Here is a 56,668-nt window from a genome sequence, read left to right on the forward strand (position 1 = left end):
TCGGCGTCTGATTCCCAGTCAGCGGGAGTTGTCTTCCCGGCCGTTGGGCCGTTCCGACGAGTGAGACTTTAGCGGATTCCCGGCTCCCGAGCTAATCGGGGGCCTGCGCCCTTTCGAACGCGGAGTCCTCATTTCGCAAATACGCACGCATAAGCATGCCAAGCGAACGACGACGAATCATCGATTCTTGGTTGGTACCTGCGGAATGGTTGTCCGGGGACCGACCGGAGTCGGCGCTCACGTCGGACAACCCGGAGAACAGTACGGACCGGGCCGGGGTGTGTCAACTCGCCTGCTCGGAGCCCGTTCGGGGCGTACCGTGGAGGCCATGACGACGCGTACGTACCGACAGCTCTGGTGGGCCGCCTGACGGCGGCCGTGCTGACGTACGCACACCAACGGCCGCCGCTTCGGCGGCCGTTCGCGTTTCTCCCTCCACGGGCCCCAGGGCTCCGGGGGTCGGCCGCCGGGACGGCGGCTTCGAACCGAGAGGGAGAAGAGACGAGATGACGCGGGTCTTCAGTGGGATCAAGCCGACCGGTCACCTGACCCTGGGGAACTACCTGGGGGCCATGCGGCAGTGGGCGGCGGAGGACCAGCACCGGTCCGACGCGCTGTTCTGCGTGGTCGATCTGCACGCGCTCACCGTGGACCACGATCCGGCGCGGGTGCGCCGGCTGAGCCGGCAGGCGGCGACGCTGCTGCTGGCGGCCGGGCTGGACCCCGAGCTGTGCACCTTGTTCGTCCAGAGCCACGTCGACGAGCACGCGCGGCTGTCGTACGTGCTGGAGTGCGTGGCGACCGACGGGGAGATGCGGCGGATGATCCAGTACCGGGAGAAGGCCGCGCGGGAGCGGGAGCGCGGGGGCAGCGTGCGGCTGTCGCTGCTGACGTACCCGGTGCTGATGGCGGCGGACATCCTGGCGTACGGGGCGGACGAGGTGCCGGTCGGGGACGACCAGGCGCAGCACGTGGAGCTGACGCGGGACCTGGCGCTGCGGTTCAACCAGCGGTACGGCGGGACGTTCGTGGTGCCGCGGGCGACGGTGCCGAAGGTGGCGGCGCGGGTGATGAACCTCCAGGACCCGGCGTCGAAGATGGGCAAGAGCGACGACTCGGGGCCGGGGATCGTGTACCTGCTCGACGAGCCGGAGGTCGTGCGGAAGAAGGTCGGGCGGGCGGTGACGGACAGCGGGCGGGACGTCGTGTACGACCGGGCGGAGCGGCCGGGGGTCACGAACCTGCTGGAGATCCTGGCCGCCTGCACCGGGGGTGAGCCGGACGCGCTGGCCGGGGCGTACGCGTCGTACGGGCAGCTGAAGAAGGACACCGCGGAGGCCGTGGTGGAGGTGTTGCGGCCGGTGCGGGCGCGGCACCGGGAGCTGTGCGCCGATCCTGGGTTCGTGGAGGGCGTGCTGCGGGCGGGCGCGGAGAAGGCGCGGGCGATGGCGCGGCCGACGGTGGACGCGGCCTACCGGGCGATCGGGCTGCTGCCGCCGGTGCCGACGCCGGTGCCGAACGCGGCCCGGTAGGCGCGGGGGCTGGTGGCGAGGCGCGATGCGAAGTGCTGGCGCATCGTGACCTCGCTGCCGAAGCCGGCCCGGCGGGCGATCTCGGGCATGGGGAGGTCGGTGCGTTCGAGGAGTTTCTGGGCGGCGGCGAGGCGCTGGTCGAGGAGCCAGCGCAGCGGGGTGGTGCCGGTGGCCGCGGTGAAGTGGCGGGCGAAGGTGCGCGGTGCCATGCCGGCGCGGGCGGCGAGGCCGGCGACGGTGAGCGGTTCGTGCAGGTGGCGCAGGGCGTGTTCGCGGACGGCGGCGAGGGTGTCGGCGTCGCGGTCGGCGTGCGGGGTGGGGTGTTCGATGAACTGGGCCTGGCTGCCGGTGCGGAAGGGGGCCGTGACCATCGAGCGGGCGATGGTGGCGGCGGCTTCGGCGCCGTGGGAGCGGCGGACCAGGTGGAGGCAGAGGTCGATGCCGGCCGCGGTGCCCGCGGCGGTCCAGATGTTGTCGTCCTCGAGGAAGAGGGCGTCCGGGACGACGTCCACGCGGGGGTGGTGGGTGCGCAGGAGGTCGATGAGGTTCCAGTGGGTGATGGCGCGGCGGCCGTCGAGGAGGCCCGCCTGGGCGAGGGTGAAGGCGCCGCCGCACAGGGCGGCGAGGGGGGTGCCGTGGGCGTGGGCGCGGCGCAGGGCGTCCAGGACCGGGGCCGGGGCGGGGGTGAGGTGGTCGTCCAGGCCGGGGACCACGACGAGGTCGGCGCGCCGCAGCCAGCTCAGGGTGCGGTCGGCGTGGAGGGTGAGGCCGCCGCGCAGGGGGACGGGGGTCGCGGGGTCGGCGGCGACGCGGCGCAGGTCGAAGGCGGGGGCGCCGCGGTCGGTGCGGTCGGTGCCCCAGACCTCGGTGATGACGGAGACGTCGAAGGCGCGGATGCCGGGGAAGGCGACGAGGGCGACGCGGTAGGGGGCTGCGCCGCGGGTCTGCGGGTGGTCGGGCTGGGCGCGCTGCGGGTCGGCCATGGTGGCAGTAAACCATCGATCGATGACTTTCCCGGGCCTGGGACCCGGGGGCCGGCGGCGGGATGCTCGGGGCATGGAGATAGCGGAGAACGCAGCGCTGGTGGTCGTGGACGTGCAGAAGGGCTTCGAGGAGGCCGATTTCTGGGGGCCGCGGAACAATCCGGGGGCCGACGAGAACGTCGCCGCCCTCATCGACGTGTGGCAGGCGACGGGGCGGCCGGTGGTGTTCGTCCGGCACGACTCGGTGAAGCCCGATTCGCCGTTGCGCGCGGGTCACGCCGGGAACGGCTTCAAGGAGTACGTGGAGGCGCGGCGCGGGAAGGGCACCGGTGGTGAGCTGCTGGTGACGAAGTCCGTGAACTCGGCCTTCTACGGGACGCCCGATCTGGGGGCGTGGCTGGCGGAGGCCGGGATCGGGCAGCTCGTGCTGGCGGGCATCCAGACGAACATGTGTGTGGAGACGACCGCGCGGATGGGCGGGAACCTGGGCTACGACGTGCTGGTGGCGCTGGACGCGACGCACACGTTCGACCTGGTGGGGCCGTTCGGCTGGCGGCGTACGGCGGAGGAGCTGGCGCAGGCGACGGCGGTGTCGCTGCACGGGGGCGGCTTCGCGCGCGTGGTGACGACGCAGGACGTCGTGACCGCGGCGAAGTGATCCGCCCCCGGCGTCACCGGGTCGGGCCCGTCAGTCCTTGGTGCCGGAGGCCAGCTCGCGGCTGCGGTCGCGGGCGGCTTCCAGGGCGGCGATGAGGGCGGCCCGTACGCCGTGGTTCTCCAGCTCGCGGATGGCGTTGATGGTCGTGCCCGCGGGGGACGTGACGTTCTCGCGGAGCTTGACCGGGTGTTCGCCGCTGTCGCGGAGCATGGTCGCGGCGCCGATCGCGGACTGGACGATCAGGTCGTGGGCCTTGTCGCGGGGCAGGCCGAGCAGGATGCCCGCGTCGGTCATGGCCTCGACGAGGTAGAAGAAGTACGCCGGTCCCGAACCGGACAGGGCCGTGCAGGCGTCCTGCTGGTTCTCCGGGACGCGCAGGGTCTTGCCGACGGCGCCGAAGATCTCCTCGGCGTGGGTGAGGTGGTCGGCGGTGGCGTGGGTGCCGGCGGAGATGACGGACATGGCCTCGTCGACGAGGGCGGGGGTGTTCGTCATGACGCGGACCACCGGGGTGCCCTCGGTGAGGCGCTCCTCGATGAACGCCGTGGTGATGCCGGCGGCGCCGCTGATGACCAGGCGGTCGGCGGGGACGTGCGGCGCGAGCTCGTCGAGGAGGCTGCCCATGTCCTGCGGCTTGACGGTGAGGATGAGGGTGTCGGCGCTCTTGGCGGCTTCGGCGTTGGTGACCGGGGTGACGCCGTAGCGGCTGCGGAGTTCCTCGGCACGCTCGGTCCGGCGGGCGGTGACCAGGAGGTCGGCCGGGGTCCAGCCGCCGCGGATCATGCCGCTGAGCAGGGCTTCGCCGATCTTGCCGGTGCCGAGGACTGCGACGGTCTGGGTCATGGCTGCGGTGCCCTCCGGGGGTGCGTCGTCCTGGGGGCATCCTCCCATCCGGGGTGGCGGGTGGGAGGTGGTGTCCGGGAGGTGGGACGTCGGGGTGCCGGAGGGGACGGGGTGGGGGTGGGGTGGGGACGGGGGCTATTCCGTCCGGCGCCTGAGGGTGGCCGCTCCGAGGCACAGGACGAGGAGGGCGCAGCCGGCGACCACCAGGACGTCCCGTACGAAGGTGGCGGTCGTGTCGGTGTGCCGCAGGACCTCGTTCATGCCGTCCACCGCGTAGGACATGGGCAGGACGTCGGAGACGGCCTCCAGGACGGGGTGCATCGCGTCGCGCGGGGTGAACAGGCCGCACAGCAGGAGCTGGGGGAAGATCACCGCCGGCATGAACTGGACCGCCTGGAACTCGGAGGCGGCGAAGGCCGACACGAACAGGCCGAGGGCCGTGCCCAGCAGGGCGTCGAGCAGCGCCACCAGGAGCAGCAGCCACGGGGAGCCGGTGACGTCGAGGCCCAGGAGCCAGAGGGCGAGACCGGTGGCGAGGGCGGACTGGACGATCGCGAGGGCGCCGAAGGCGAGGGCGTAGCCGGCGATGACGTCGCCCTTGCCGAGCGGCATGGCGAGGAGGCGTTCGAGGGTGCCGGAGGTGCGTTCGCGCAGGGTGGCGATGGACGTCACCAGGAACATCGTGATCAGCGGGAAGATCCCGAGCAGGGACGCGCCGATGCTGTCGAAGGTGCGCGGGCTGCCGTCGAAGACGTAGCGCAGCAGGACCAGCAGGACGCACGGGATGAGGACCAGCAGGGCGATCGTGCGCGGGTCGTGGCGCAGTTGGCGCAGGACGCGGGTCGCGGTGGCGAGCGTGCGGGCGGGGCTGAGGGCGCGGGCGGGGGCGGGCGTCGGCGCCGGTGCCGTGGGGGTCGTGGCGGTGGTGCTCATCGGGTCGTCGTCTCCTTCGCGCCCTCGGTGCGCTGTGTCGGGGGCCTGTGCTCCGCTGCGGCCGCGGCTTCGTCGACCAGGTGCAGGAACGCCTCCTCGACCGTGTCGGCGCCGGTGCGCTCGCGCAGTGCGTCGGGGGTGTCGTCGGCGAGGATCTCGCCCTCGCGCATGAGGAGGAGGCGGTGGCAGCGCTCGGCCTCGTCCATGACGTGCGAGGAGATCAGCAGGGTGGCGCCGCGGGCGGCGAGCCGGTGGAAGAGGGTCCACAGGTCGCGCCGCAGGACCGGGTCGAGGCCGACGGTCGGCTCGTCCAGGACCAGCAGCTCGGGGGTGCCGAGGAGGGCGACGGCGAGGGAGACGCGGTTGCGCTGGCCGCCGGAGAGGTTGCCGGCGAGGGCGTCGGCGTGGGTCGTCAGGTCCACCTCGGCGAGGACCCGGTCGACGTCGGCGCGGCGGGCGGCGGCCGGGCTCGTCGGGGACAGGACCGCGGCGAAGTAGTCGAGGTTCTGCCGGACGGACAGGTCGTCGTAGACCGACGGGGCCTGGGTGACGTAGCCGACGCGGGTGCGCAGGGCGGGGTCGCCGGCCGGGCGGCCGAGGACGTCGAGGGTGCCGGTGACCTTGGCCTGGGTGCCGACGATCGAGCGCATCAACGTGGACTTGCCGCAGCCGGAGGGTCCGAGCAGGCCGGTGATCTGCCCCCGCGGGACGGTGAAGCGGAGGTCGCGCAGGACGGTGCGGGGGCCTCGGGTGACGGTGAGGGCGTCGGCGCGGAGGGCGGGGGCGGGGTGGGCGTGGGGTGCGGAAGTGGGGTCGGGCGGACGGGCCGAATTAATCATCATGTGATGATTAAATGACCTGGGAGGGGGGTGCCGTCAAGTAGGAAGGGGAATCGGGGTCAGGAGCGGGTCGCCACCAGCAGGTCCACGGCGTACGTCTCCTCGACGACGCCGTCCGGGAAGACGGCGCGGAGGTGGCGGCGCTCCTCGGGACTCGGCCACCGTGCCGGCGCCGGGCACGGCGACGACGCCGGCCCCGCAGGTGTGTGGGGACGGCTCGGATACGTTGTCGGGTGCCGGTGAGTGGGGCTGGTCGCGCAGTTCCTCGCGCCCCTGAGCGGGGTGCCGGGCGGTGGTGCGTCGTCGGCTGCGGGATACGGGGCTGGTCGCGCACTTCCCCGCGCCCCTGAGCGGGCCGGCTCAAGCAGCTGTGCCCCGCAGTTTCGTAGGGCCTGCGTCAGGGGCGGCGGCGCTTCCTCGACGGGTTGCCCGTGCGGCGGGAGGTGCGGCGGCGGTGCTGGTCGAGGGCTGCCTCGTACTCCTCGCGGTGCAGCTTCTCCCCGGGGGCCTCGGTGAGGGAACGGAAGAAGTAGGCGAGCAGGGACCCGATGAAGCCGATGGCCAGCAGGCCGCGCAGGGACGCCTGGCGGTCGGGGTCGGGCCGTCGGGAGAAGCCGTCCCAGGTGTGGCGGAAGGCGAGCGCGCTGCACACGGCGAACATGACGACCACCAGGACGGTGACGAACGCGCCGATGTCGGCGATCTGCAGCCCCTGGTAGGCGAAGCGGAGGACCAGGCAGGAGACGGCGGCGGCGGCGATCGAGCCGACGGCCACGCCGACGCGGCGGGCCGCGTAGCCGTTGTCGTGGTCCACCCAGGTCGTGCCGAAGAAGCGCAGGGGCTCGGGGCGGGGGCCCGTGGAGCCCGCCGTGGTGTCCGGGGTGCCGTTGTCGTCGCTCACGCGACGATTATGGCTCCGGCCGGGGCGGGCTCCACGGGCCGGTGGCGCCGGGACGCGTGGCGCCGGGCCGTCAGAGGGCGCAGCGCGACGCCACGTAGCCGTCGCTGCCCGTCTTCACGTACGCGTCGGACACGAACTCGCCGCTGGCGATGTTGTCCCAGATGTTCGACGTGCCGTAGGGGCCCGAGACGGTCGTGCCCGGCGTCTGGCAGTAGATCGCCACCTTGGACCCCTCGGGCAGGACGCGGACGATGCTGTAGCCCGTGCCCGGGCCGCTGCGGACGTTGAGGCGCACGCCCGGGGCGACCGGGTAGTAGGTGACGGCCGCGGCGGCCGCCTCCGTGGTGACGCCGCCGTCCCCGGCTTCCGCGGTCTTATCGATGCGGTCGACAGACATGTAGAACCTCCCCCGTTGAACCCCATGAATGCCATGGGGTCCCGGTGATTCCCCTCCGGCGCGTTTTGAAACACGTGTGCGCGATTCGCACAGAGGAGGCCAGCAAGCCTCCTCTGTCCCGTACGGGTCATCGACTAGGCTCCGTGCGTCGCGCGCGCGAACGAACAGCACGGGGGTGGTTCATGACGCCACAGCGCAACACCGGAGCGGGCGCGGAAGCGGAACTTCCCGGACTTCCCGAGTACACCGGCCCCTACGTCCTGGAGTCCTGTCTGGGCTCCGGCGGCATGGGCGTCGTCCACCTGGCCCGCAGCACCTCCGGCATGCGGGTCGCGGTGAAGGTGGTGCACGCCGAGTTCGCCAAGGACCCCGAGTTCAGGGGCCGTTTCCGGCAGGAGGTGGCCGCCGCCCGACGGGTGAGCGGCGCCTTCACCGCGCCCGTCGTCGACGCCGACCCGGAGGCCGAACGCCCCTGGATGGCGACCCTGTTCATTCCCGGCCCCACCCTCTCCGACCGCGTGAAGCGGAACGGCCCCCTGGCCCCCGGGGAGTTGCGGCGGCTGATGGCCGGGCTCGCGGAGGCGCTGCGCGACATCCACCGGGTCGGCGTCGTGCACCGCGACCTCAAGCCGAGCAACGTGCTGCTCGCCGAGGACGGCCCCAAGGTGATCGACTTCGGCATCTCCCGGCCGAAGGACAGCGAACTGCGCACCGAGACGGGGAAGTTGATCGGCACCCCGCCGTTCATGGCGCCGGAGCAGTTCCGGCGGCCGCGCGAGGTGGGGCCGGCGGCGGACGTCTTCGCGCTCGGGTCGGTGATGGTGCACGCGGCCACGGGACGCGGACCGTTCGACTCCGACAGCCCGTACGTCGTGGCCTACCAGGTGGTGCACCACGAGCCCGAGCTGACCGGCGTACCGGAGAACCTGGCCCCGCTGGTGCTGCGGTGCCTGGCGAAGGAGCCCGAGGACCGGCCCACGCCGGACGAGCTGATGCGCGAACTGCGGTCGGTGGCGGCGTCGTACGACACGCAGGCGTTCATACCGGCACAGCGGCCGGAGGGTGATTCGGTCAGCGTGGGCGGTCCCGTGTCGGACACCGGCGGGGGCGGGGTGGCGGGTGGCGCGTCCGACCTCGCTGACGCCACTGACGCCGGTGATTCCGCCGATGCCGATGACTCGGCTGACGCGAAGAGCCCCACGGACGTCGCCGAGCCGGCCCGGCCTTCCGCGGGCCGGCTCCGCCACGGGGTCTCGCGGCGCGTCGCCCTGGTGGCCGCGACGCTGGGGCTGGTCGTCGGAGGGGTGTTCGCCTCGGTGGAGCTCGCGGGCGGTGCGGCCTCGTCGCCGAACACGAACCCCCGGGCCACGGTGGCCGGGTTCGCGGCGTGGGAGGTGAAGTCGGTGTCCGGGGCGGCGTCCGTGCCGCGCTGCTCGTACGGCTCGGGGACGTTGTTCTGCGCCCAGTCGGGCCTGGTGTTCGCCCTCGACGCCTCCGACGGCGCCCTGCTGTGGAAGCACTCCGTCAGGAAGGCGTACGGGAGTGCCCCGCCGGTGCTCGCCGGGGGCCTGGTGCAGCCGATGGCGGACCAGGAGCGGCAGTTGCAGGGGCTGGACCCCCGTACGGGCACGCCCCGTTGGACGCGGGACATGCCCGCGCACGTCGGACTGCGGGTGGTCGGGGACACCGTGCTGCTGACGGCCGCCGACGGCACGGTCACGGCCGTGGCCGGCGCGTCCGGGGCGACCGAGTGGCACCGCGCGCTCCCCGGCCGGGGCACCCCGGCCTTCTCCTCGTTCGCCGGTGACCCGCTGGCCTACGCCACCAGCACGTCCGACGCCGGCAGCACGAAGGTCACCGCGGTCGACCCCGGTACCGGGAGCGTGCGCTGGGACGCCCGGCTGAGCGGCACGCTGACGCCGGCCGGCAGCAGCGGCGGCCGGCTCTACTTCCTCTCGGTCGACAAGGGCTCCGGCTTCACGGACGCGGTCGTCCGGTACGACCCCGCCTCGGGCGCGACGCGCCGGGTGCCGTTGCCGGTGGAACGCGCCGATCCGGTGGTCGGCGTGCACGGCGACGTGGTCCACCTGCTGGCCACCGGCGGGTCCCTGGAGGCGCTCGACATGGGCGCGGGCGAGCGGCTGTGGCACCTGGAGACGGGGGTCACCCGGGGTTCGGCGCCCGTGACCGCCGGGGGCCGGCTCTACCTCACCGCACCGGACGGGCGGCTCCTGGCCGTGGACGCCCGCGACGGCAGCCTCCTGGGCCAGACGCCGCCGCGGCTCGGTGCGAACTCCGACCAGGTCAGCGGGTACCTGCCGGTACCGGTGGTGGCCGACGGCCACGTGTACGCCACCGCCCCCGACGGGAGCGTCTTCGCGGTGGACGGGCGGGACCCGGCCAGGTGGTGACGGCGAGGGCCGCCTCCCCCACGGGAAGCGGCCCTCGGTAGTGCTCGTACGGCCTCTGCGACCTGTGCTGTCCGTGCTGCCTGCGCCCCCGGGGCTCAGCCCAGCTTCGACACGTCGCGCACCGCGCCCTTGTCGGCGCTGGTGGCCATCGCGGCGTAGGCCCGCAGCGCCGCGCTGACCTTGCGGTCGCGGTTCCTGGGCGCGTACACGCCGCCCAGCGCCTGCTCGCGGCGGGCCAGCTCGGCCTCGTCGACGAGGAGCTCGATCGTGCGGCCCGGGATGTCGATGCGGATGCGGTCGCCGTCCTCGACGAGCGCGATCGTGCCGCCGGACGCCGCCTCGGGAGAGGCGTGGCCGATGGACAGGCCGGAGGTGCCGCCGGAGAAGCGGCCGTCGGTGACCAGCGCGCACGCCTTGCCCAGGCCGCGGCCCTTCAGGTACGAGGTCGGGTAGAGCATCTCCTGCATGCCCGGTCCGCCCTTGGGGCCCTCGTAGCGGATGACCACCACGTCGCCCTCCTTGACCTGCTGGGTGAGGATCTTCTGGACGGCGTCCTCCTGCGACTCGCAGACCACCGCGGGACCCTCGAAGGTCCAGATGGACGGGTCCACGCCGGCCGTCTTGACCACGCAGCCGTCCACGGCGAGGTTGCCCTTGAGGACCGCGAGCCCGCCGTCCTGGGAGTAGGCGTGCTCCAGGCTGCGGATGCAGCCGCCCTCGGCGTCCACGTCCAGCGCCTCCCAGCGCTCCGACTGGGAGAAGGCCTCCGCCGAGCGGACGCAGCCCGGCGCCGCGTGCCACAGCTCGACCGCCTCGGGGGAGGGCGAACCGCCGCGCACGTCCCACGTCTTGAGCCAGTCCGACAGCGACGGGCTGTGCACCGAGTGCACGTCCTCGTTCAGCAGGCCCGCGCGGTGCAGCTCGCCGAGCAGGGCGGGGATGCCGCCGGCCCGGTGCACGTCCTCCATGTAGTACGTGCGGTCCTTGGCGACGTTGGGCGCCACCTTCGCCAGGCACGGCACCCGGCGCGAGACCGCGTCGATCTGCTCCAGGCCGAACGGCACCTCCGCCTCCTGGGCGGCGGCCAGCAGGTGCAGGATCGTGTTGGTGGAGCCGCCCATCGCGATGTCGAGCGCCATGGCGTTCTCGAACGCCGCGAACGTGGCGATCGAGCGGGGCAGCACGCTCTCGTCGTCCTGCTCGTAGTAGCGGTGGACCAGGTCCATCACCGTGTGCGCGGCGTTCACGTAGAGCTGCTTGCGCGCGGTGTGGGTGGCCAGGACCGAGCCGTTGCCGGGCAGGGACAGGCCGATGGCCTCGGTCAGGCAGTTCATCGAGTTGGCCGTGAACATGCCCGAACAGGAGCCGCAGGTCGGACAGGCGTTCTCCTCGATGCGGAGGATGTCCTCGTCCGAGATCTTGTCGTTCACGGCGTCGGAGATCGCGTCGACCAGGTCGAGCGTGCGGACCGTGCCGTCGACCAGGGTCGCGCGGCCGGACTCCATCGGGCCGCCGGAGACGAAGACCGTGGGGATGTTCAGGCGCAGGGCCGCGTTGAGCATGCCCGGCGTGATCTTGTCGCAGTTGGAGATGCAGACCAGCGCGTCGGCGCAGTGCGCCTCGACCATGTACTCGACCGAGTCCGCGATCAGGTCGCGGGAGGGCAGGGAGTACAGCATGCCGCCGTGGCCCATCGCGATGCCGTCGTCCACGGCGATCGTGTTGAACTCGCGCGGGATGCCGCCGGCCTCGCGGATCGCCTCGCTGACGATCCGGCCGACCGGCTGCAGGTGCGTGTGGCCCGGCACGAACTCGGTGAAGGAGTTGGCGACGGCGATGATCGGCTTCCGGCCGATGTCCGCACCCGGTACACCGGAGGCGCGCATCAGGGCGCGGGCGCCCGCCATGTTGCGGCCGTGGGTGACTGTGCGGGACCTCAGCTCGGGCATCGTCGCTCGCTCCTTCAGAGACTGCGATCTGGGAGATCGTGACCGTCAGAGAGACTTCTGACTGTGGACGAGCCTACGCCGGTCATCCAGGGGGCGGGACAAGGTGTCCGGAATGCGGGACGCGCGTCTCGGGACCGTGCTACGGGAGCGGAACTTCGAGGGCTCTGCGGGACCCGTGCCTCACGGACCCGTCAGGTGCCCCTGCACCACCGGTGCCACCCGGCGGATCACCTGCTCCAGGTCCGCCGACGCCAGCGGCTCGACCTTGATCACGTACCGCAGCATCGCGCACCCCACGAGCTGCGCCGCCGCGAGCTCGGCGCGCAGCTCGGCGTCGGGCACCTCGAGCTGGGCGGCGACGCGGCGCAGCAACTGGGAGACGACCAGGCGTCTAAAGACGGCGGCCGCGGTCTCGTTGTTGACCGCCGAGCGCAGGATCGCGAGCAGGGGCGTACGGGTGGTGGGGTTCTCCCAGACGCCGAAGATGAAGCGCGTCAGCCGCTCCCCCACGCCCTCGGGCGGGCCCTCGGCGACGGCGTCGGGGGCGTGCAGCGCGGGTGCGAAGGCGACCGCGACGGCCGCCTCGAAGACGCCCTCCTTGGTGCCGAAGTAGTGGTGCACCAGCGCCGAGTCGACGCCCGCGGCCTTCGCGATGCCGCGCACCGACGTCCCGTCGTACCCGTACCGGGAGAACTCCGCCCGCGCCGTGTCGAGGATCCGGTCCCGGGTGTCGGCGGGTTCGCCACGGCGGGGACGGCCGCGGCCACGCGTGCGGGGGCGGGGGTCGGGCGCGGCGGGGTCGGTCCTCGTGTCGGGCACATCGGTCACCGCCGGTCCGCCTTCACCGGCGAGGCCAGGTGGAGGCGGGTGAAGGCCAGGGCCTCGGCGAGGTCGGCCTCGCGTTCAGCGCCGGACATCGCGCGCCGGGTGTTGACCTCGATGACGACGTGCCCGTCGAAGCCGGTGCGCGCGAGGCGCTCCAGCAGCTCGGCGCAGGGCTGGGTGCCGCGGCCCGGCACCAGGTGCTCGTCCTTGTTGGAGCCCAGGCCGTCGGCGAGGTGGACGTGGCCCAGCCGGTCCCCCATGCGGTCGACCATGTCCAGCGCGTCGGTACGGGCCGTCGCGGCATGGCTGAGGTCGATCGTGAAGTGCCGGTAGTCGTCCTTGGTCACGTCCCAGTCGGGCGCGTACGCGAGCATCTCCCGGTCCCGGTACCGCCACGGGTACATGTTCTCCACGGCGAACCGCACGTCCGTCTCGTCCGCCATCCGCCAGATGCCCTGGACGAAGTCGCGCGCGTACTGGCGCTGCCAGCGGAACGGCGGGTGCACCACCACGGCGCCGGCGCCCAGCTTCTCCGCCGCCGCACGCGCGCGCTGGAGCTTGGTCCAGGGGTCGGTCGACCACACGCGCTGGGTGATGAGCAGGCAGGGGGCGTGCACGGCCAGGATCGGGATGCCGTGGTAGTCGCTGAGCCGGCGCAGCGCGTCGATGTCCTGGCTGACGGGGTCGTTCCACACCATGACCTCGACGCCGTCGTACCCGAGGCGCGCGGCGATCTCGAAGGCCGTCGCCGTCGACTCCGGATACACCGAGGCCGTGGACAGCGCGACCTTCGCATCCGGGATGCGCACCACTGGTTCTGCCACGAGGGACAGGGTACGGTCCCCCGCTCGCCGTCGGGGAGCTGGTCCGGGGGCTCTCCGGGCGGCCCCGCGCCGACCGGCCACGCGTGCGTGGCGCGCTGTCACCGGTGCGTGCGTGGCCCGGTGCGCGGGCGTTCGCGCTCGTGAGCCGGGGGGTGGGCCGGTGCGGGGCGGGTGCGCGGGCGGGGGGTGCGGACGGCGGCCCGGGGGCGGCGTTCACGGGTGGGAAGGTGGCGCACTTCACGGCGGGCGGGGGCTCGCGGGGGTCCCGGGGGGCGGAGGGTGCCGCTTCCCCGCGCCCGTGCCGCCCCGGGGTCACCGCCTCACGCCGCCACCATCTGGTCGAGCCGCCGCAGGATCACGCCCTCGCGCAGCGCCCACGGGCAGACCTCCAGCGTCTCCACCCCGAACAGGTCCATCGCGCCCTCGGCCACCAGGGCCCCCGCGAGGAGCTGTCCCGCGCGCCCCTCGGAGACGCCGGGCAGCTCCGCCCGCTGGGCCACGGTCATGCCGGCCAGCCGCGGCACCCACGCCTCCAGGGACTCGCGCTTGAGCTCCCGCTGCACGTACAGGCCCTCGGCGGAGCGCGCGGCCCCGGCTATCCGGGCGAGCTGCTTGAACGTCTTGGACGTGGCCACGACGTGGTCGGGCGCCCCGAACCGGCTGAACTCGCCCACCGTCCGGGCGATCTGCGCCCGCACGTGGCGGCGCAGCGCCCGTACGGCCTCGGGTTGCGGCGGGTCGCCGGGGAGCCAGCCCGCGGTGAGCCGGCCGGCGCCCAGCGGCAGCGACACGGCCGCGTCGGGCTCCTCGTCGATGCCGTAGGCGATCTCCAGGGAGCCCCCGCCGATGTCCAGGACCAGCAGCTTCCCGGCGGACCAGCCGAACCAGCGGCGGGCGGCGAGGAAGGTGAGCCGGGCCTCCTCGTCGCCGGCCAGGACCTGCAGTTCGACGCCGGTCTGCTCCTGCACGCGCGCGAGGACGTCGTCGGCGTTGCTGGCCTCGCGCACGGCGGAGGTCGCGAACGGCAGCAGCTCCTCGACGCCCTTGTCCTCGGCGGCCTGCAGCGCGTCGTGCAGGACGCCGATCAGCCGGTCGATCCCCTCGGTGCCGATCGCGCCGTCCCCGTCCAGGAGCTGGGCGAGGCGCAGCTCCGCCTTGTGCGAGTGCGCGGGCAGCGGGCGCGCGCCCGGGTGTGCGTCCACCACCAGCAGATGCACCGTGTTCGATCCCACGTCAAGGACACCGAGTCTCATGGAGGGAAACGCTACTGCCGCCGGCGCTGCTCCCGGGCCCCCGTGCGGTGCCGGGATGCGACCTGGGCGACTTACTCTGGACGCGTGCCAAAGACGAACAAGGCGAAGGACGAAAAGGCGGCGAAGGCGGCGAAGGCCGACACGGCGCGCGAATCGTCCGAGGCTCCTGTGCAGGGGAAGTCACCGGTGAAGCCCTCCAAGAAGTCGAAGAAGGCCCTGGCCGCCGTGGAGGCGGCCGCCCTGGCGGCGGACGAGAAGGGCGGCCTCGACTTCACGCGCGCGTGGGTGGAGTTCCCGGATCCGGCGGACGACGAGCAGGTCTTCCGCTGCGACCTGACGTGGCTGACCTCCCGCTGGAACTGCATCTTCGGCAGCGGCTGCCAGGGCATCCAGCCGGGCCGCGCGGCCGACGGCTGCTGCACGCTGGGCGCCCACTTCTCCGACGAGGAGGACGAGCAGCGCGTCGCCGGGCACGTGGCCCGGCTCACCCCGGAGATCTGGCAGCACCACGCCGAGGGCACGCGCGGCGGCTGGGTCTCGGAGGACGAGGACGGCTCCCGCCAGACCCGCCCGTTCGAGGGCTCGTGCATCTTCCAGAACCGCCCCGGCTTCCCCGGCGGCGCGGGCTGCTCGCTGCACATCCTCGCGCTGCGCGAGGGCCGCGAGCCGCTGGAGACCAAGCCGGACGTCTGCTGGCAGCTGCCGGTCCGGCGGACCTACGACTGGATCGACCGGCCCGACGACACGCGCGTGCTGCAGGTGTCGATCGGCGAGTACGACCGTCGCGGCTGGGGTCCCGGCGGCCACGACCTGCACTGGTGGTGCACGTCGGCGACCTCGGCGCACGGCGCGGGCGAGCCGGTGTACGTCTCCTACCGCGCGGAGCTGACCGAGCTGATGGGCAAGGCCGGCTACGACCGCCTGGTCGAGCTGTGCGAGGAGCGCCTGGCGTCCAGCCTGCCCCTCCTGGCCCCGCACCCGGCGGACCCGGCGGACCCGGCCGGCCCTGCCGCCTGACGTCGCCCCCTCCGCCTGACGTCTCCCCTCCCGCCCGGCGCCGGTCCTCTCCCTCGGCGCCGGTCCTCTCCCCCGACGCCGCTCCTCGCGCCTGCCGTTGCTCCTCTCGCCCGACGTGCCCGAGGTCCGGCTAGGACGTCTCCGGGCTCGGGGCCCCGCTGCTGGCGTCCGGTGAGGGGGAGTCGCCCGGGCCCGACGGTGAGCCGCTGGACGTGGGCTCCGGGTCGGTCGTCGGGGGCGGGTCGCTCGGCGTCGGGTCGGAGGGCGTCGAGGTGACCGGTGTCGGCTCCGGCGAGGAGGGCGACGGGCCGCTGGGACTGCCGGACCCCGGGCCGGAGGGACCGGTGCCGGGACCGTGCGGCACGGGGCCGTGGCCCTCGATGGACACGACGGCGCCGGCCGGGGCGATCGCCACGCGTGCGTGCCACTGCCCGGCGGGTTCGCGCAGGGGGTCGACGTACACCTTGACGGTGACCGACTCGCCGGGCGCGAGGGTGCCCGAGGACCGGCTCAGGTAGAGCCAGGCGGCGCCCGTCGACGCCGACCAGGTGACCGGTCCCTCGGCGTCGGCGGCGGCGGTCAGCGTGATGAACGTGGTGTCGCCGTGGCTGCTCGCGGTCACCGACAGGCTGCCCGGGCCCTTGCTGCCGGCGCCGCTGACGCTGACGACCTCCACCGAGACGTCGGACCGGTCCGCGGCGTCGGTACCGGAGCCGGGGCGGGTGCTGGCGTTGCCGGCGTTCTCGTAGCCGCCCGTTGCGTCCCCGTCGGGGGTGCCCGGGCCGTGCGCCTCGCTCGCGTCGGCCGAGTGGCCGTCGGCGCCCTCGCCGGTCGGCGTGCCGTGGTAGGCGGCCCACAGGGCGAACACGGGCGCGGCGACGACGGTCGCCACGACGGTCGTGGTGACGGCACGCGCGCGCAGGCGGTCGCGGCGGGCGGCGCGGTCCTTGGGGTCCATCGGGAAGCCGCGCCGGTCGAAGCGGGGCGCGTCGGCGCCCCGCGCGCGGGGCAGGTGGGTGAGCGCGTGGTGCAGGGCCCGGCGGGGCGCGGACAGCACGGGCAGCTCGGCCGGGGTGACGCCGGTGCCGGGCCAGCGCCCCGGCACGGCGCGCTCCGCGGCGCGGCGGCAGCGGGGGCAGTCGTCGACGTGCCGGACCAGTTCGCGCCGCAGGGCGGAGCTGAGCACGAGCTGCTGGTCACCGGTGAGCCGGGCCACGGCGGGACAGCCGCCGGTCTCGACGACGGCGAGCGCCGCGCGCGTGCGCTCGACCTCGCAGGCGGCACCGGCGAGCAGTTCGCGGGCGGCGGCGTGGTCCATGCCGAGGACGGCGGCGACCTCGTGGGCGGCGAGCTGGTGGCGCACCGCGAGTTCGAGCGCCTCGCGCTGCTCGGGGGTGGTGCCGGCGGCCTCCGGCCAGGCGAGGAGGGCGAGTTCGCGCCGCCGCTGTTCGCGCACGTCGTCCGGGACGGGTGGGGCGGGGGGCCGCGCGGCCGGCTGGCGGTGGGTGCCGTGGCGTCCCGCCGCGTGCGTGCCCTGACGTTTCTGCTTGGCCTCGGCCAGCTTGCGCAGACACGCCCAGCGGGCCAGGGCGTACAGCCAGGCGCGGCGGTCGCCGGCGGCGTCCGGGACGCGCTGGCCGCGCCGGTCGGCGAGGGCGAGGACGTCCGCGAGGGCGGCGGTGGCCGCGTCGTGGTCGCACAGCACCGACAGGCAGTAGGTGAACAGGCCGTCCAGATACGGCTCGTGGGGCGTCGCCGGGCGCTGCACCGCCGTGCGGGTCGCACCACGGTCACGCGCCTCCCGGTGCGCCCGGTGTGCGCCGGTCGTGCGGGTCGAGGTCTGCGGGCTGCTGCTCGTCACCCGTGCGACCGTAGGCGGCCCGGAACGGACAGCTCCCGCACCTTGAGCCCTTTTAATCCGTACGGGTGAAACGATCCCTCATAAGGGGACAGGGGCTTCCGCGGCGGCCCCGTGCGGCCACGGCAGCGGTCACCGGAGCGGAGCCGGGCCCGGTTGTCAGACCCTGCGGCTACGGTTTCCCCATGGCTGCCCGTACCAAGACCACCAAGGACCGTCCGTCGTACCGCTGCACGGAGTGCGGCTGGCAGACGGCCAAGTGGCTCGGCCGCTGCGCCGAGTGCCAGGCGTGGGGCACGGTCGAGGAGTACGGCGGCGCGCCCGCGGTGCGCACGACCGCGCCGGGCCGGGTCACCACCTCCGCGCTGCCGATCGGCCAGGTCGACGGGCGCCAGGCCACCGCGCGCTCCACGGGCGTGCCGGAGCTGGACCGTGTGCTCGGCGGCGGGCTCGTGCCGGGCGCGGTGGTGCTGCTCGCGGGCGAGCCGGGCGTCGGCAAGTCGACCCTGCTGCTGGACGTGGCGGCCAAGGCGGCGAGCGAGGAGCACCGCACGCTGTACGTGACCGGTGAGGAGTCGGCGAGCCAGGTCCGCCTGCGCGCCGACCGCATCAACGCCCTGCACGACCACCTCTACCTGGCCGCCGAGACCGACCTCTCCGCCGTCCTCGGCCACCTGGACGCGGTGAAGCCGTCGCTGCTGGTCCTCGACTCGGTGCAGACTGTCGCCTCCCCCGAGATCGACGGCGCGCCGGGCGGGATGGCCCAGGTGCGCGAGGTGGCCGGCGCCCTGATCCGCGCCTCGAAGGACCGCGGCATGTCGACGCTCCTGGTGGGCCACGTCACCAAGGACGGCGCGATCGCCGGGCCCCGCCTGCTGGAGCACCTGGTGGACGTCGTCCTGCACTTCGAGGGCGACCGCCACGCGCGCCTGCGGCTCGTACGGGGCGTCAAGAACCGCTACGGCGCGACCGACGAGGTCGGCTGCTTCGAACTGCACGACGAGGGCATCATGGGCCTCGCGGACCCCAGCGGCCTGTTCCTGACCCGGCGTGACGAGCCGGTCCCGGGCACCTGTCTGACAGTCACCCTGGAGGGCCGGCGGCCGCTGGTCGCCGAGGTGCAGGCGCTCACCGTCGACTCGCAGATCCCCTCCCCGCGCCGCACGACGTCCGGCCTGGAGACCTCCCGGGTGTCGATGATGCTGGCCGTCCTGGAGCAGCGCGGCCGCATCAGCGCGCTCGGCAAGCGGGACATCTACTCGGCCACGGTGGGCGGCGTGAAGCTGTCCGAGCCGGCCGCCGACCTCGCGATCGCCCTCGCGCTGGCCTCCGCCGCCAGCGACACCCCGCTGCCCAAGAACCTGGTCGCGATCGGCGAAGTGGGCCTCGCGGGCGAGGTGAGGAGAGTCACGGGCGTGCAGCGCAGGCTCGCCGAGGCGCACCGGCTGGGCTTCACGCACGCGCTGGTGCCGGGCGATCCCGGCAAGGTCCCGGCCGGTATGAAGGTGCTGGAAGTGGCGGACATGGGGGACGCCCTGCGGGTCCTGCCGCGCTCCCGTCGCCGAGAGGCCCCCCGGGAGGCGGAGGACCGCCGGTAGACTTTGCCCAGGTCTCGCCCGTCCGTACGAACCGAGTGCGCGAAACGGGAGCGCCCCAGAACCTGCGACCGGAGGAGTGCAGTGGCAGCCAACGACCGGGCAGCAGCTCCCGGCAAGTCCGGTGGGAGTGCCGGTTCCGATGGCCTGATGCGCGCCTCGCTGAGCGCCGTGGCACCCGGCACGGCCCTGCGCGACGGGCTCGAGCGCGTCCTGCGCGGCAACACCGGCGGCCTGATCGTGCTGGGCTCCGACAAGACCGTCGAGACGATGTGCACGGGCGGTTTCGTGCTGGACGTCGAGTTCACCGCGACCCGGCTGCGCGAGCTGTGCAAGCTCGACGGCGGCATCGTCCTGTCCTCCGACCTGTCGAAGATCCTCCGCGCGGGCGTGCAGTTCGTGCCCGACGCCACCATCCCGACCGAGGAGACCGGCACCCGGCACCGCACGGCGGACCGCGTCTCCAAGCAGGTCGGCTTCCCGGTGGTGTCCGTCTCGCAGTCGATGCGGCTGATCGCGCTCTACGTCTCCGGCCAGCGGCGCGTGCTGGAGGACTCGGCGGCGATCCTGTCCCGCGCGAACCAGGCGCTGGCGACCCTGGAGCGCTACAAGCTGCGCCTGGACGAGGTCGCGGGGACGCTGTCGGCGCTGGAGATCGAGGACCTGGTGACGGTCCGGGACGTCTCCGCGGTCGCGCAGCGCCTGGAGATGGTGCGCCGCATCGCTACCGAGATCGCCGAGTACGTCGTCGAGCTGGGCACCGACGGCCGCCTGCTGGCCCTCCAGCTGGACGAGCTGATCGCCGGCGTGGAGCCCGAGCGTTCCCTGGTCGTCCGGGACTACGTGCCCGAGCCGACGGCCAAGCGCTCCCGCACGGTCGACGAGGCCCTCTCCGAACTGGACGCCCTCAGCCACGCCGAGCTGCTCGAAATGTCCACGGTGGCCCGCGCGTTGGGGTACACCGGCTCCCCCGAGGCACTGGACTCGGCGGTCTCCCCGCGCGGCTTCCGGCTGCTGGCCAAGGTGCCCCGCCTCCCCGGCGCGATCATCGACCGCCTGGTGGAGCACTTCGGCGGCCTGCAGAAGCTCCTCGCCGCGAGCGTCGACGACCTGCAGACGGTCGACGGCGTCGGCGAGGCCCGCGCCCGGAGCGTCCGCGAGGGCCTGTCCCGCCTGGCGGAGTCGTCGATCCTGGAGCGGTACGTCTAGGACGGGTCAGCGCCGCGCGGAACGGCGCGGCGCCGGCCGGCTGCGCCCCGGTCCGCCGGATGCCGCCTGCCCCTGCCCCGCCGCAATGCCTAGTCCGCCGTCAGCACGAACGACGTCTGGGTCTTGGCGAAGCCGGGCACCTTCGCCTCCACCAGGTACGTCCCCGGCCCGGCCTTCCCCGCCGGAGGCGTCGCGCAGTGCGGCGCGCTCGGCCGGCCGTCCCACTTCACGGTGTACGTGAAGGTCTCCCCGGCCGGCACCCGGTACAGCAGGCTCCCGGACACCTTCGGGCAGTCGTCCGACGCCCAGTAGTCGTCCGTGGCCCCGGCCTGAGTGACCGTCAGCACCGAGCTCTTCGGGCCGAGGTCGAGCTTGCAGTCGCTGCCGGAGCCGTTCTTCGCGGTGATCCGGAACGTCGGCGTCTCCCCGGGCGCGTAGCTGTTGCGGACGCTGCGCAGCGTCAACGTGACCACGCTGGGGGTGCAGTTGGGCAACGTGGTGCCGGCCGGCAACGTCGTCGCCGCGCTCCCGGTGCCCACGCCCTCCCCGACCGCGCCCCCGCTCACGGACGCGTCACCGTTGCCGTCGGCGCCGCCGGGACCGCCCGAGCCCCCCGACCCGCCGGACCCGGAGCCCGAACCGCCGCCCGCGGAGGACCCGGCCGACGACCCGCCGGACCCGGAGCCCCCGCCGCTCGACTCGTCGCGCCCGCCCGGGTGTTGGCTGATCGCGGGCCCGGAACCGGAGGGCCCGGGTGTGATGGAGGAGGCGGGATTCTTGCCGTCGTCCCCGCCGGCGCCGTTGTGGCCACCACCGCCGCCCGAGGTGACGATCCAGGCGATCAGGAGCGCCAACAGGGCGATCACGGACACCAGTACGACCCTCCGTCGCCAGTAGATGGAGGAGGGAAGCGGCCCGACCGGATTGCGCAGAGATCCCACGGCGCAAACTGTACGAGAGATCTTGGCGTTCGCCGTTCTCACCCGCCGCCCGCCGCGCGACTTTTCCGGATCATCATCCCGGTCCCCGCGGCGAGTTCCGCTCCCGCGGCGCCTCGCTCACCCCCTTGATCGCGTTCTGTGACGACGACGGCGCACCCGGCACGGACGGTGAGCGGACCCCGCGCGGATTCGCGATCGCGCGCCTTGCAGCTCTGGCCACGGCCGGCCCGCGCCGTCGACGCCCCGGCGCCCGACCCCACCCCGTCGGGTGACGGTACGCACGTGTGCACCCCTGTCGTGGCAGGATCGGAAGGCCATGACTGCGCCCACGAAGCCCCCGTACGGCACCAGCGCCCTGCCCTCCGCCGCCGCGACCGCCCCCACCACCGCCGCCGACCCCGCCCGCGCCGCCGACGCCGTCCCCGGCCCGGCCCCCGCCGAGCCGCCGACCGCCGGACCGGCGCCGGACGGGGCGCACCTGCACGCCCCCGTCATCGACTGGTTCGAGGACAACGCCCGCGACCTGCCCTGGCGCCGCCCCGAGGCCGGGGCGTGGGGCGTGATGGTCAGCGAGTTCATGCTCCAGCAGACGCCCGTCAGCCGAGTCCTGCCCGTCTACGAGCAGTGGCTGGCCCGCTGGCCCCGCCCCGCCGACCTGGCCGCGGAGGCCCCCGGCGAGGCCGTCCGCGCGTGGGGCCGCCTCGGCTACCCGCGGCGCGCGCTGCGCCTGCACGGCGCGGCGGTGGCCATAACGGAACGGCACGGCGGTGACGTGCCCGCGGACCACGCGCAGCTCCTCGCGCTGCCCGGCATCGGCGAGTACACCGCCGCGGCGGTCGCCTCCTTCGCCCACGGACAGCGGCACGCCGTCCTGGACACCAACGTGCGCCGGGTGTTCGCGCGCGCGGTGACGGGGGTGCAGTACCCGCCGAACGCCACCACGGCCGCCGAACGCCGGCTGGCCCGCGCGCTGCTGCCCGAGGACGAGCGGACGGCCGCCCGCTGGGCCGCCGCCTCCATGGAGCTCGGCGCGCTGGTGTGCACCGCGAAGAACGAGAGCTGCCACCGGTGCCCGATCGCGGCCCAGTGCGCGTGGCGGCTCGCCGGCAAGCCGGAGCACGCCGGTCCGCCGCGGCGCGGGCAGACGTACGCGGGCACCGACCGTCAGGTGCGCGGCAAGCTGCTCGCCGTGCTGCGCGAGGCGCACGCGCCCGTGCCGCAGTCCGCGCTGGACCGGGTGTGGCACGAACCGGTGCAGCGGGCACGGGCGTTGGACGGTCTCGTGGCGGACGGCCTGGTCGAGCCGCTGCCGGGCGGCCTGTACCGGCTGCCGCACAGCTGACACACGGGCGCCGGACAGCGGCCGCACCGCGGACGACGGCCCGGTCGCGTCCGTGACACGGCGTTCGTCACGGTCGACCGGCCGGACAAATCACCCCATAAGCCACTCAACTGCCCCATCCCCTTACCCCGTTGCCGCGGCTGTTACACAACCGACGGACAGCTGAGCGCTGGCCGCAGGCTGCTTCGGACAGCGCCGTGACAAGTGCTCCGTAGCTTCTCTTCCGTGGCCGCCACCGACACGGGGGCCACGGACCTGAAGCAGGAACCGGCCGGGGACAGCCCGCCGGAAACGGGGAACTTTTCGGAGGCGGTTGATCATGGCGCAGGGCGAGGTGCTCGAGTTCGAGGAGTACGTCCGCACCCGGCAGGACGCGCTGCTGCGCAGCGCCCGCCGGCTGGTCCCGGACCCGGTCGACGCCCAGGACCTGCTGCAGACCGCACTGGCCCGCACCTACGGCCGCTGGGAGGGCATCGCCGACAAGCGGCTCGCCGACGCCTACCTGCGCCGGGTCATGATCAATACCCGCACCGAGTGGTGGCGCGCCCGCAAGCTGGAGGAGGTGCCCACCGAGCAGCTCCCGGACGCGTGCGTGGACGACGCCACCGAGCAGCACGCCGACCGCGCCCTGCTGATGGACGCGATGAAGGTCCTGGCACCCAAGCAGCGCAGCGTCGTGGTGCTGCGACACTGGGAGCAGATGTCCACGGAGGAGACCGCCGCGGCCCTCGGCATGTCGGCCGGAACGGTCAAGAGCACGCTGCACCGGGCGCTCGCCCGGCTCCGCGAGGAGCTGGAGGCGCGCGACCTGGACGCACGCGCGCTGGAGCGTGAGGAGCGGGAGCGTTGCGCGGCGGCTTGACCGACCCCGGGCCCACCCCGGACCGGCCCGGGACCACCCGGGCCCCCGGGGCCCTGCAGGCGGCAGGCACGGCAGTGGCCGTGCTCGCCGCCCTGGCCTTTTTGGTCTCCGCGTGCGCCACCGGCGGCACCGGTGCCCGTGACGAGGGCCCGGCCCACGCCGACGCGGCCGGGGGCAGCGCGAAGGTCTCCGCCTCGGCCGCGCCGAGCGACACACCCGAGCGGGTGGACGCCGTGCGGCTGATCAAGCAGGACCCGGCGGTCTCGACGGAGGTCAAGCGCGAGCTCAAGCCGTGCGTCGGCGACGAGTACCCGATCGACGTCTCCTACGGCGACCTCACCGGCGGCTCCGCCAGCGACGTCGTCGTCAACATCCTGACCTGCAGCGACACGGTCGGCGTCGGCGCCTACGTGTACCGGGAGCGGGACGGCCGCTACGAGAACGTCTTCAAGGCCGAGGAGCCGCCGGTCTACGCCGAGATCGACCGGGGCGACCTCGTGGTGACCAAGCAGGTCTACGAGCGGGGCGACCCGGTCTCCAGCCCGTCCGGCGAGAACGTCATCACGTACCACTGGAGGGCGGGCCGGTTCGCCGAGGCGTACCGCACGCACAACGACTACAGCAACGTCGTCGGCGGGGACGCGACGCCCGCCCCCGAGAGCGGATGAGCGTCGTTCGCGACGATTCCCGGGTGGGCGTGAACCGATCGGGGCGCCGCAACCGATGAGGACAGTGAACGCATCACGCACCGCGGACGTCCCCCTCAGGGGAGCCGCGGGGGACGACCGAGATCCACACGAGGACCACGAGGACTGAGAGCACCGGGATGGCAGACCAGACACACGTCCTGTTCGTCGAGGACGACGACGTCATCCGCGAGGCCACCCAGCTCGCCCTGGAGCGGGACGGCTTCGTCGTCACCGCCATGCCCGACGGGCTGTCGGGTCTGGAGGCGTTCCGCGCGGACCGCCCCGACATCGCCCTGCTGGACGTCATGGTGCCCGGTCTGGACGGCGTCAGCCTGTGCCGGCGCATCCGCGACGAGTCCACCGTGCCGGTGATCATGCTGTCCGCGCGCGCCGACTCCATCGACGTGGTCCTCGGCCTGGAGGCCGGTGCCGACGACTACGTGACCAAGCCGTTCGACGGGGCCGTGCTGGTCGCCCGCATCCGGGCGGTGCTGCGCCGCTTCGGGCACGCGGGCGGCGGTGACCGCGCCGAGCCCGAGGCGGCCGCCGACGGCGGACTGCTCACCTTCGGGGACCTGGAGGTCGACACCGAGGGCATGGAGGTGCGCCGGGGCGGACAGCCGGTGGCGCTCACCCCGACCGAGATGCGCCTGCTGCTGGAGTTCTCCTCCGCCCCGGGGACGGTGCTGTCCCGCGACAAGCTGCTGGAGCGTGTCTGGGACTACGGCTGGGGAGGGGACACCCGCGTCGTCGACGTCCATGTGCAGCGACTGCGGCAGAAGATCGGCCAGGACCGCATCGAGACGGTCCGCGGCTTCGGTTACAAGCTGAAGGCCTGAGCGGAGCGGGGTATGCGGGGGATGGTGCGGCACCTGGTTCCGGCGCAGGTGGAGCGAGCGGGCATCCGGACGGGTCTGCGGTGGAAGCTGAGCGCGGCGATCGCGCTGGTCGGCGCGCTGGTGGCGATCGCGCTCAGCCTGGTCGTGCACAACGCCGCCCGGGTGTCGATGCTGGACAACGCCCGTGACCTCGCCGACGAGCGGGTCCGGATCGCCCAGCGCAACTACGAGCTGTCCGGCCGGCCGAACTTCCCCAGCGTCAAGATCGACGACCCCCGGCTGCCGGCCGAGCTGCGGCAGAAGGTCGAGGACGGCCGCCGGGCCACGTTCGTGGCCGACCGGGCGGGCGGGGTGCCCGACATCTGGGCGGCCATGCCGCTCAAGGACGGGCACGTGATGTCCCTGCACACCGGCTTCACCGACCGCAGCACGGACATCCTCAACGACCTCGACCAGGCCCTGGTGATCGGCTCCATCGCGGTGGTCCTCGGCGGCAGCGCGCTCGGCGTCCTGATCGGCGGGCAGCTCTCGCGGCGGCTGCGCAAGGCGGCGGCCGCGGCGAACCAGGTCGCCAAGGGCGAGCCGGACGTACGCGTGCGGGACGCGATCGGCGGGGTCGTCCGCGACGAGACCGACGACCTGGCCAGCGCGGTGGACGCCATGGCGGACGCCCTCCAGCAGCGGCTGGAGGCCGAGCGCCGGGTCACCGCCGACATCGCGCACGAGCTGCGCACCCCGGTGACCGGGCTGCTCACCGCCGCCGAGCTGCTGCCTCCCGGGCGGCCGACCGAGCTGGTGCTGGACCGCGCCAAGGCGATGCGCACGCTCGTCGAGGACGTGCTGGAGGTGGCCCGGCTGGACGGCGCCTCCGAGCGGGCCGAGCTGCAGGACCTCATGCTGGGCGAGTTCGTCACCCGGCGGGTGGCGGCGAAGGACCCCGACGTCGAGGTGCGGGTGGTGCACGAGTCGGAGGTCACCACCGACCCGCGCCGGCTGGAGCGCGTGCTGTTCAACCTGCTGGCCAACGCCGCCCGCCACGGCAGACCGCCGATCCAGGTCACCGTCGAGGGCCGTGTCATCCGGGTGCGCGACCACGGCCCCGGGTTCCCCGAGGCGCTGCTCGCCGAGGGCCCGAGCCGCTTCCGCACCGGCAGCACCGACCGCTCCGGGCACGGGCACGGCCTCGGCCTGACCATCGCCGCGGGCCAGGCCCGCGTGTTGGGCGCCCGCCTCACCTTCCGCAACGTCCGGCCCGCGGGCGCACCCGGTCACGTACCGGCGGAGGGCGCGGTCGCCGTGCTGTGGCTGCCGGAACACGCCCCGACCAACACGGGCAGCTACCCGATGCTGCCGCTCCCGGGCGCGGCCGCACCCCCGGGACCGAGATCCGGCCCGCCTGTCGGGCCCCGGCCCCTGGGCTCCTAGGAGAACGCCCCGGCCCGGGGCTCGTGGGAGGAGCGGCGGGCGCAGGAGAAGGCCCCCGGGGCGGACAACCGCCGGGGGCCTTCGTGGTCAGGGAGTGACTCGTCGGTCAGACCGCTTCGACGACCGGCGTCTGCGGTGCGGCCTCGGCCGGCGCGTCCTCCGCCTTGGGGCCCGCCCCCTTGAGCGGCACCTCCTTGACGAAGACGGCGGCGACCAGGGCGACCACGGCCACCACGGACCCGAGGACGAAGGCCGCGTGGGTGCCGTCGGACACGGCGTACTGGTAGGCCTCGCGGGCCGCGGCCGGCAGCTTCGCCAGGTGGGCCGCGTCGAGCTGGGCGGACTGCTCGGTGACCTTCGAGCCGATCGAACCGGCCCGCTCGCTCATGACGTCCTGGACCCGGTGGTTGAACAGCGCACCCATGATCGCGACGCCGAAGGAGGACCCGAGCGTACGGAACAGGGTGGTCGAGGAGGACGCGACGCCCATGTCCCGCATCTCCACGCTGTTCTGCGCGACCAGCATGGTGATCTGCATCAGGCAGCCCATGCCGAGGCCGAGAACGGCCATGAACAGCCCGGAGGTGAGCCGGGTGGTGCCGGTGTCCATCGTCGACAGCAGGTACAGGCCGACGATCATCAGGGCGCTGCCGACGACCGGGAAGACCTTGTAGCGGCCGGTGCTGGTGGTGATCCGGCCCGCGATCATGGAGGTGACCAGCATCGCGCCGAGCATCGGCAGGAGCAGCAGACCCGAGTTGGTCGCGGACGCGCCCTGCACGGACTGCTGGTAGAGCGGCAGGAAGAGGGTCGCGCCGAACATCACGAAGCCGGTGATGAAGCCGATGACCGACATGAGGGTGAAGTTGCGGCTGCGGAAGATGTGCAGCGGGACGACCGGCTCGGCGGCCTTGGTCTGCCAGAACACGAACCCGACGAGCGCGGCCACGCCGATGCCGATCAGCTCCATGATCCGCGCGGACGTCCAGGCGTACTCGGTGCCGCCCCACGTGGTGACCAGCACGATCGAGGTGATGCCGACGGTCAGCAGCACGACGCCGAGGTAGTCGATGCCCGCCTTGGACCGCTTCTTCGGCAGGTGCAGCACCGCGCTGATCAGACCGAGGGAGACGACGCCGAGCGGCAGGTTGATGTAGAAGGCCCAGCGCCAGCCCCAGTGGTCGGTGATGGTGCCGCCGACGAGGGGTCCGGCGATCATCGCGACCGCCATGACGGCGGCCATCATGCCCTGGTACTTGCCGCGCTCACGGGGCGGGATCAGGTCGCCGATGATCGCCATGACGCCGACCATCAGACCGCCGGCGCCCAGGCCCTGCACGGCGCGGAAGCCGATCAGCTCGCCCATGTTCTGGGCCATGCCGCTCAGCGCGGACCCGATCAGGAAGAGCACGATCGAGGTCATGAAGGTGGCCTTGCGGCCGTACATGTCGCCGAGCTTGCCCCAGATGGGCGTGGCGGCGGCGGTCGCGAGGGTGTACGCGGTCACCACCCAGGAAAGGTGTTCGAGCCCGCCGAGCTCGCCGACGATCGTCGGCATCGCGGTGCCCACGATCATGTTGTCGAGCATCGCGAGCATCATCGTGATCATGAGTGCGAGCAGGACCACCCGCACGCTCTTCGGCTGTTTGCCGTCGCTGGTCCCGGCCACCGCGGCCGGCTGTGTGTCCGCCATCTCTTCCCACTCCCCCAGGGCCGCTACTTACTTGCCGCCCGGCTAGTTCAGTACACTGGGAAGGTAGACCTGTCACTAGCCGGTCGTCAAGTAAGTTTCCGGGGGGCACACCTGCCGGGCGGTGCACCCACCCCCGCGGGCACCCACGTTTTCGCGGGGACGCGAGGAGTACGAGGATGGACGTCACCATGGACGACGACGGCACCAAGCAGCAGCGGCGCGGGAACACCCGCCAGCGCATCCAGGACGTGGCGCTCGACCTCTTCGCCGAGCAGGGCTACGACAAGACGTCGCTCCGCGAGATCGCGGAGCGGCTCGATGTGACGAAGGCGGCCCTGTACTACCACTTCAAGACGAAGGAAGAGATCCTCGTCAGCATCTTCGAGGACCTGACGCAGCCGATCGAGGACCTGATCGAGTGGGGCCGGGAGCAGCCGCACACCCTGCAGACCAAGCAGGAGATCGTGCGCCGCTACGGCCAGGCGCTCGACGACGCCGCCCCGCTCTTCCGCTTCATGCAGGAGAACCAGGCGACGATCCGCGAGCTGCGCATCGGCGAGTCCTTCAAGAGCCGGATGCAGAGTCTGCGGGAGATCATCATCGATCCGGACGCCCCGCTGGCCGACCAGGTCCGGTGCGTCAGCGCGCTGTTCACGCTGCACGCCGGCATGTTCCTGCTGCAGGACCTGGAGGTCGACCCCGAGGAGAGGCGCGCGGCCGTCCTCGAGGTCGCCATCGATCTGGTGACCCAGGCCCACCGGGGCGGCTGACCGGGTCCCTCGTCCGACCGGAGGGTCAGACGGTCACGCCCTTGGCGCGCAGGAAGCTCACCGGGTTGACCGCGGAGCCGTAGTTCGGCGTCGTGCGGATCTCGAAGTGCAGGTGCGGGCCGGTGGAGTTACCGGTGTTGCCGGACTTGGCTATGTGCTGGCCGGTCTTGACGACCTGGCCGATCTTGACGTCGATGCGCGAGAGGTGCGCGTACTGCGAGTAGACGCCGTTGGCGTGCTTGATCACGACGGCGTTGCCGTAGGCGGGGCCGTCACCGGCGCCGTTGCCGCCGGCCTTGACGACGGTGCCGCCGTGGGCGGCGACGACGTTGGTGCCGATCGGCACGGCGAAGTCCTGGCCGCTGTGCTTGGCGACCCAGTGGCTGCCGGACTGGGCGAAGCCGGCGGACAGCTTGTAGTGCTTGACCGGGTCGACCCAGGAAGCGGCCTTCTTGCTGACGGCCGTGACGGTGGTGTGCTCGGCGGCGGTCGCCACTCCGCCGCCCAGCACGACCGCGGTGGCACCCAGGGCGGCGGCCCCGACGGCCACGCGGGTGCGAAGCAGGGACGTACGGGAAGAGCGGTTCATGGCGCAGTGGAACATCGAAACCTCATGAGGTCGGGGGCGGGGTCACCCCCCGGGGCGAGGACGCCTGCCGGGTGGGCCAGTCCTTGGTAACCCGCGCTCCCATCTCCACCCAAACGTGTGACCTACGACGGAAAGTAGTACGTGAACGCAGAACTTTCCCACTTCTTGACAGAGGGGCTTCTAGTTCTCATTCCGTGCAGTACGGCGAAAACGGGCATCAAGGCTCGCACTGACTGTCCGTTTTGCCCGGGTCTGCGTGGCGACTATTCCCGCTAGTACTACCGAATCCGCCTGTGCGGCATGTCACCGGGGACCGTGATCCACGACCCCGGGGAGGTGACCCGGGCCACCCTCCTGACACATCATCATGTCGCCCCGGCTGATGGCCGGATGGTGACCGCGGTCACCGGCGGATCCCCCCTTCGGGTGACGCACGCCTCTAGCGCCCTACCGTCCAGTAACCCTACGGTTCCCCTCGCGCCACCCTCGCCGACGAACATGCACACGACACAGCAGCGTTGAACGGGAGAGGACCCCCACATGACCCACAGACGTGCCTGGCTGCGCAACGCCTCGGTGACCACCGTCTCCGCGGCCGCCCTCGTGGCCCTGGCCGCCCCGGCCGACGCGGCGGCGGACACCGTGCCCGCCCGCACCCCGGTCGCCGCCACGGCCGCCGCGGCGGACGTCGACTACGCCACCTGGCAGCAGGACTGCCGCGCCGTCATGGACCAGGCGCTGCCGTACCTGAAGCAGCGGATCGCCGCCGCCACGCCCGGCGAGAAGCAGGCCGTCGTCCTCGACGTCGACAACACCGCGCTGGAGACCGACTTCGGCTTCAGCTTCCCGCAGCCGGCGAACAAGCCGGTCCTCGACGTCGCCCGCTACGCCCAGGAGCACGGCGTCTCCCTGTTCTTCGTCACGGCCCGGCCCGGCATCATCTCGCTGCCCACGGAGTACAACCTCGAGCACGACGGCTACGAGGTCTCCGGTCTGTACGTCCGCGGCCTGTTCGACCTCTTCAAGAACGTCGGCGCCTACAAGGCCGCCCAGCGCGTCAGCATCGAGAACAAGGGCTACACGATCATCGCGAACATCGGCAACAGCGCCACCGACCTGTCGGGCGGCCACGCCGAGAAGACGTTCAAGCTGCCGGACTACGACGGCCAGCTCTCCTGACGGACGTCCCGGTGGCCTCCCTGACGGGCCTGCTGGCGCCTCAGCGACACCGGGACAGGAAAAGGGCCGGCCCCGGGACACATGTCCCGGGGCCGGCCCCTCGTCCGTTCAGGCCGAGCGCGGAGGCTAGGCCTCCTTGCTCAGGTTCGGTCCGGCACCGCCGGCCGCCTGCTCGATCGGCGGGACGTCGGGCAGCGCCGACTTCTCCTCGCCGCGGAAGGTGAAGGTCTGGGCGTCGCCTTCGCCCTCGGTGTCCACGACCACGATCTGGCCGGGGCGGACCTCGCCGAAGAGGATCTTCTCCGACAGGGTGTCCTCGATCTCGCGCTGGATCGTGCGACGCAGCGGCCGCGCGCCCATCACGGGGTCGTAGCCCTTCTTGGACAGCAGCTCCTTGGCGGCCTGGGACAGCTCGATGCCCATGTCCCGGTCCTTCAGGCGCTCGTCCACCTTGCCGATCATCAGGTCGACGATCCGCAGGATGTCCTCCTGCGTGAGCTGCGGGAAGACGACCACGTCGTCGACGCGGTTGAGGAACTCGGGCCGGAAGTGCTGCTTGAGCTCGTCCGAGACCTTGTTCTTCATGCGCTCGTAGTTGGTCTTCGTGTCACCCGAGGCCGCGAAGCCCAGGTTGAAGCCCTTGGAGATGTCCCGGGTGCCGAGGTTGGTCGTCATGATGATGACCGTGTTCTTGAAGTCCACGACCCGGCCCTGGGAGTCGGTCAGGCGACCGTCCTCCAGGATCTGCAGCAGCGAGTTGAAGATGTCCGGGTGGGCCTTCTCGACCTCGTCGAAGAGGACGACCGAGAACGGCTTGCGGCGCACCTTCTCCGTCAGCTGACCGCCCTCCTCGTAGCCCACGTAGCCGGGGGGCGAACCGAAGAGACGCGAGACGGTGTGCTTCTCGCTGAACTCCGACATGTCGAGGGAGATCAGCGCGTCCTCGTCACCGAAGAGGAACTCGGCGAGCGCCTTGGACAGCTCGGTCTTACCGACACCGGACGGGCCGGCGAAGATGAACGAGCCACCGGGACGCTTCGGGTCCTTCAGACCCGCACGCGTACGGCGGATCGCCTTCGACAGCGCCTTGACGGCGTCGTTCTGGCCGATGACCCGCTTGTGCAGCTCCTCCTCCATGCGCAGCAGGCGGCTGGACTCCTCCTCGGTCAGCTTGAAGACCGGGATGCCGGTGGCCGTGGCGAGGACCTCGGCGATCAGCTCGCCGTCGACCTCGGCGACGACGTCCATGTCGCCGGCCTTCCACTCCTTCTCCCGCTTGGCCTTGGCGGCCAGGAGCTGCTTCTCCTTGTCGCGCAGGGAGGCGGCCTTCTCGAAGTCCTGCGAGTCGATCGCGGACTCCTTGTCCCGGCGGACCGAGGCGATCTTCTCGTCGAACTCGCGCAGGTCCGGCGGAGCGGTCATCCGGCGGATGCGCATCCGGGAACCGGCCTCGTCGATCAGGTCGATCGCCTTGTCCGGCAGGAAGCGGTCCGAGATGTACCGGTCGGCCAGGGTGGCGGCCTGGACCAGCGCCTCGTCGGTGATGGAGACGCGGTGGTGCGCCTCGTACCGGTCGCGCAGGCCCTTGAGGATCTCGATGGTGTGCGGCAGGGACGGCTCGGCGACCTGGATGGGCTGGAAGCGGCGCTCCAGGGCCGCGTCCTTCTCCAGGTGCTTGCGGTACTCGTCCAGCGTGGTCGCACCGATGGTCTGCAGCTCACCGCGGGCCAGCATCGGCTTCAGGATCGAAGCGGCGTCGATGGCGCCCTCGGCGGCACCCGCACCGACCAGCGTGTGCAGCTCGTCGATGAACAGGATGATGTCGCCGCGGGTGCGGATCTCCTTGAGCACCTTCTTCAGGCGCTCCTCGAAGTCACCGCGGTAGCGGGAGCCGGCGACCAGGGCGCCCAGGTCCAGCGTGTAGAGGTGCTTGTCCTTCAGCGTCTCGGGGACCTCGCCCTTGACGATGGCCTGGGCGAGGCCCTCGACGACGGCGGTCTTGCCGACGCCGGGCTCACCGATCAGCACCGGGTTGTTCTTGGTACGGCGGGACAGCACCTGCATGACCCGCTCGATCTCCTTCTCGCGCCCGATGACCGGGTCGAGCTTGGACTCACGAGCGGCCTGGGTGAGGTTCCGGCCGAACTGGTCGAGGACCAGGGACGTCGAGGGGGTGCCCTCGGCAGGGCCGCCGGCGGTGGCGGTCTCCTTGCCCTGGTAACCGGAGAGCAGCTGGATCACCTGCTGCCGCACGCGGTTCAGATCAGCGCCCAGCTTGACGAGGACCTGGGCGGCGACGCCCTCGCCCTCGCGGATCAGGCCGAGCAGGATGTGCTCCGTGCCGATGTAGTTGTGGCCCAGCTGAAGGGCCTCGCGGAGCGACAGCTCCAGGACCTTCTTGGCACGGGGGGTGAAGGGGATGTGGCCGGACGGGGCCTGCTGGCCCTGGCCGATGATCTCCTCCACCTGCTGGCGGACCGCCTCGAGCGAAATCCCGAGGCTCTCAAGGGCCTTGGCGGCGACACCCTCACCCTCGTGGATCAGGCCCAGGAGGATGTGCTCGGTGCCGATGTAGTTGTGGTTGAGCATCCGGGCTTCTTCCTGAGCCAGGACGACAACCCGCCGCGCGCGGTCGGTGAACCTCTCGAACATCGTTAATCGCTCCTCAGAGCGGTCAGGCAGTGGGGGGAACTTCCCCTCCCTGTCCTTCCGCAGCTTAGTCCCGCAAGCGGGGACCGCTCATTCCAACTGCCGACACCGTCGATGGCCTCCTGACCCCGAACGCCGACATCTGCTCCAACCCGATGGTGCGAGACGATGTTCCCGCAGGCCAGGCAGATACCCCACTCGCCACTACGCCGATGGCGAACGTGAGACGGCCTTTCCCGCGCGTCGCCCCCTCCCACTAGGGATGTCTTACCCGCGCCCACTGACACTCCATGCCGCGCGCCCCCGTTCCCTCCGCTACGGGCGAACAACCTTGCGCCTCCCCACACCCCCGCACGCTCCCCTGCTCGACACCGTGCGCACCCGTAAGGGCACCCAGCGTAACTCGACGGGCCTTAGTGCGGTTGGCGCTGACATGACTGGCGCAGCGCCCAAGACCGTCACCGCGATCGTCCCGGAGGCCCCGACGGCCCCGGATGCCCCGCACCCCCCGCGGGCCACACGAGGCACGCCGACCCCGGCAGCCACGCCGAACCCGTATGTCACTCCGCTCATCCCCGGCCCTCTCCTCCCGTGCCCCCGTCGGCCGCTGGACCCGGACGAGCGGATCCGCGGCTGGTACGAGAACGAACTGGGATGGGCGACGGTGCCCGGAGCGCCGGTACGACTTATCGCGGGCCGACGCTTCGACGTCCTCGACGTCCCCGTGGCGGCCGGACACGCGGCCCTGCGGCGCCTGGCACCCGGTACGGCGCCCGTGGCCGTGCGGGGGCCGCGGATGTGGCTGCTGGTGGCCGCGGGGAGCGCGGAGGAGCTCCCGGGCGTCCTGCGGTGGCTGGAGTGGGGCGGCCTGCCGCTCGACATCGCGGCGGTCGGCGCGGGCGGGACGATCGAGGCGCCGCTGCCGCCGGGCCCACCCGGGCCGCTGGGGCGGCTGGGGGCGTCGGGGGCTCAGGGGGCGCGCCTACGGGGCCGCGGGCGGGACGTGGGGCAGGGCGCGGGCGCGCAGGGGCCGGACCCGTGGGGGCCGGTCACCGGAGGGCCGGAGCTGCCCGCTCCCGGGTCCGCGCAGGGGGCCGCCGTGTGGCTGCGGCCCCCCGGGGCCGGGTGCGAGGTCGAGGCCTCGCTGCCGACGGTGTCGGCCCTGCCGACAGGGTCGACGCCGGGGGCCGCTGGGGGCGCCCCCGATCTCGTACGGCTGGTGGACACGGTGGCGACCGAGTGTCACCGCGTCCGGCTGCGGTGCGCGGGCGCTCAGCCGTTGGCCTTCTCGTAGGCCTCGCGGATGGCCGCGGGGACCCGGCCGCGGTCGTTGACCTCGAGACCCTGCTCCTTCGCCCACGCGCGGATGGCAGCGGTGTCCTGGCTGCCACCACCGGAAGCGGCGCGGGTCTTTCCGCGTCCGCCCGAAGCACGGCCCCCGGTGCGACGACCGCCCTTCACATAGGGGTCGAGAAGGCTGCGCAGCTTGTCCGCATTCGCAGTCGTGAGATCGATCTCGTACGTCTTGCCGTCCAGCGCGAACGTCACGGTCTCGTCCGCCTCGCCGCCGTCGAGGTCGTCGACAAGAAGGACCTGAACCTTCTGTGCCACCGGATTTCCTTTCATCGATAACGTGAGGGCCTGGGGTCCGCGGCATCCGCCGTTTCGCCGCTCCCCCTGTTATATGCAGTACTGCGTTACGTCGGAAAGCAAACCGCTTTTGCCGAGAAAACACAAACCCCTGGCAGAGACCGACCGGCCGCCCCACGGCGGGAAACGTGCGCGTTTCGGACATAGGGGCACGCGGTGAAGGCGTGGGAAGCCGGGGGAAGGCGGGCGGGATGGGTGCGGGGAAGGGCGGAATACACCGCGGTGACGCTTCGCCGATCCCCGACGATCACAGATGCAGAAGCATCCGGCTGTTGCCCAAGGTGTTCGGTTTCACCCGCTCCAGGCCGAGGAACTCCGCGACGCCCTCGTCATAGGAACGCAGGAGCTCGGCGTAGACATCGGTGTCGACGGGCGTCTCGCCGATCTCCACGAAGCCGTGCTTGCCGAAGAAGTCGACTTCGAAGGTCAGACAGAAAACGCGCCGCACGCCGAGCCAGCGCGCGGTGAGCAGCAGCTTCTCCAACAACCGGTGGCCCACGCCGGCGCCCTTGAGGCCGGGCTTCACGGCCAGCGTGCGCACTTCCGCGAGGTCTTCCCACATCACGTGCAGTGCGCCGCAGCCCACGACCTCGGCGTTGTCGTCGCGTTCCGCCACCCAGAACTCCTGGATGTCCTCGTAAAGCGTCACCGTCGCTTTGTCCAGCAGGATGCCCGCACGGACGTACGCGTCAAGGAGGCGCCGCACGGCCGGGACATCGCTCGTCCTGGCCCGCCGGACGGTGATGGCTTTAGCGGGGACTTCGGGACTCTCTGCGGACATGTACGGACGCTATCGCCCGCCGCGCTCCGTTGCCGAGCCGGGGTTCTGTGCGGCGCTCTCACCGGGTCCGCGCTCTTCGCGGGGTTCGGCGGCGCGGGTGCCTTCCGGCTGTTCCGGGGGCGTGAGGGATTCGGGGCCCTGGACGATGCGCACGGCATCGCTCAGCGCCCGGCGCTGTTCCTCGCTCATCATGCCGAAGAACGCGACGAGAGCGGCGGCGGGGTTGTCGCTCTGCGCCCAGGCGTCGTTCATGAGGGCGGCCGCGTAGGCGGCCCGGGTGGAGACCGCCTCATATCGATAGGCCCGGCCTTCCGCCTCACGGCGCACCCAGCCCTTCTGATGGAGATTGTCCAGAACGGTCATCACGGTGGTGTACGCGATCGAGCGTTCCTGTTGCAGGTCTTCCAGGACTTCTCGAACGGTCACCGGGCGGTTCCACTTCCACACCCGCGTCATGACCGCGTCTTCGAGTTCTCCCAAGGGGCGAGGCACAACTCAGCACCATAGTGGTAGATCTCCCCCACGGCGTGCGGGACGGGCGCTTACCCCGACAAACACAACAAAAAAGGGCGTACGGCTCCCTGCGCCCCGAGGGGCACGCGGGCGCGTGAGCGCGCGCGGGGAGACGTACGCCGGTGTGGGCCGGAACGCTCAGGCGTCGGTCGGGCCGGAGACCTGCCGGGTGCCCTCGGCGCGCGCGAGGACGGCGTCGACGGCCGCGTCCTCCTTGGCCTTGTTGGCGCCGCCCTGGGTCTTCACGATCACCCTGATCACGCCGATGAAGAACACGGCCATGACGACCGGGGGCACGAGCGCGGAGACGTAGTCCATGCATCCAGGGTAGCCACGGAGGAAGCGGACATCCGGCCGGGGTGGCGCCCCCGGCATGGCCGCTGGTCGCGGCACGCGCGCGGGGAGCACCGAAGGGAGCGGACCCTCGCGGCGGTCGGACGCACCCCGGCGCGGCCGGGCGTACGGCGAGGGGGCCGGTCGACGCGGCGGCCGGCCCCCTGAGGCGCCCGGGGAAGTCTCCGCGGGAGACGTGGGTGAGCAGTGTCCGCGGAGACGTGGGTGAGCGGTGTCCGTGGCGGCGCCCGGCGGTCAGCCGACCGCCAGGCGGTGGCCCGACTCGGCCGGGCGCTCTCCCGGCTCCGACGGCGGCGCGGCGGGCTTGCGGCGCGGGAACACCTCGCCCGGGGTGGGGACGGGGCGCCGGGCCGGCTGGGGCGCGCCGCGGCCGGGTCCGGGTGCGGCGGGCTGGTCCGGCTTCTTCTCCTTGGTCCGCTCCGGCCGCGGCGCGCCCTCACCCGCGCTCCCGGCCAGTCCGCCGGGAAGGGCCAGAAGACGGGTGCGGGAGGCGGGGACGGTGGCCGTGGGGCCGGCGGGTCCGGTGGCCTTGGCCGCGGGGACCGTCCCGGCGGGGGCGGCCGGCGCCGGGACCGTGCGGCGGGCCAGACGGGCCCGGACGTCCTGCTCGGCGAGCATCTCGCAGCGCGGGAGCAGGGCGGCGGCGTCCGGGTTGCCGCGCAGCGCGCGCAGGGCGGCGAGGTCGTCGGCGACGGGGCGGTAGCCGGTACCGAGGACCTCCTCCAGGAGTCTCAGGTAGCCCGTCACGGTGCCGGGCAGGGCGGCGCGGTACCGGGCGAGGTCGGCCACGAGGAAGGCCCGCAGCCGGGCGCCCTCGCGGATCGCCTCGTCGAGGGACCCGGCGAGGCGGAGACAGTCCTGGACGTCCTCGGCCGAGGCGGGTTCGGGCTGGAGGGCGAGGGCGAGGGCGCGTCGGAGCACACGCAGCTCCTCCACGCCGAACGCCATGCCGCCGCGGGATCCGTATGGCGTGGGCATGCGCCGACGGTACGCGCTAATCAGACAAATCAGACACGCAGTGCAGGGTGTCGCGCGTCAGGACCACTCACCTGGACCCATGACGGCGCCGCCGGGAGGCACGGGACCGCGCCGGGGCGGTCCCGTGCCTCCCGGCGTCCTCACGTGCGCGCGACGTTGCGCTCGTACGCCAGGCGCAGGCCGATCAGGGTCAGCCACGGCTCGTGCTCGTCGATCACCGAGGACTCGCCCAGCACCATCGGCGCCAGTCCGCCCGTGGCGATCACCGTCACGTCGTCCGGGTCGTCGGCGAGCTCCCGCACCATCCGGTTCACCACGCCGTCGACCTGGCCGGCGAAGCCGTAGACGATGCCCGCCTGCATGGCCTCGACGGTGTTCTTGCCGATGACGCTCCGCGGCCGCGCCACCTCGATCTTGCGCAGCTGGGCGCCCTTGACGCCCAGTGCCTCCACGGAGATCTCGATGCCGGGCGCGATGACGCCGCCGACGTACTCCCCGCGCGCGCTGACCGCGTCGAACGTCGTCGCGGTGCCGAAGTCCACGACGACGGCCGGCCCGCCGTACAGCTCGACGGCCGCCACCGCGTTGATGATGCGGTCGGCGCCGACCTCCTTGGGGTTGTCGGTCAGGATCGGCACCCCGGTCTTCACCCCGGGCTCCACGAGGACGGCGGGTACGTCGCCGTAGTAGCGCCGGGTCACCTCGCGCAGTTCGTGCAGCACGGACGGCACGGTCGCGCAGATGGCGATCCCGTCGATGCCGTCGCCCAGCTCGTCGCCGAGCAGCGGGTGCATCCCCATCAGGCCCTGGAGGAGCACCGCCAGCTCGTCGGCGGTGCGGCGGGCGTCCGTCGAGATCCGCCAGTGTTCGACGATGTCCTCACCGTCGAACAGGCCGAGCACGGTGTGCGTGTTGCCCACGTCGATCGTCAGCAGCATGGCCGCTACCCGCCCCTACTCCGCCGCTCGCAGGTCCAGGCCGATGTCGAGGATCGGCGAGGAGTGCGTGAGGGCCCCGACGGCCAGGAAGTCGACGCCGGTCCGGGCGTACGCGTGCGCGGTGTCCAGGGTGAGCCGTCCGGACGCCTCCAGCAGGGCGCGTCCGCCGACGATGCCGACGGCCTCCTCGCACTCGCCGGGGGTGAAGTTGTCCAGCAGGATCAGGTCGGCGCCCGCGTCCACGACCTCGCGCAGCTGGTGCAGGGTGTCGACCTCGACCTCGATGGGCACCTCCGGGAACGCCTCCCGGACGGCCTTGAAGGCCTGGGCGACGCCGCCCGCGGCGACCACGTGGTTGTCCTTGACGAGGGCCGCGTCGGACAGCGACATGCGGTGGTTGACCCCGCCGCCGCAGCGCACCGCGAACTTCTCCAGGGCGCGCAGGCCCGGCGTGGTCTTGCGGGTGTCGCGCACGCGCGCCTTGGTGCCTTCCAGGACGTCGGCCCACGCGCGCGTGGCGGTGGCGATGCCCGACAGGCGGCACAGGATGTTCAGCGCGCTGCGCTCGGCGGTCAGCAGGTCACGCGTGCGCGTGGTGACCGACAGCAGCTTCTGCCCGGCGTGGACGCGGTCGCCGTCCTCCACGTGCCGTTCGACCTCGAACTCGTCCGTGCAGACGACCGACAGGACCGCCTCGGCGACCCGCAGGCCCGCCACGACGCCCGCCTCGCGCGCGACGAAGTCGGCGGTGGCGACGGCCTCCTCGGGGATGGTCGCGACGGTCGTGACGTCCACGCCGTGGTCGAGGTCCTCCTGAATGGCCACGTTGGCGATGTCCTCGACCTCGACGGGGTCGAGTCCGGCGTCGGCCAGCAGCTGCGCGAGGGCGGGGTCGAGACCGCACTCCAGGTACGCCTCGTCCGCGTCGGTTCCTTCGGCGCCGCAGCCGCAGCCGTCGCCGCAGCCTCCGCTCGGGACGAGGGGAAGGTCGTTGCTCACTTCGCTCACTGCTCCTGGGGCTGCCGGGACGAGGGGACGGTCGGGGGGAAGTCTGCGGTGTCCGTGGTGCGCACGGCCAGCGTCCGGTCCGGATTCAGCCGTACGACGATGTGACGGCGCCAGCGGGTGTCGTCGCGGCCGGCGTGGTCCTCGCGCCAGTGGCAGCCGCGGGTCTCCTCGCGCAGCGCGGCGGCGGCGACCAGGACGCGGGCCACGCACAGGAGGTTGGTGGCCTCCCAGGTGTCGACGCCGGGCTCGGCGGTCTTGCCGTTCTCGTCGAGCGCGTCGCGCGCGTCGGCGTGCAGCCGCTGGAGCTGCTCGGCGGCCTGCTCGAGGGACCGTGCGGAGCGCAGCACGCCCGCGCCGTCGGCCATGATCCGCTGGATGGCGAACCGGGCCTCGGCGGCGAGGAGCGGGTGGGACGGCTTCTCGGGCTGCGGCACGGGCTGCGGCTCGCGCGCGGGCAGGCCGTCGGCGGTGCGGCCGGAGGCGATGTCGGCGGCGATGCGCTCGGCGTAGACCAGGCCCTCCAGCAGGGAGTTGGAGGCGAGCCGGTTGGCGCCGTGCACGCCGGTGCAGGCGACCTCACCGCACGCGTACAGGCCGGGCACGGTCGTGCGGCCGTGGGAGTCGGTGCGCACGCCGCCGGAGGCGTAGTGGGCGGCCGGGGCGATCGGAATGGGCTCGTGGACCGGGTCGATGCCGTGGGCGCGGCAGGCGGCGAGGATCGTCGGGAAGCGGTGCTCCCACATCTCGGCGCCGAAGTGGCGGGCGTCGAGGAACATGTGCTCGGCGTCCTGCTCCTGCATCCGGCGCATGATGCCCTTGGCGACGATGTCGCGGGGGGCGAGCTCGGCCAGCTCGTGCTGCCCGACCATGAAGCGCACGCCGTCGGCGTCGACCAGGTGGGCGCCCTCGCCGCGCACCGCCTCCGAGACCAGCGGCTGCTGGCCCTCCGCGTCGGGGCCGAGGAACAGCACCGTCGGGTGGAACTGGACGAACTCCAGGTCGCTGACCTCGGCGCCCGCGCGCAGCGCCAGCGCCACGCCGTCGCCGGTCGACACCGACGGGTTGGTGGTCGCGGAGAACACCTGGCCCATGCCGCCGGTCGCGAGGACGACCGCGGGCGCGTGCACGGCGCCCACGCCGTCGTGCTGGCCCTCGCCCATCACGTGCAGGGTGACGCCCGCGGTGCGGCCGTCGGCGTCGGTGAGCAGGTCCAGCACGAGCGCGTTCTCGATCGCCCGCACGCCGCGTGCGCGGACCGCCTCGACGAGCGCGCGGGAGATCTCCGCGCCGGTCGCGTCGCCGCCCGCGTGCGCGATGCGCCGGCGGTGGTGGCCGCCCTCGCGGGTGAGTTCCAGGCCGCCTTCGTCGGACTCGTCGAAGTGGGCGCCGGTCGCGATGAGCCGGCGCACGGCGTCGGGGCCCTCGGTGACCAGGAGGCGCACGGCGTTCTCGTCGCACAGGCCGGCGCCGGCCACCAGGGTGTCGTCCAGGTGCTGCTCGGGGGTGTCGCCCTCGCCGAGGGCGGCGGCGATGCCGCCCTGTGCCCAGCGGGTGGAGCCGTCGTCGAGGCGGGCCTTGGTGACGACCACGGTGTTCAGGCCGGCGGCCTCGCAGCGCAGGGCCGCGGTGAGGCCGGCGACGCCGGAGCCGACGACCACCACGTCCGCGGAGATGGACCACCCGGGCGCGGGCGCGTGCAGTCGTATGCCTGTGCTGGTCACGAGGCGGCTCCGAAGGTGAGGGGGAGGTTGTCGATCAGCCGGGTCGAGCCGACCCGGGCGGCGACGGCGAGGACGGCCTCGCCGGTGAAGTCGTCGTCGATCTCGGTGAAGTCGGCCGGGTCGACGAGGGCGAGGTAGTCCAGGACGAGCGGCGGGGTGAGCCGCGCGGCCTCGTCGAGGACGAGCCGGGCGGCGGCGCGCACGGCCGCCGCGGAGCCCGGGACGGCCTTGACGACGGCGTGCGTGTCGGCGGCGGCGCGGGACTCGCCGAGCGCGCTGAGCGCCTCCGCCCGCGCGCGGGTGGCGGGCACCTCACGCGCGCGGGCCCGCAGCGCCTCCTGCGCGGCGTGCCGGTCGCGGCCGGCGAACAGCGCCTGCGACAGGGCGAGCGCGGTGCGCCGCTCCTCGGCGGAGAGGTAGCGGTTGCGGCTGGACAGGGCCAGCCCGTCGTCCTCGCGCACGGTGGGGACGCCGACGATCTCGACGCCGAAGTTCAGGTCGCGCACCATGCGGCGGATCAGGGCGAGCTGCTGGGCGTCCTTCTGCCCGTACAGCGCGACGTCCGGGCGGGTCAGGTGCAGCAGCTTGGCGACGACGGTGAGCATGCCGTCGAAGTGGCCCGGCCGCGAGGCACCCTCCAGGCGCTCCCCCATGGGCCCGGCGCTGATGCGCACCTGCGGCGCGCCGCCCGGGTAGACCTCGTCCACCGAGGGCGCGAGGACGACGTCGGCGCCCGCCTCCTCGGCGATCTTCAGGTCGGCGTCCAGGGTGCGCGGGTAGCGGTCGAGGTCCTCGCCCTCGCCGAACTGCAGCGGGTTGACGAACACGGTGACGACGACCTCGCCGTCCGGCCCGGCGATGCGGCGGGCGGCGCGCACGAGGGTCGCGTGGCCCTCGTGCAGGGCGCCCATCGTCATGACGACGGCCCGGCGTCCGTGCCGCACGCGCGCGTGCAGCTCGTCGGCGGTGCGCAGCAGGGTGGTGGTCATCCGGCGGCTCCTTCGGTGCCGTGGGTGCCGTGGCCGCCGTCGGCGAGGACCCCGAGGAGGTCCTCGGCCAGTTCCGGCTTGAGCAGGCCGTGGGCGAGGGCGCGGTCGGCGGTGGCGCGGGCCATCGCCAGGTACCCGGCGACGGTCTGCGGGGCGTGCCGGCGCAGTTGGTCGACGTGCGCGGCGACGGTGCCGGCGTCCCCGCGCGCGACGGGACCGGTGAGGGCGGCGTCGCCGGAGCGCAGGGCGTTGTCCAGCGCGGCGCCGAGCAGCGGGCCGAGCATCCGGTCGGGTGCCTCGACGCCGGCCGCGCGCAGCAGCTCCATGGACTGGGCGACCAGCGTCACCAGGTGGTTCGCGCCGAGGGCGAGGGCCGCGTGGTAGAGGGGCCGCATGTCCTCGGCGATCCACTCGGGCTCGCCGCCCATCTCGATGACCAGGGCTTCGGCGGCCAGCCGCAGTTCCTCGGGAGCGGTGACGCCGAAGGAGCAGCCGGCGAGGCGCTGCACGTCCACGGGCGTGCCGGTGAATGTCATCGCCGGGTGCAGCGCAAGCGGCAGCGCGCCCGCGCGCAGGGCGGGGTCGAGCACCTTCGCGCCGTAGCGCCCGGAGGTGTGGACGATGAGCTGCCCCGGCCGCACGGCACCGGTCCCGGCGAGGCCCTCGACGAGGTCCGGCAGGGTGTCGTCCGGGACGGTGAGCAGCACCAGGTCGGCGCGCTGCAGGACCTCGGCGGGCGGGACGAGCGGCACGTCGGGCAGCAGCAGGGCGGCGCGGCGGCGGGAGGCGTCGGAGACCCCCGAGGCGGCCACCGGGCGGTGCCCGGCGAGCTGGAGGGACGCCGCGAGCGCGGGGCCCACGCGGCCGGCGCCGACGACGCCGACGGTGAGCCGCGCGGGGCGGTCCCGGGGATCTGGCTGCTGGCTTGTACTCACGCGACGGAGGCCTTCCCGTTCCAGTCCGCTCTGGGTACCGGACGATTTCTCGTCATGTTAACGCGATCTGTTCCGCGGGCGTCGGTTCGTCCACAGGCTGTGGGTAACCACACTCGGTCCCGGCGTGGGCGCGCGGGCCGAAATGCGGTGCCGCGTCCGCCCCGCGCGCGACATGATCCCCGACATGAGCGATACGACGGACCGGACCACGCGCGGGCCCGACGAGGGACCCGGCGAGCAGTTGTCGGAGGAGGAGCGGCGCACCCGCCGGTGGGAGCGGCGCAGGAGCGCGGCCCGCGGTGCGCGCCGGGTGCTCGCCCGCTCCGGGCTGCAGAGCACGCTCCGCGGGCGGCTGGCCCTGCTGGAGGCCGCCGGCGAGGTGTACGACCTGGACGAGCCCGTCGACGTCTACGGCAACGGCGTCGTCGAGGCCCTGGAGGAGAAGGTCGCCGGACTGCTCGGCATGGAGGCCGCGGCGTTCTTCCCGACCGGCACGATGGCCCAGCAGGTGGCCCTGCGCTGCTGGGCGGGGCGCACCGGCGACCCGGCGGTGGCACTGCACGCGATGGCGCACCCCGAGGTGCACGAACGCGACGCGCTCAGTCAGGTCAGCGGGTTGCGCCCGGTCCTGCTGACCGGGGAGCCCCGCCAGCCCACGGCCCGGGAGGTACGGGACTGCGCCGAACCCTTCGGCACGCTGATGCTCGAACTCCCCCTGCGGGACGCCGGGTACCTGCTGCCGTCCTGGCAGGAGCTGACGGAGCTGGTGGAGGCGGCACGCGAGCGTGACGCGGTGGTGCACTTCGACGGCGCGCGCCTGTGGGAGTCCACCGTCCACTTCGGCCGCCCCCTCGACGAGATCGCGGGCCTCGCGGACAGCGTCTACGTGTCGTTCTACAAGTCCCTGGACGGTTTCGGCGGCGCCGCGCTCGCCGGGCCGGCCGCGCTGGTCGGGGAGGCGAAGACCTGGCGCCACCGCTACGGCGGCCAGGTCTTCCAGCAGTTCCCCACCGTCCTGTCGGCGCTGTTGGGGCTGGAGCGGGAACTGCCGCGCCTGCCCGAGTACGTGCGCCACGCGCGCGTGGTGGCCGCGGCGCTGGGCGAGGCCCTGGCGGAAGCCGGCCTGCCGTGGTCGCGGGTGCACCCGGAGGTGCCGCACACGAACGAGTTCCAGGTGTGGCTGCCGTACGACGCCGACGTCGTCGCCGAGGCCGCGATCCGCACGGCCGAGGAGACCGGGACCCTGCTGTTCGGCCGTGCCTGGGACGCGCCGGTGCCGGGGCTGGCGCGGACGGAGGTCGACGTCCGCGCCGACGGTCTGGGCTGGAGCGCCGACGACGTGCGGGCGGCGGTCGCCGACTTCGCGGTCCGGCTGCGGGAGGAGGCCGGCCGGGCGCACGGGTAGCCGGGCGGCGGCGCTGTCGGTGGCGGGGTGCACCATGGGCCCATGAGCGTGAGCATCGACGTCGCGGGGCTGCGGCCGGAGAGGGTGGCCGTGGTGCCCTCTCCCCTGGCCGAGCTCGGCATGGCGCTGCACGCGCTGTCCGAGCCGGGGCACCACCCCGGGCTGCGGGGCTGGGTCACCGGGGTGAGCGCAAGGCTCGACCCCCACCTGGCCGACCGCATGTGCGAGGCGGACTTCCTGTGGCGGACGACGTTCTCGGACCTGTTCATGCCGTTCGCCGGGCTGCCCGGCCGCAGCACGCTCCCCGGCGCCACGCTCGCCGAGGACCTGGACCTGCTGGACAAGCTGACGGACGAGCAGTTCGTGGACGCGGCCCTGGAGTTCACCTGCGCCCTGCCGTACTGCTCGCACGGGCCCGACGTGCTGACCGACGCGAGCCTGCGGCGGCGCGCGCTGGAGCTGGCCGCGGCGCGCGGACCCCGGCAACTGCGGTTCAGCGAGCGGCTGCTGGACGACCCGCCGCGGATCAGGGCCTGGCTGCGGCAGTTCCTGCAGGACTGCGACGAGGCGTTCTTCGCCGAGGTGTGGTCCCGGCTGCGCCACCCGCTCACGGCGGACGCCCGGCACAAGACGGAGCTGCTGCGCCGCAAGGGCCTGGGCGAGGCCCTCACCGCGACGTCGCCCGCGCTCTCGCTCGACGAGGCGGCCGCGCGGATCACCGTCGACAAGCTGGGCACCGGCCACTCGGCCACCGGGGACGGCGGCCTGCTGCTCGTCCCCACCAGCCTCGGCTGGCCGCACCTGAGCGTCCTGCACCGGCACGCCTGGCAGCCGGTGCTGCACTACCCGGTCGGCTCCCCCGAGCCGGCCGCGCCGACGCCGGTCGAGCAGCTCGCGCTGCGGATGACCGCCCTGGCGCACCCCGTGCGCATGCGCCTGTGCCGCCACCTGGCGCGCAGCGCCTACACCACGAGCGAGTTGGCGCAGGCGCACGGGATGACCGCACCCGAGATATCCCGGCACCTCGGTGTCCTGAAGAAGGCGGGGCTGCTCACCACGCGCCGCCGCGGCCGGTACGTCCTGCACCAGCTCGACGTGACGGTGGTGGCCCGGCTCGGCGGCGACTTCCTGGAAGGCATCCTGCGCTGAGGGGCGCGGGGGCGCGGTCCGCGCTCAGTCGAGCCGGATGTGCCGCAGTCCCACCCGGACCTGGCGCAGGCGCGTGCGCAGGGGCCCCTCCGTGTTCGGCACGAGGGTCAGCCCGGCGAGCACGGCGATCCGGTCCGCGGTCCTGGGCACGGTCGAGCGGTCCGTCCACAGGTGCTCGGCGAACTCGGGCTCACGCAGCCGCTCCAGGCAGTGGTCCAGTCGCGCGACCGCCCAGCTCTCCCGGCGCGCTGCCGCACCCTTGCCCGCGGCGACCCGGAGCAGGTGTCCGAGACGGCGCTCGCGCAGCCGCCGCAGCACGGTCTCCCGCTCGGCGAGCAGGGTGAAGTGCCGGACGTCATGGCCGAGTCCGCGGAGCCGGCCGACGGTCTCGTCGAAGTAGCGGGGGTCCGTGACCGTCATGGGTGCGATCACCACCCCGTCGTGCCGGCGCAGCGCCAGGTCGAGGACCTCGACGACGCCCTGCCGCCAGGACACCAGGTCCTGGAAGTCCCCGCGCAGCTCGGGCGGGAGCATCCGGCGCAGCCCGAACCCGGGGTGCTCCGGGTCGCAGATCACGCTGCCCGGCAGCCGGCGCCGTATCTCGTGCGCGGTCTGTGTCTTGCCGCCCCCGAAGGGGCCGTTGATCCACAGAAGCATGCGCAGACCCTAGGGGACACCGCTCACGTCCGGGCGCCCGCCTCAGCCGTGTCCGCCGCCGCCCGCGCGGACCAGGCCCGTCTCGTAGGCCAGGACGACCACCTGGACCCGGTCGCGCAGGCCCAGTTTGGTCAGGATCCGGCCGACGTGGGTCTTCACCGTCGCCTCGGAGAGGACCAGCCGGGCCGCGATCTCGCCGTTGGACAGGCCCTGGGCGACGAGGATCATGACCTCGCGTTCGCGCTCGGTGAGGCGCTCCAGCTCCTTGTGCCGGGGCTCCCGGCCGGTGCTCGGCAGCATCGGCGCGAACCGGTCGAGCAGCCTGCGGGTGGTCGAGGGCGCGACCACGGCGTCCCCGCTGTGCACGGAGCGGATGGCGGCCAGCAGCTCGCCGGGCGGCACGTCCTTGAGCATGAAGCCGGAGGCCCCGGCCTTCAGGGCGGAGAAGGCGTACTCGTCGAGGTCGAAGGTGGTCAGGATCAGCACCTTCGGCGGCTCGGCCTCCGCGCAGATGCGCCGGGTGGCCTCCACGCCGTCCAGCTTCGGCATGCGCACGTCCATCAGCACGACGTCGACCGCCGTGGCGCGCAGGACCTGGAGGGCCTCCACACCGTCGCCCGCCTCGGCGACGACCTCCATGTCCGGCTGGGCGGCGAGCACCATCCGGAACCCGGTGCGCAGCAGCACCTGGTCGTCGACGAGCATCACGCGGATCGTCATCGGTCCTCTTCCGTCCAAGGGTCAGCGAGTGGGTCGTGGGGAGAGCGAGCGGGTCGGCCGTAGGGGGGCGTGACAGGTGTCACCAGGGGGCGTGCGTCGGCGTCAGTGCGCCGGTTTGAGCGGCAGCAGGGCGCTGATGCGGAAGCCTCCACCGGGGCGGGGCCCCGCGTCCAGGGTGCCGCCGACCATGCCCACCCGCTCGCGCATGCCGATCAGCCCGTGGCCCTGGCCGTCCGCGCCGCCCTCCTCGTACATCTCGTGCGGAGCGCCCTTGCCGTCGTCCTCGACGAGCAGGCCGAGCCCGTCGTCGAAGTAGACCAGCCGCACGCTCGCGCCCGCGTTGGGCCCGCCGTGCTTGCGGGTGTTGGTGAGCGCCTCCTGCACGATCCGGTACGCGGTCAGCTCCACGCCGCTGGGCAGCGGACGCGGGGTGCCCTCGACCTTGAAGTCGACCGGCAGGCCCGAGCCGCGGCACTGCTCGACCAGGTCCTCGATCTGCTCCACGTCGGGCTGCGGGACGTACTCGCCGCTCTCCTGGTGCTCACCGGTGCGCAGCACGCCCAGCAGGCGGCGCATCTCGGCGAGGGCCTGGCGGCCGGTCGACGAGATGGTCTCCAGGGCCTTCTTGGCCTGGTCGGGCGCGGCGTCCAGGACGTAGGCGGCGCCGTCGGCCTGGACCACCATCACCGACACGTTGTGCGCGACCACGTCGTGCAGCTCGCGCGCGATCCGCGCGCGTTCCGCGGCGACCGCGACCTTCGCCTGCGCCTCGCGCTCCTTCTCCAGGCGCGCCGCGCGCTCCTCGAGCTGGGCGAAGTACGCGCGCCGGGTGCGCACCGAGTCGCCGAGCACCCAGGCGAGCGCGAACGGCACCGTCTGGAAGACCACGATCGCGATGTTGCCGGGGACGCTGGCCTGGTCGTTCGGCCAGCGCAACTGCGCCAGGGCCGCCGCCGACAGGCCCATGCCGAGCGCCAGCCGGGACGCCCAGCGGGCGCCCGTGGCGGCCACCGTGAAGACGATCACCAGCATCGCGAAGTCGGCGACCGTGGTCCCCACGTCCAGGACGAGCTGCGCCAGGCCCAGCGCACCCGCCAGCACCAGCATCTTCTCCGGCATCCGCCGGCGCAGTGCCACGACCAGGCTGAGCAGCAGCACGATGGGGACGACCAGCGCCAGGTTGTCGGTGCCCCGGACCTCCTGGCCGGCTCCCGCGGTCACCACGGAGAGCCCGAACAGGACGAGGGCCCAGAAGCCGTCGACCCCGGTCGGGTGCCTGCGGAGGAAGTCATAGAGGCGCTGCACGTAACCCAGCGTAGGGAAGCGAGATGCGTGCAGGGGTCAACCGGAGGGCCGATCCGCACCCGACGCGCGTACTCCCCAAGGTGGAGGCAGTGATCACCGGTGCCCCTAGGCTGGCCGCGCGGGGCCGAACACGGCCAGGCAGGAGCGACGGCACGACGGACGGCACGGACGGGAGGGCACGCGCGTGAGGAGCCACGGCGGGGGCGACGACGGTCACGGCGCGGGCGGCCAGGGCACGGCGGGCGACGGCCACGGCGCGGGCGGCGACGGCGGCACCTGGCGCGGCTGGCGTGCGGCCGCCCAGGACGCCCTGTACGGCCCTGAGGGCTTCTACCGGCGGCCCGAGGGCCCCGCGGGTCACTTCCGTACGTCGGTGCACGCCTCGCCGCTGTTCGCGGGCGCCGTGGCCCGGCTGCTGTGCCGGGTCGACGAGGCGCTGGGCCGGCCCGCCCCGCTGGACTTCGTCGACGTGGGCGCGGGCCGGGGCGAGCTGGTCGCCGGTGTGCTGGCCGCGCTGCCCGCCGAGGTGGCCGCCCGCACGCGCGCCTACGCCGTCGAGCTCGCCGACCGCCCGGCGCGGCTCGACCCCCGGGTGCAGTGGCGCGCGGACCTGCCGGAGGACGTCACCGGGCTGCTGTTCGCGAACGAGTGGCTGGACAACGTGCCCGTCGAGGTCGCCGAGGTGGACGCCACCGGCGTGCCCCGGCTGGTCCTGGTGCGGGACGACGGCACCGAACGGCTGGGGGAGCCCGTGGCCGGGGCGCAGGCGCGGTGGCTCGCCCGCTGGTGGCCCCTGCCCGCCGAGGAGGGCACGCGCGCGGAGATCGGCCTGCCCCGGGACGCCGCGTGGGCCTCGGCCGTGGCCGCCGTGCGGCGGGGGCTCGCGGTGGCCGTGGACTACGCCCACGCGCGCGAGGCGCGCCCCCCGTTCGGCACGCTCACCGGTTTCCGCGCGGGCCGCGAGACGCCCCCGGTGCCGGACGGCTCCTGCGACATCACCGCCCACGTGGCCCTGGACGCGTGCGCGGAGGCGGCGGCCGCGTCGTCGGCGGCGAGGGCGGCCACCGCGGCGGACGCCCAGGCGTCCGCCCCTCTCCTGCTCACCCAGCGCGCCGCCCTGCGCGCCCTCGGCGTCACCGGGGCGCGCCCCCCGCTCGCGCTCGCCTCCACCGACCCCGCGGGCTACGTCCGCGCCCTCGCGGGCGCCGGCGAGGCCGCCGAGCTCACGGCACCCGGCGGACTGGGCGACTTCGGCTGGCTGCTGCACCCGGTGGGCATCCCGGACCCACTGGGCGAGTGAGCGCTCGGCGCCGTACGCGCGCCACTCACTTGTCGATGTCCCCCACCACGAAGAACATCGACCCCAGGATCGCCACCATGTCGGCCACCAGCGTCCCCGGCAGCAGCTCGTTGAGCACCTGGATGTTGTTGTAGGACGCCGAGCGCAGCTTGAGCCGGTACGGGGTCTTGTCCCCCTTGCTGACCAGGTAGTAGCCGTTGATGCCGAGGGGGTTCTCGGTCCACGCGTACGTGTGCCCCTCCGGCGCCTTCAGCACCTTCGGGAGCCGCTGGTTGATCGGCCCCGGCGGCAGGTGCGCGAGCCGGTCCAGACAGGCGTCGGCGAGGTCGAGGGCGTTGTGCGTCTGCGCCAGCAGCACCTCGAAGCGGGCCAGGCAGTCGCCTTCGGTGCGGGTGACGACCCGCAGGGTGTCCTGGAGCTCCCCGTAGGCGAGGTACGGCTCGTCGCGGCGCAGGTCGAAGTCGACGCCCGAGGCCCGCGCGATGGGCCCGCTCACGCCGTACGCGTGGACGGCCTCCGGCGCGAGCACGCCCACGCCCCGCGTGCGCCCGCGGAAGATCTCGTTGCCGAGCACCAGGTCGTCGTACACGTCCATGCGCGAGCGGACCGCGGCGACGGCCTCCCGCGCGCGTGCCGTCCAGCCGGCCGGCAGGTCCTCCTTGAGGCCGCCGACGCGGTTGAACATGTAGTGGATGCGGCCGCCGGAGACCTCCTCCATGACGTTCTGCAGCACCTCGCGCTCGCGGAACGCGTAGAAGACCGGCGTGATGCCGCCGAGTTCCAGCGGGTACGACCCGAGGAACATCAGGTGGTTGAGCACCCGGTTCAGCTCGGCGAGCAGCGTGCGCGTCCACACCGCCCGCTCGGGCACCTCCATGCCGAGCATGCGCTCCACGGCGAGGACCACGCCCAGTTCGTTGGAGAACGCCGACAGCCAGTCGTGGCGGTTGGCCAGCATGATGATCTGACGGTAGTCGCGCGCCTCGAACAGCTTCTCCGCGCCGCGGTGCATGTAGCCGATCACCGGCTCCGCGCGCGTGATGCGCTCGCCGTCCAGCAGCAGCCGCAGCCGCAGCACCCCGTGCGTCGACGGGTGCTGGGGTCCGATGTTGAGCACCATGTCGGTGCTCTCCGCGGCACCGCCGATCCCGACCGTGGTCTCCGTCGTAGGAGTCATGGACCCAGTCTCCCCTACGTACGCTGGCCGCATGGAGACGGGGAGCCCACGGGGCGTGGAGACCGAGGACGGGGCGGGGGACGGGCCGGGGTGGACCGGTCTGCCGCCGGGACTGTTGCGCATGCGCCGGCTGCTGCTGGTCGTGTGGCTGGTGCCGGCCGCCCTCGGCACCGGACTGGCACTGGGGCTGTGCGTCGGCCCCGCGTGGGCGGCGTTCGCGCTGCTGCCGCTCGCCGCGCTGGCCTGGGGCTGGGTGCTGATCGGACGCAACTGGCGCTCCTGGCGGTACGCCGAGCGCGCCGACGACCTGCTGATCAGCCGCGGTGTGCTCTGGCGCGAGGAGACCGTGGTGCCGTACGGGCGCATGCAGCTGGTGGAGGTCACCTCCGGTCCGGTCGAACGGCACTTCGGGCTGGCCAGCGTGCAGCTGCACACGGCGGCCGCGGCGACCGACGCGGCCATCCCGGGCCTGCACCCGGCCGAGGCGGAGCGGCTGCGCGACCGGCTGACCGAGCTGGGCGAGGCCCGATCGGCGGGCCTGTGACCGCGCAGGGCGTCGACGACGCCGTACGCGTGCGGGAACCGGTGGACGAGCGGCGGCTGCACCCCGTGACGCCGTTCCGGCGGGCGTGGGCGCCGGTGACGGTGCTCGTCGGCTGGGCGGCGCACGATCCGAACCAGGCGCAGCAGCAGCTCACCCGGCTGACCACCACGACGCTGCTGCTCGCCCTCGCGGTCATCGTCACGGCGGCCTCCCTGTACGGCTTCCTGAGCTGGTGGTTCACCTGGTTCTCGGTGACGGACAGCGAACTGCGCATCCGCACCGGCCTGGTGTTCCGGCGCACCGCGCACATCCGGCTGGAGCGCATCCAGGCGGTCGACGTCACCCAGCCGCTCCTCGCGCGCGTGGCGGGCGTCGCCAAGCTGCGGCTGGACGTCGTCGGCGCGGACAAGAAGGACGAGCTGGCGTTCCTCGGCCAGGACGAGGCGCGCGTCCTGCGCGCCGAACTGCTCGCGCGGGCCGCCGGGTTCGCGCCCGGGACGGCGCAGAAGGTCGGGGAGGCACCGGCGCACGAGCTGCTGCGCGTGCCGCCGCGCGCGCTCGCGGTGTCCCTGGCGCTCAGGGGTGCCACCTGGGGGGCGGTCGCCGCCGCGCTGGTCGTCCCGCCGGTGCTGTGGCTGGTCACCCACAGCGTGTGGACGGTGCTCGCCACGGGCCTGCCGCTGCTGGGCGCGGCCGGTGCGCGCAGCGCGGGCCGGTTCGTCGCCGAGTACGACTGGACGGTCGGCGACTCCCCCGACGGGCTGCGCCTGGACCACGGGCTGCTGGACCGCACGCACGAGACGGTGCCCCCGGGCCGGGTGCAGACGGTGCGGGTCGTGCAGCCGGTGCTGTGGCGGCGGCGCGACTGGGTGCGGGTGGAACTGGACGTGGCCGGCTCCGACAACTCCGTGCTGGTGCCCGTCGCCCCCCGCGCGGCGGCCGAGGCGGTCATCGCGCGCGTGCTGCCCGGGGTGTCCGTGCCGGCCGACGCCGCGCTGTCGCGCCCGCCGCGGCGGGCCGGGCGGTGCCTGCCGCTGTGGTGGCGCGGGTACGGGATCGCGGTCACGGACGCGGTGTTCGCGGCCCGGCACGGGCTGCTGCGGCGCGACCTGGCCCTCGTGCCCCACGCGAAGGTCCAGAGCGTACGGCTCACCCAAGGGCCCTGGCAGCGGCTGTGGCGGCTCGCGGCGGTGCACGTGGACACCGGGGCCGGCGAGACCGTCACGGCCCGTCTGCGGGACGCGCAGGAGGCCGCGGAGCTGCTGCGCGGTCAGGCGGAACGGTCCCGGACCGGGCGCAGGGACGCCCGGCCCGACCGCTGGATGGCCTGAGCCCCGTCAGGGGCCCGGGCCACCGATGCCACGGCACGCACGGCGCGCCACGGCGTTCAGGACGCGGCGCTGCGCAGTCCCTGCAGGTCGATCTGCTCGGTCTCGTCGTGCGCGGTCAGGTCGATCACCTGGCCGACGCCGCGCGTGTCCTCGTCGGCCGGCTTGAACTCGGCCTCGGCCTCCGCCTTGTGGAGCGCGAGCGCCTCCTGTCCGACGACGTCGGCGAGGTCCTCGTTCTGCACGGCCTCCATCGCGGCGGACGCCGACGACTTCTTCGTGCCGAAGAAGTCGAACCCGCCCTCGGACGCGGGACGCCGCACCGGCTGCGACGCCGGTACGACGGCCACGGCGGTCGGCACGGTGAAGTGACCGGCGGGCCGCTGCGCGGGGGTCGCGGGCCGCGGCACGACGGCGGCGGCGGGCGCGGGGGCCTCCGCGGGGCGCGCGGTCCCGCGCTCCTCGTCGGTCTCCCGGGCGACCGGCTGGGCGGAGGGGTCGTCGTCCCCGCCGTCCTCGCCGTCCGCGTCGTCCGCGTCGTCCGTGGCGGTACGGCTCTGCGCGTCCACGCCTTCGGTCGCTTCGCCTCCGTCGGCGTCGGCGGCGTCGGCGGCCTCGGTGGCGTCGGGGGTCTCCGTGGCGGCCGCGCGCGCGTGCTCGTCGGCCGCCTCGGGCTTCCCCTGCGGGTCGTCCTCCTGGACGGACGCGGACTCCGACTCGCCGCCGTTGCCGGCCTGGCCGGACTTGTCGGCGGGCTCCCCGCTCGTGCCGTTCTCCGCGTTCTCCGCGTTCTCCGCGTTCTCCGCGTTCTCGCCGCTCTCCCCGTCCAGGCGGCTCAGCGCCGCTCCGGCCCGCAGGAACAGCTGGGAACCCGCCGGGGAGAAAGCCCCCGGGATCTCGGGCGCCTCCGCGGTGCCGTCGGCATCGTCCGCCGCGGCGTTGTTCTGGACCGGCACGACCGGCTCGGCCTGCTCCACCGGCTCGTCGTTCGAGGAGTCCGAGGCGTCCACGGAGTCCGCGGCGTCCGCCCGCTCGGTCCCGCTCCGCTCCGCCGCCGTGGACGTCCCCGGCCCGGCGGTCAGTTCGCGCGCCGCCGGGACGGTCGTCTCGATCTCCAGCAGGCGGCGGCCCTCCAGGGCGCTCGCCCGCTCGGTCTCCGCCGTGGCGTACCGCCGCAGCAGGGCCGCGTGCTCGTTGCGCAGCCCCGCCAGTTCGGAGCGCTTGGCCCGCAGCCGCTGCTCCAGCTTCTTGCGCAGCTCGCGCGACTCCTCGAGGTCGGACTCCAGTTCCGCGACCCGTTCCTCGAACCGCCACTCGTCGCTCACCCGCGCGCGCGTGAGGTCGGCGACCTGCTTGCCGGCCTGGATGTCCCAGCGGCGCATGACGAACGCGCCGATGACCGCCGTGGCGGCGGCAGCGGCGGCCAGTGCGCGCAGCACCACGGCCTCGGTGAACACCCAGGGGCCCAGTGCGCAGACGAGGGAGACGCCGGCGATCGCCGAGGGCGGCAACAGCCTGTGCAGAGGTGGGGAATGGCGGTGACGTCCACGTGGCATGGCCAGAAACTTACCGCGCGTAGGCGAATGTTGGCGCCCCGCCCCGCAAAAAGGCTGCCGTCCCGTGGCCTTCACGGAGCATCAGAAATCACTTTCCCCTCCGATTGCGTGCCGAATTCGACGAGAATCAAGATCGTTTCAACCGAGCCGCCCGCTGAGCCACTGCAGCGCCGCCGGGATCTCCCGCCGCCAGGTGTTGAAGTTGTGGCCGCCGCTGTCCAGCACGATCGAGGAGATCCGGGTCTTCCCGGTGGCCTTGACCTGGTCGATGAACTTCAGCGTGGCCTTGTAGTTGGATTCCCCGATCTTGCTGGTGGTGACGAGCAGGGAGGTGTCCGGGGCGGGCCGGTGCGCGAGGAACCAGCGCAGGTCCGCCTCGTCGCGCAGCTTCGCGTCGCCGTGGAAGAGGTCGCCCGTTGTCGGGTCGAGGGGCGCCTTGTAGTACGCCGACAGGCCGACGCCGGCCGCGTAGACGCCCGGGTGGTGCAGGGCCAGCTTCAGCGCGCAGTAGCCGCCCGTGGAGTCGCCGATGACGCCCCAGCCCGCCGGCTCGCGGCCCACCCGGTAGTGCGCGCGCATGGCCTCGGGCAGGTCCTTGGCGAAGAACGTCTCCGTCTGCGGCCCGCCCGGGACGTCCACGCACTCGGTGTCGCGCGGCGGCGCCACCGTCGGCCGCAGCATCACCAGGATCATCGGCTGCGTCCGGCCGTTCTTGGCGAGGTCCCGCGCGGTGCGCGGGTAGTGCAGCTTCTCGAACAGGGCCTCCGCCGTGCCCGGGTACCCCGTCAGGACGACCGCGGCGGGGAACACGCGCGTGCGGTACTGCGGCTGGAAGTACTCCGGCGGCAGGTACACGTACGCGGGCGTGGCGATGTGCGACGTACGACCCGTCAGCGCCACCTTCTGGATCTGCCCGCCCTGCTGCGGGCGTCTGCCGCCCGGACCGTCGACCTGGCGCGTGCCCAGGACCTCCAGCGGGCCGCCCGAGCCGCCGGTGTGGTCGACCACCACGCCCTGGTCGGTCTCCCGGCCGAACAGGTCGGCCCAGCTCGCGTAGAAGCCGAAGGCCTGGTTCGCGGCCAGGCCCACGGACGCGAACAGCATCACCTGGGTGCCCAGCAGCAGTCCGACCCGCCCGCCGACGGCCCGCCAGCCGCGCCGCGCCAGCCGCGGCCACAGCCAGACCGTGCCGACGAACAGCGTGACGGCGGACACCACCGCCACCAGCAGAACCGTTGTGCTCGTGAGACCCATGGGGGTTCCTGCCTGCGCTTTCCGTCCGTGCACCCGTGATGTCGGGCACGCTTGCCCCGGACTTTCCGTGGGCTTTGGAGTGGCTTTGAGGAGACGAGTGAACCTCTCTCCCCGAGACACCGTCCTAGAGGGCGCAATGTCGCCGGATGCCCGATCGGCTCCGGAATCCAGGTCCCTCGCGAACACTGTGGGAAGCGATGTCTGTCAGGCTAGATGGGGAAATGTCGGGCGGGGTTCCGCGCCGATCAAGCCGGGTGCGGAGCATGCTCCGGGGTCCGCGCCCCGAATCCGTTCCCGTGCTCGTCGGCAGGGCCTGCGCGCTCGTGGGCCTGCTGGACGTCGCCGCCGGCGTGTTCCCGCGGTTCCGGCACAGCCGTATGCACACCCTCGCCGAGGTGCTGCCCGGGGCGTTCGGGCCGTTCGCCGCCGCGCTCTCGCTGAGCGCCGGCGTGCTCCTGCTGCTGCTCGCGCACGGGCTGAAGCGGGGCAAGCGGCGGGCCTGGCGGGCGGCCGTGGCGCTGCTGCCCGCGGGCGCCATCGCCCAGTTCTCGTACCGCCATTCGCTGCTGGGCGCGCTGATCTCCGCGGCCCTGCTGGTGCCGCTGCTGCGCCACCGCGACCAGTTCTCCGCCCTGCCCGACCCGCGCAGCCGCTGGCGCGCGCTCGCCAACTTCGTCCTCATGGGCGCCGGTTCCCTCGTCCTGGGGCTGGTCATCGTCAGCGTCCACCCCAATCGCGTGGTCGGCGACCCGAGCCTGGCCGATCGCCTGACGCACGTCCTGTACGGCCTGTTCGGCTTCGAGGGCCCGGTCGACTACCAGGGCGACACCTCCTGGACGGTCGCCTTCTCCCTGGGCGCGCTGGGCCTGCTCACCGCCGTCACCACCATCTACCTCGCCTTCCGGCCCGAGCACCCCGCCGCGCAGCTCACCGAGGAGGACGAGGCGCGCCTGCGGGCCCTGCTGGACAAGCACGGCCGGCGCGACTCCCTCGGCCACTTCGCGCTGCGCCGCGACAAGGCCGTCGTGTTCTCCCCCAGCGGCAAGGCCGCCGTGACGTACCGCGTCGTCTCCGGCGTGATGCTCGCCAGCGGCGACCCCATCGGTGACGTCGAGGCCTGGCCGGGCGCCATCGAGCGGTTCATGGACGAGGCCCGGGCGCACTCCTGGACGCCCGCCGTGATGGGCTGCTCGGAGACGGGCGGCGAGGTGTGGACCCGTGAGACCGGTCTCGACGCCCTCGAACTGGGCGACGAGGCGGTGGTGGACGTCGCGGATTTCTCCCTCGCCGGCCGCGCGATGCGCAACGTGCGCCAGATGGTCAAGCGCATCGAGCGCGCCGGTTACGAAACCCGGGTACGACGTGTCCGTGACCTCGGCGAGGCGGAGCTGGAGCGCATCC

At 73.3% G+C, this 56,668-nt stretch carries 51 protein-coding genes (1 of these 51 cut by a window edge); 20 read left to right on the forward strand and 31 right to left on the reverse strand.

Annotation, left to right across the window (positions count from 1 at the left end; genetic code table 11):
• Positions 1-506: 506 nt before the first annotated feature.
• A complete protein-coding gene (gene trpS / locus E4U92_RS27975; RefSeq protein ID WP_137303212.1) occupies positions 507-1,532 on the forward strand; it encodes a tryptophan--tRNA ligase in 1,026 nt (341 codons plus the stop codon).
• Here the strand turns inward: trpS and E4U92_RS27980 are convergent.
• The gene (locus tag E4U92_RS27980; protein WP_137303213.1) at positions 1,472-2,515 is read right to left on the reverse strand and encodes a GlxA family transcriptional regulator; all 1,044 of its coding nucleotides are present in this window, start codon (positions 2,513-2,515) and stop codon (positions 1,472-1,474) included. The two genes, trpS and E4U92_RS27980, sit on opposite strands and share 61 nt — an antisense overlap.
• Before the next feature lie 73 nt (positions 2,516-2,588).
• Between E4U92_RS27980 and E4U92_RS27985 the strand changes: the two genes are divergently transcribed.
• Positions 2,589-3,173: a cysteine hydrolase family protein gene (locus tag E4U92_RS27985; protein WP_137303214.1), complete on the forward strand. Its 585-nt coding sequence runs from the start codon at positions 2,589-2,591 to the stop codon at positions 3,171-3,173.
• 30 nt (positions 3,174-3,203) lie between these two features.
• Here E4U92_RS27985 and proC read toward each other — a convergent pair whose 3' ends face one another.
• From proC to E4U92_RS28010, 5 genes are all read right to left on the reverse strand, one after another.
• Positions 3,204-4,016 (reverse strand): pyrroline-5-carboxylate reductase, encoded by an 813-nt coding sequence (gene proC, locus E4U92_RS27990; protein WP_137303215.1) that lies wholly within the window; start codon positions 4,014-4,016, stop codon positions 3,204-3,206.
• A 135-nt stretch (positions 4,017-4,151) separates the two neighbouring features.
• Entirely contained in the window at positions 4,152-4,949 is a 798-nt protein-coding gene (locus E4U92_RS27995) for an ABC transporter permease (protein ID WP_137303216.1), read from the reverse strand.
• Positions 4,946-5,791, reverse strand: coding sequence for an ABC transporter ATP-binding protein (locus tag E4U92_RS28000; RefSeq protein WP_137303217.1), 846 nt, complete (start codon positions 5,789-5,791; stop codon positions 4,946-4,948). Before E4U92_RS28000 ends, E4U92_RS27995 begins: the two co-directional genes overlap by 4 nt.
• Positions 5,792-6,185: 394 nt before the next feature.
• A complete protein-coding gene (locus E4U92_RS28005; protein ID WP_137303218.1) occupies positions 6,186-6,689 on the reverse strand; it encodes an EamA/RhaT family transporter in 504 nt (167 codons plus the stop codon).
• Between the two features lie 70 nt (positions 6,690-6,759).
• Positions 6,760-7,086 (reverse strand): SH3 domain-containing protein, encoded by a 327-nt coding sequence (locus tag E4U92_RS28010; protein WP_137303219.1) that lies wholly within the window; start codon positions 7,084-7,086, stop codon positions 6,760-6,762.
• Between the two features lie 182 nt (positions 7,087-7,268).
• Here E4U92_RS28010 and E4U92_RS28015 point away from each other — a divergent pair, with 182 nt between their 5' ends.
• Positions 7,269-9,497: a protein kinase domain-containing protein gene (locus tag E4U92_RS28015; protein ID WP_137303220.1), complete on the forward strand. Its 2,229-nt coding sequence runs from the start codon at positions 7,269-7,271 to the stop codon at positions 9,495-9,497.
• Positions 9,498-9,592: 95 nt separating this feature from the next.
• Here the strand turns inward: E4U92_RS28015 and ilvD are convergent, their stop codons facing one another.
• The 4 genes from ilvD to E4U92_RS28035 all read right to left on the reverse strand — a co-directional run bounded on the left by ilvD (position 9,593) and on the right by E4U92_RS28035 (position 14,348).
• Positions 9,593-11,446: a dihydroxy-acid dehydratase gene (ilvD, locus tag E4U92_RS28020; protein ID WP_137303221.1), complete on the reverse strand. Its 1,854-nt coding sequence runs from the start codon at positions 11,444-11,446 to the stop codon at positions 9,593-9,595.
• Between the two features lie 180 nt (positions 11,447-11,626).
• Positions 11,627-12,265, reverse strand: coding sequence for a TetR/AcrR family transcriptional regulator (locus tag E4U92_RS28025; RefSeq protein WP_137303389.1), 639 nt, complete (start codon positions 12,263-12,265; stop codon positions 11,627-11,629).
• A gap of 5 nt (positions 12,266-12,270) precedes the next feature.
• The gene (locus E4U92_RS28030; RefSeq protein ID WP_174864038.1) at positions 12,271-13,095 is read right to left on the reverse strand and encodes a sugar phosphate isomerase/epimerase family protein; all 825 of its coding nucleotides are present in this window, start codon (positions 13,093-13,095) and stop codon (positions 12,271-12,273) included.
• A 320-nt stretch (positions 13,096-13,415) separates the two neighbouring features.
• Positions 13,416-14,348: a Ppx/GppA family phosphatase gene (locus E4U92_RS28035; RefSeq protein ID WP_137303222.1), complete on the reverse strand. Its 933-nt coding sequence runs from the start codon at positions 14,346-14,348 to the stop codon at positions 13,416-13,418.
• Between the two features lie 84 nt (positions 14,349-14,432).
• Between E4U92_RS28035 and E4U92_RS28040 the strand changes: the two genes are divergently transcribed.
• Positions 14,433-15,365, forward strand: coding sequence for a DUF3109 family protein (locus tag E4U92_RS28040; RefSeq protein ID WP_373311665.1), 933 nt, complete (start codon positions 14,433-14,435; stop codon positions 15,363-15,365).
• Positions 15,366-15,495: 130 nt separating this feature from the next.
• Here the strand turns inward: E4U92_RS28040 and E4U92_RS28045 are convergent, their stop codons facing one another.
• Positions 15,496-17,226, reverse strand: coding sequence for a BACON domain-containing protein (locus E4U92_RS28045; protein WP_137303223.1), 1,731 nt, complete (start codon positions 17,224-17,226; stop codon positions 15,496-15,498).
• Between the two features lie 182 nt (positions 17,227-17,408).
• Between E4U92_RS28045 and radA the strand changes: the two genes are divergently transcribed.
• Both radA and disA read left to right on the forward strand, forming a co-directional pair.
• The gene (gene radA / locus E4U92_RS28050; protein WP_137303224.1) at positions 17,409-18,821 is read left to right on the forward strand and encodes a DNA repair protein RadA; all 1,413 of its coding nucleotides are present in this window, start codon (positions 17,409-17,411) and stop codon (positions 18,819-18,821) included.
• Between the two features lie 81 nt (positions 18,822-18,902).
• Entirely contained in the window at positions 18,903-20,027 is a 1,125-nt protein-coding gene (gene disA / locus E4U92_RS28055) for a DNA integrity scanning diadenylate cyclase DisA (protein ID WP_137303225.1), read from the forward strand.
• A gap of 89 nt (positions 20,028-20,116) precedes the next feature.
• Here disA and E4U92_RS28060 read toward each other — a convergent pair whose 3' ends face one another.
• Positions 20,117-20,968 (reverse strand): hypothetical protein, encoded by an 852-nt coding sequence (locus E4U92_RS28060; RefSeq protein WP_137303226.1) that lies wholly within the window; start codon positions 20,966-20,968, stop codon positions 20,117-20,119.
• Positions 20,969-21,284: 316 nt separating this feature from the next.
• On the opposite strand from E4U92_RS28060, the gene E4U92_RS28065 reads away from it, so the two are divergent.
• The 5 genes from E4U92_RS28065 (at position 21,285) to cseC (ending at position 26,125) form a co-directional block, all read left to right on the forward strand.
• Positions 21,285-22,310, forward strand: coding sequence for an HhH-GPD family protein (locus E4U92_RS28065; protein WP_137303227.1), 1,026 nt, complete (start codon positions 21,285-21,287; stop codon positions 22,308-22,310).
• A gap of 319 nt (positions 22,311-22,629) precedes the next feature.
• Positions 22,630-23,172: a SigE family RNA polymerase sigma factor gene (locus E4U92_RS28070; protein WP_067241044.1), complete on the forward strand. Its 543-nt coding sequence runs from the start codon at positions 22,630-22,632 to the stop codon at positions 23,170-23,172.
• Positions 23,157-23,840: a hypothetical protein gene (locus E4U92_RS28075; protein ID WP_168374815.1), complete on the forward strand. Its 684-nt coding sequence runs from the start codon at positions 23,157-23,159 to the stop codon at positions 23,838-23,840. Before E4U92_RS28070 ends, E4U92_RS28075 begins: the two co-directional genes overlap by 16 nt.
• Positions 23,841-23,998: 158 nt before the next feature.
• On the forward strand, positions 23,999-24,700 hold the full coding sequence (gene cseB / locus E4U92_RS28080) for a two-component system response regulator CseB (RefSeq protein WP_137303228.1): 702 nt from the start codon (positions 23,999-24,001) through the stop codon (positions 24,698-24,700).
• Positions 24,701-24,712: 12 nt separating this feature from the next.
• Positions 24,713-26,125 (forward strand): two-component system sensor histidine kinase CseC, encoded by a 1,413-nt coding sequence (gene cseC, locus E4U92_RS28085; RefSeq protein ID WP_137303229.1) that lies wholly within the window; start codon positions 24,713-24,715, stop codon positions 26,123-26,125.
• A gap of 106 nt (positions 26,126-26,231) precedes the next feature.
• On the opposite strand, the gene E4U92_RS28090 is transcribed toward cseC, so the two are convergent.
• Positions 26,232-27,818, reverse strand: a complete 1,587-nt coding sequence (locus E4U92_RS28090; RefSeq protein WP_137303230.1) for an MDR family MFS transporter — start codon at positions 27,816-27,818, stop codon at positions 26,232-26,234.
• A 176-nt stretch (positions 27,819-27,994) separates the two neighbouring features.
• Here E4U92_RS28090 and E4U92_RS28095 point away from each other — a divergent pair, with 176 nt between their 5' ends.
• On the forward strand, positions 27,995-28,588 hold the full coding sequence (locus E4U92_RS28095) for a TetR/AcrR family transcriptional regulator (protein ID WP_137303231.1): 594 nt from the start codon (positions 27,995-27,997) through the stop codon (positions 28,586-28,588).
• A 25-nt stretch (positions 28,589-28,613) separates the two neighbouring features.
• On the opposite strand, the gene E4U92_RS28100 is transcribed toward E4U92_RS28095, so the two are convergent.
• Positions 28,614-29,192, reverse strand: coding sequence for a M23 family metallopeptidase (locus tag E4U92_RS28100; RefSeq protein WP_137303232.1), 579 nt, complete (start codon positions 29,190-29,192; stop codon positions 28,614-28,616).
• A 525-nt stretch (positions 29,193-29,717) separates the two neighbouring features.
• Here E4U92_RS28100 and E4U92_RS28105 point away from each other — a divergent pair.
• Positions 29,718-30,356 (forward strand): HAD family acid phosphatase, encoded by a 639-nt coding sequence (locus E4U92_RS28105; protein ID WP_137303233.1) that lies wholly within the window; start codon positions 29,718-29,720, stop codon positions 30,354-30,356.
• 126 nt (positions 30,357-30,482) lie between these two features.
• Here E4U92_RS28105 and E4U92_RS28110 read toward each other — a convergent pair whose 3' ends face one another.
• Positions 30,483-33,008: an ATP-dependent Clp protease ATP-binding subunit gene (locus E4U92_RS28110; RefSeq protein WP_137303234.1), complete on the reverse strand. Its 2,526-nt coding sequence runs from the start codon at positions 33,006-33,008 to the stop codon at positions 30,483-30,485.
• Positions 33,009-33,576: 568 nt separating this feature from the next.
• Between E4U92_RS28110 and E4U92_RS28120 the strand changes: the two genes are divergently transcribed.
• Positions 33,577-34,299: an SCO3374 family protein gene (locus tag E4U92_RS28120; RefSeq protein WP_137303394.1), complete on the forward strand. Its 723-nt coding sequence runs from the start codon at positions 33,577-33,579 to the stop codon at positions 34,297-34,299.
• Here E4U92_RS28120 and E4U92_RS28125 read toward each other — a convergent pair.
• The 10 genes from E4U92_RS28125 to E4U92_RS28170 all read right to left on the reverse strand — a co-directional run bounded on the left by E4U92_RS28125 (position 34,278) and on the right by E4U92_RS28170 (position 42,872).
• Entirely contained in the window at positions 34,278-34,616 is a 339-nt protein-coding gene (locus tag E4U92_RS28125; protein ID WP_137303235.1) for a histone-like nucleoid-structuring protein Lsr2, read from the reverse strand. The genes E4U92_RS28120 and E4U92_RS28125 overlap by 22 nt on opposite strands.
• 286 nt (positions 34,617-34,902) lie before the next feature.
• Positions 34,903-35,436, reverse strand: coding sequence for an amino-acid N-acetyltransferase (locus E4U92_RS28130; protein ID WP_137303236.1), 534 nt, complete (start codon positions 35,434-35,436; stop codon positions 34,903-34,905).
• Between the two features lie 9 nt (positions 35,437-35,445).
• Positions 35,446-35,892, reverse strand: a complete 447-nt coding sequence (locus E4U92_RS28135) for a BlaI/MecI/CopY family transcriptional regulator (protein WP_229863206.1) — start codon at positions 35,890-35,892, stop codon at positions 35,446-35,448.
• 195 nt (positions 35,893-36,087) lie between these two features.
• Entirely contained in the window at positions 36,088-36,267 is a 180-nt protein-coding gene (locus E4U92_RS28140) for a hypothetical protein (protein ID WP_137303238.1), read from the reverse strand.
• A gap of 270 nt (positions 36,268-36,537) precedes the next feature.
• The gene (locus tag E4U92_RS28145; RefSeq protein WP_137303395.1) at positions 36,538-37,251 is read right to left on the reverse strand and encodes a serine/threonine-protein kinase; all 714 of its coding nucleotides are present in this window, start codon (positions 37,249-37,251) and stop codon (positions 36,538-36,540) included.
• Between the two features lie 170 nt (positions 37,252-37,421).
• Positions 37,422-38,219 (reverse strand): type III pantothenate kinase, encoded by a 798-nt coding sequence (locus E4U92_RS28150; protein ID WP_137303239.1) that lies wholly within the window; start codon positions 38,217-38,219, stop codon positions 37,422-37,424.
• A gap of 15 nt (positions 38,220-38,234) precedes the next feature.
• On the reverse strand, positions 38,235-39,227 hold the full coding sequence (gene nadC / locus E4U92_RS28155; protein ID WP_174864040.1) for a carboxylating nicotinate-nucleotide diphosphorylase: 993 nt from the start codon (positions 39,225-39,227) through the stop codon (positions 38,235-38,237).
• A complete protein-coding gene (locus E4U92_RS28160) occupies positions 39,224-40,948 on the reverse strand; it encodes an L-aspartate oxidase (protein WP_137303241.1) in 1,725 nt (574 codons plus the stop codon). Before E4U92_RS28160 ends, nadC begins: the two co-directional genes overlap by 4 nt.
• Positions 40,945-41,937: a pantoate--beta-alanine ligase gene (gene panC / locus E4U92_RS28165; protein WP_137303242.1), complete on the reverse strand. Its 993-nt coding sequence runs from the start codon at positions 41,935-41,937 to the stop codon at positions 40,945-40,947. Before panC ends, E4U92_RS28160 begins: the two co-directional genes overlap by 4 nt.
• The gene (locus tag E4U92_RS28170) at positions 41,934-42,872 is read right to left on the reverse strand and encodes a Rossmann-like and DUF2520 domain-containing protein (RefSeq protein WP_137303243.1); all 939 of its coding nucleotides are present in this window, start codon (positions 42,870-42,872) and stop codon (positions 41,934-41,936) included. The genes panC and E4U92_RS28170 overlap by 4 nt, the downstream gene beginning before the upstream one ends.
• Before the next feature lie 184 nt (positions 42,873-43,056).
• On the opposite strand from E4U92_RS28170, the gene E4U92_RS28175 reads away from it, so the two are divergent.
• Together E4U92_RS28175 and E4U92_RS28180 are read left to right on the forward strand one after the other, a co-directional pair.
• Positions 43,057-44,277: a threonine aldolase family protein gene (locus tag E4U92_RS28175; RefSeq protein ID WP_229863156.1), complete on the forward strand. Its 1,221-nt coding sequence runs from the start codon at positions 43,057-43,059 to the stop codon at positions 44,275-44,277.
• 42 nt (positions 44,278-44,319) lie between these two features.
• The gene (locus E4U92_RS28180) at positions 44,320-45,426 is read left to right on the forward strand and encodes a DUF5937 family protein (RefSeq protein ID WP_137303245.1); all 1,107 of its coding nucleotides are present in this window, start codon (positions 44,320-44,322) and stop codon (positions 45,424-45,426) included.
• A 24-nt stretch (positions 45,427-45,450) separates the two neighbouring features.
• Here E4U92_RS28180 and E4U92_RS28185 read toward each other — a convergent pair whose 3' ends face one another.
• The 3 genes from E4U92_RS28185 to E4U92_RS28195 form a co-directional block, all read right to left on the reverse strand.
• Positions 45,451-46,083, reverse strand: a complete 633-nt coding sequence (locus tag E4U92_RS28185; protein ID WP_137303246.1) for an AAA family ATPase — start codon at positions 46,081-46,083, stop codon at positions 45,451-45,453.
• 42 nt (positions 46,084-46,125) lie between these two features.
• Complete coding sequence (locus E4U92_RS28190; RefSeq protein WP_137303247.1) at positions 46,126-46,803, reverse strand: response regulator; 678 nt, start codon at positions 46,801-46,803, stop codon at positions 46,126-46,128.
• Between the two features lie 102 nt (positions 46,804-46,905).
• Positions 46,906-48,108, reverse strand: a complete 1,203-nt coding sequence (locus E4U92_RS28195) for a sensor histidine kinase (protein ID WP_137303248.1) — start codon at positions 48,106-48,108, stop codon at positions 46,906-46,908.
• Between the two features lie 184 nt (positions 48,109-48,292).
• On the opposite strand from E4U92_RS28195, the gene E4U92_RS28200 reads away from it, so the two are divergent.
• Positions 48,293-49,408 carry an SAM-dependent methyltransferase gene (locus E4U92_RS28200; protein WP_137303249.1) on the forward strand — a complete coding sequence of 372 codons (1,116 nt, stop codon included), beginning with the start codon at positions 48,293-48,295 and terminating at the stop codon, positions 49,406-49,408.
• Positions 49,409-49,433: 25 nt separating this feature from the next.
• On the opposite strand, the gene E4U92_RS28205 is transcribed toward E4U92_RS28200, so the two are convergent.
• Positions 49,434-50,585 (reverse strand): NADH-quinone oxidoreductase subunit D, encoded by a 1,152-nt coding sequence (locus E4U92_RS28205; protein WP_137303250.1) that lies wholly within the window; start codon positions 50,583-50,585, stop codon positions 49,434-49,436.
• A gap of 31 nt (positions 50,586-50,616) precedes the next feature.
• Between E4U92_RS28205 and E4U92_RS28210 the strand changes: the two genes are divergently transcribed.
• Together E4U92_RS28210 and E4U92_RS28215 are read left to right on the forward strand one after the other, a co-directional pair.
• Positions 50,617-51,129, forward strand: coding sequence for a PH domain-containing protein (locus tag E4U92_RS28210; protein ID WP_137303251.1), 513 nt, complete (start codon positions 50,617-50,619; stop codon positions 51,127-51,129).
• Positions 51,126-52,460: a PH domain-containing protein gene (locus E4U92_RS28215; protein ID WP_137303252.1), complete on the forward strand. Its 1,335-nt coding sequence runs from the start codon at positions 51,126-51,128 to the stop codon at positions 52,458-52,460. Before E4U92_RS28210 ends, E4U92_RS28215 begins: the two co-directional genes overlap by 4 nt.
• A 56-nt stretch (positions 52,461-52,516) precedes the next feature.
• Here E4U92_RS28215 and E4U92_RS28220 read toward each other — a convergent pair whose 3' ends face one another.
• Both E4U92_RS28220 and E4U92_RS28225 read right to left on the reverse strand, forming a co-directional pair.
• Complete coding sequence (locus E4U92_RS28220) at positions 52,517-54,013, reverse strand: hypothetical protein (RefSeq protein WP_137303253.1); 1,497 nt, start codon at positions 54,011-54,013, stop codon at positions 52,517-52,519.
• Positions 54,014-54,151: 138 nt separating this feature from the next.
• Positions 54,152-55,267, reverse strand: a complete 1,116-nt coding sequence (locus E4U92_RS28225) for an alpha/beta hydrolase (protein WP_137303254.1) — start codon at positions 55,265-55,267, stop codon at positions 54,152-54,154.
• A gap of 221 nt (positions 55,268-55,488) precedes the next feature.
• Between E4U92_RS28225 and E4U92_RS28230 the strand changes: the two genes are divergently transcribed.
• Positions 55,489-56,668: the 5' portion of a phosphatidylglycerol lysyltransferase domain-containing protein gene (locus E4U92_RS28230; RefSeq protein WP_137303255.1), read on the forward strand. Its footprint extends 632 nt past the window's final position; the window shows 1,180 of its 1,812 coding nt (coding positions 1-1,180); its start codon is at positions 55,489-55,491; the stop codon falls past the right edge of the window.

This window comes from Streptomyces galbus (assembly GCF_005280195.1).
Lineage (GTDB): Bacteria > Actinomycetota > Actinomycetes > Streptomycetales > Streptomycetaceae > Streptomyces > Streptomyces galbus.

Coding starts and splice junctions, on each gene's coding strand:
- proC (WP_137303215.1), bottom strand. CDS start 4,016: ATGACCCAGACCGTCGCAGTCCTCGGCACCGGCAAGATCGGCGAAGCC.
- E4U92_RS28225 (WP_137303254.1), bottom strand. CDS start 55,267: ATGGGTCTCACGAGCACAACGGTTCTGCTGGTGGCGGTGGTGTCCGCC.
- E4U92_RS28090 (WP_137303230.1), bottom strand. CDS start 27,818: ATGGCGGACACACAGCCGGCCGCGGTGGCCGGGACCAGCGACGGCAAA.
- E4U92_RS28035 (WP_137303222.1), bottom strand. CDS start 14,348: ATGAGACTCGGTGTCCTTGACGTGGGATCGAACACGGTGCATCTGCTG.
- cseC (WP_137303229.1), top strand. CDS start 24,713: ATGCGGGGGATGGTGCGGCACCTGGTTCCGGCGCAGGTGGAGCGAGCG.
- E4U92_RS27985 (WP_137303214.1), top strand. CDS start 2,589: ATGGAGATAGCGGAGAACGCAGCGCTGGTGGTCGTGGACGTGCAGAAG.
- panC (WP_137303242.1), bottom strand. CDS start 41,937: ATGACCACCACCCTGCTGCGCACCGCCGACGAGCTGCACGCGCGCGTG.
- E4U92_RS27995 (WP_137303216.1), bottom strand. CDS start 4,949: ATGAGCACCACCGCCACGACCCCCACGGCACCGGCGCCGACGCCCGCC.
- E4U92_RS28000 (WP_137303217.1), bottom strand. CDS start 5,791: ATGATGATTAATTCGGCCCGTCCGCCCGACCCCACTTCCGCACCCCAC.
- E4U92_RS28150 (WP_137303239.1), bottom strand. CDS start 38,219: ATGCTGCTGACGATCGACGTGGGCAACACGCACACCGTGCTCGGCCTG.
- E4U92_RS28100 (WP_137303232.1), bottom strand. CDS start 29,192: ATGTTCCACTGCGCCATGAACCGCTCTTCCCGTACGTCCCTGCTTCGC.
- E4U92_RS28180 (WP_137303245.1), top strand. CDS start 44,320: ATGAGCGTGAGCATCGACGTCGCGGGGCTGCGGCCGGAGAGGGTGGCC.
- E4U92_RS28110 (WP_137303234.1), bottom strand. CDS start 33,008: ATGTTCGAGAGGTTCACCGACCGCGCGCGGCGGGTTGTCGTCCTGGCT.
- E4U92_RS28145 (WP_137303395.1), bottom strand. CDS start 37,251: ATGGCGTTCGGCGTGGAGGAGCTGCGTGTGCTCCGACGCGCCCTCGCC.
- cseB (WP_137303228.1), top strand. CDS start 23,999: ATGGCAGACCAGACACACGTCCTGTTCGTCGAGGACGACGACGTCATC.
- E4U92_RS28175 (WP_229863156.1), top strand. CDS start 43,057: ATGAGCGATACGACGGACCGGACCACGCGCGGGCCCGACGAGGGACCC.
- E4U92_RS27980 (WP_137303213.1), bottom strand. CDS start 2,515: ATGGCCGACCCGCAGCGCGCCCAGCCCGACCACCCGCAGACCCGCGGC.
- E4U92_RS28065 (WP_137303227.1), top strand. CDS start 21,285: ATGACTGCGCCCACGAAGCCCCCGTACGGCACCAGCGCCCTGCCCTCC.
- E4U92_RS28210 (WP_137303251.1), top strand. CDS start 50,617: ATGGAGACGGGGAGCCCACGGGGCGTGGAGACCGAGGACGGGGCGGGG.
- E4U92_RS28205 (WP_137303250.1), bottom strand. CDS start 50,585: ATGACTCCTACGACGGAGACCACGGTCGGGATCGGCGGTGCCGCGGAG.
- E4U92_RS28190 (WP_137303247.1), bottom strand. CDS start 46,803: ATGACGATCCGCGTGATGCTCGTCGACGACCAGGTGCTGCTGCGCACC.
- E4U92_RS28140 (WP_137303238.1), bottom strand. CDS start 36,267: ATGGACTACGTCTCCGCGCTCGTGCCCCCGGTCGTCATGGCCGTGTTC.
- trpS (WP_137303212.1), top strand. CDS start 507: ATGACGCGGGTCTTCAGTGGGATCAAGCCGACCGGTCACCTGACCCTG.
- E4U92_RS28105 (WP_137303233.1), top strand. CDS start 29,718: ATGACCCACAGACGTGCCTGGCTGCGCAACGCCTCGGTGACCACCGTC.
- E4U92_RS28135 (WP_229863206.1), bottom strand. CDS start 35,892: ATGACGCGGGTGTGGAAGTGGAACCGCCCGGTGACCGTTCGAGAAGTC.
- E4U92_RS28015 (WP_137303220.1), top strand. CDS start 7,269: ATGACGCCACAGCGCAACACCGGAGCGGGCGCGGAAGCGGAACTTCCC.
- E4U92_RS28095 (WP_137303231.1), top strand. CDS start 27,995: ATGGACGTCACCATGGACGACGACGGCACCAAGCAGCAGCGGCGCGGG.
- E4U92_RS28070 (WP_067241044.1), top strand. CDS start 22,630: ATGGCGCAGGGCGAGGTGCTCGAGTTCGAGGAGTACGTCCGCACCCGG.
- E4U92_RS28220 (WP_137303253.1), bottom strand. CDS start 54,013: ATGCCACGTGGACGTCACCGCCATTCCCCACCTCTGCACAGGCTGTTG.
- E4U92_RS28010 (WP_137303219.1), bottom strand. CDS start 7,086: ATGTCTGTCGACCGCATCGATAAGACCGCGGAAGCCGGGGACGGCGGC.
- radA (WP_137303224.1), top strand. CDS start 17,409: ATGGCTGCCCGTACCAAGACCACCAAGGACCGTCCGTCGTACCGCTGC.
- E4U92_RS28185 (WP_137303246.1), bottom strand. CDS start 46,083: ATGCTTCTGTGGATCAACGGCCCCTTCGGGGGCGGCAAGACACAGACC.
- E4U92_RS28130 (WP_137303236.1), bottom strand. CDS start 35,436: ATGTCCGCAGAGAGTCCCGAAGTCCCCGCTAAAGCCATCACCGTCCGG.
- ilvD (WP_137303221.1), bottom strand. CDS start 11,446: ATGCCCGAGCTGAGGTCCCGCACAGTCACCCACGGCCGCAACATGGCG.